We start from the raw sequence: 56,253 nt of genomic DNA, 5'->3' as shown, positions 1-56,253 counted from the left end.
GGGATGTTGACGCAATAAAATAGAATGCAGAAGAACATGGATGCACTTCCACCGAGAACAAAGCTGTGCCAAATCGCATGATGATAGGGAATTTTCCGCCAAATATAAAAGATCGTTCCGACTGAATACAAAATACCGCCTAATAGTAAGAGGCTGAATCCAGCTCCTGTTAATTGAATGTACAGAGGTTTAATTGCGATGATAATCATCCAGCCCATTAATAAATAAACAAGGGTGGATACAATGATAAACCGTTTGACGAAAAAGATCTTAAAGACGATACCGCCTGCAGCGAGAGCCCATACGATTGCAAGAAGAGTATAGCCAAGTGCGCCTTTTAATGGGCCAAGCAAAAATGGCGTATATGTACCAGCAATCAATACATAAATCGCAGAGTGGTCAAGGATTTCAAATACATCTTTTGTTTTTTTGTGCCGAATGCTATGAAGCAAAGTAGAGCTTAAATAAAGCAGTAGCATCGACGCGCCAAATATCGAGAAGCTAATAATGTCAGTGACAGTGCCGTATTGAACAGCGAATAAAACGAGAAAAACAATGGCGGGAATGGATAAAATGACGCCAATGCCATGTGTAATCGCGTTGGCAATTTCTTCTTTTACAGTAAACAATGGATGTCCTCCTTTATTGAACCGGTATATAACCATCAAGCGACTTCAGAAATGAGAGACCTTCAAGTGTAATCTTCGTTCCAGCTCTGCCTTTCCCTTTCGTCACATAAGCTTTTTTCTCAAGATCATCTAATCGACTCCTGACTTGCTGAGGGGTCAGCGGGATGTCGCCTTGTTTGCTTAACTCAGACAAGATACGTCTGCTGGCTGCTTCTCCTTTTTCATTTAGAGACTTAATGGCTTCGAGTAAGAAAACAAATTCTTGTTTCTCCATAAGCGTGAGCTGGTGTTCTTCTTTTTTTCCTTTACCAGCTGTTTGTTGAGGTAATAATACAAAAGGTGGCAAGTGATGCAAGAAAACTGTTTGCCCTTCGAGAATCGCTGCTGCATAATGAACGATATTTTTGAGCTCCTGGACATTCCCTTCAAACGAATATTGCTGTAAGACTTCCCACACACTTGAGTCGATGTCAGGCGTCATGTTCAGTTCTTGAAAGAAAGCAGCGGTTAAAATAGGAATATCTGTTTTTCGATCTTCTAAGGGCGGGAGAGGGATATGAAGCACATTGAGCCGATAAAACAGCTCAGGTAAAAAACTGGATGAAACGCTCATCGCCTCTAATGATAAAGACGAAGAAGCAATGATTTTTGTTGCAGGAGAATCTTCGAGAAAACGAATGACCTGATGCTGCATAGGAATACTGAATGCGCTGACTTCGTCTAAATAAAGCACATGATTTGCCGCATGAGTAAATGCTTCCTGCAAAGTCGCTTCATCTACAATGGGGCAGTAGATATGTTTCATCGAAGCCTGCGCAGCAAATGAATGGGCCATTTCTTTTGCAAAGCGTGATTTGCCTGTTCCAATTTCACCTGTGATCAACACAGGCTGATCGTTTTTCGTGAATTGTTTTGCCAAATGAATGGCGTGTTTTATATCTTGGTGTTCTCCATATATATTAGCAAACGGATGTGTGGTCATCGAGCGATTCCTTTCTTTTGGTTCTAATTGGTTTTATTATAACACCCAATTAGAACAAATGTATAGAAAAACGAAAAAGTTCATGAAATTTATCTCCGATCCATGATCTATTGGTTTATTTTTTGAATATTCATGTTATAATGACAAATTAAATAAGGTTAAAGAGAAAGGATCTTGTACATGAAACCGTTGCTCAAAGAAAACACGCTAATTCAAGTGAAAGACATCTTAAAAGCCCATCAAAATTTGAAGGATGTAGTGATTCATACTCCACTTCAAAAAAATGAGCGACTTTCTGAACGATATGAATGTAATGTCTACTTAAAAAGAGAGGACCTGCAGGTTGTTCGTTCTTTTAAATTAAGAGGCGCTTTTAATAAAATGAGCCAGTTGCCAAAAGAAAAACTAGAAAACGGCATTGTTTGTGCCAGTGCAGGAAATCACGCACAAGGCGTTGCCTATTCTTGCAAATATTTAGGTATCCACGGAAAAATTTTTATGCCTGCTACCACACCAAGGCAAAAAGTATCTCAAGTGGAGCTTTTCGGAAAAGAATATGTTGACATTATCTTAACCGGAGATACCTTTGATGATTCGTATCATGAAGCAGTCAAATGCGGAGATAAGGAAAAGCGGGAATTTATTCATCCATTTGATGATTTAGATGTCATGGCAGGACAAGGAACAACTGCTGTAGAAATATTAAATGATATCGAAGTGGAGCCTCACTTTTTATTTGCAAGTGTTGGGGGCGGAGGTTTGTTATCTGGCGTTGGCACGTATATGAAAAATATCGCACCAGAAACAGAAATTATTGCAGTCGAGCCGCTTGGTGCCGCCTCACTTCATGCTTCCCACGAGAAAGGGGAGGTTGTCACACTTGATTCAATAGATAAGTTTGTAGATGGAGCAGCGGTTCAGCGGATTGGCGAAAAGACGTTTACATCGCTTCAGTCTGTTGTCGATAAGATTAGTCTTGTACCAGAAGGAAAAGTATGTACAACCATTTTAGAGCTGTATAATCAATGTGCCATTGTAGCTGAGCCAGCGGGTGCGTTACCGATCGCGGCTTTAGATGCACATCGTGAGGAGATTAAAGGGAAAAATGTCGTTTGTATTGTCAGCGGAGGCAATAATGACATTGGCCGAATGCAAGAAATCAAGGAACGCTCCATGATTTATGAAGGACTCCAGCATTATTTCATCGTTAATTTTCCGCAAAGAGCAGGTGCTCTCAGGGAATTTTTGGATGAAGTGTTAGGGCCAAATGATGATATCTCACGCTTTGAATATACGAAAAAGAATAACCGAAGCAAAGGACCTGCGCTTGTTGGGATCGAATTGAAAGAAAGAGATGACTATGCAGCGCTGATTGACCGAATGAATAAAAAAGGCTTCCACTATGTTGAAGTGAATAAAGATCAAGATTTATTCCACCTATTTATTTAGGCTTAACAGATAATTGGAAAAGAGGATTGATCGTTTGTGCTGCTCAAAACAATATGTTTTAGACGGATGGATGGAGCTCAGATCAAGGTAACAGAAGTCCCTGTTTTAAAGGGAGATGAATCCTATGGTTTCATGCTCACCTTTAGACTTGAAGCTTTCTTGAAAAAAGTCTATGTATCTAAGGGAAAGAGGCATGTGTACTCTTTCAGGGAGGATGTGAAACGTAACGTCAAGTGGAGCACATATGAACAGATCTACCAAGAGCCTACACTAAAACACAATGCGTAAATTGGAATCTTTGCCAAAGAGAGTGAGCGGCCATTTTCAAATGGGGGCTACTCATCTTGGCAAGGATTTTTTACATGAAAAGAAGAAAATGTGACAATTTCAAAAACGTTCTGACAGTTGTTTTCAAGTATGCACGAAATAAGGTAATATCATATGTAAAGACTAAGACAGCAAGGATGAGACGATAGTGAAACAAATTAAAATTGTAACAGATTCAACTGTGGACCTTCCGCAAGAAAAAATCAATGATCTTTCCATTCATGTCATTCCGCTCAATATCTCCATTTCTGGGGTTGATTATATTGACCGAGTGAACATACAGCCAGATGAATTTATTGAAAAAATGGAGGCCGCTGAGGAACTGCCGAAAACGTCTCAACCTGCGATCGGTCAATTCGTCGAATTATATGAAAAACTGACGGCAGATGGAAGCGAAGTCATTAGTATCCATTTAACTGGTGGGATGAGTGGTACGGTTCAAACTGCTGAAAGCGCTTCTAAAATGGTAGACGGGAATATCACTGTCATTGATTCGAATTTTATTTCCTATGGTTTAGGGTTTCAAGTCACCAAAGCAGCAGAGCTTGCAAAAAAAGGGGCAAGCCGTGATGACATCCTCAAAGAAATGGACAAAATTCGTCTTAAAACAAAGCTATTTGTCACAATCGATACATTAGAAAATCTCGTGAAAGGTGGACGAATTGGAAGAGGAAAGGCGCTGATCGGTTCACTTCTTCATATTAAACCAATTGCCAGCTTAACAGACGGCATATACACACCAGAAGCGAATGTGAGAAGTTACTCCGCTCTTGTCCGCTATTTGACAAAACAGTATGTACAGGCGGTGAAAGGGAAAACCGTTCAGGCCATTGGGATTGCACATGCAGACGCATTAGAACTTGCAGAAAAGCTTAAAGCAGCACTGCTTGATCACACACCTGATGCACTAGTTGACATCGCTTATACAACACCGATTATTTCCTGTCATACTGGTAAGGGCGCTATAGGCTTTACTTTTTATACCGATTGATTGAAAAGGGGATGTAATGGTCATGTATACAAAAAGGGGAGCCTTATTTGGTGCGCTTACGATTATAAGCGTGCTTCTTTTAGTCTCATGTTCAAATGGACAAATCAAGGATGCATTAAATTATCAAATCCAGCCGTTTGAGTATCAAAACCAGGATGGTCAAAAGGTGTCTCTCGACGATTTAAAGGGGAAAGTCTGGGTGGCAGATTTTATTTTCACAAGCTGTGAAACGATTTGCCCGCCGATGACCGCACATATGACAGAGCTACAAAAACGGTTAAAAGAAGAAAAATTGGATGCGCACATTATTTCATTTAGCGTCGATCCAGAGGTGGATTCACCGAAAAAGCTAAAGGAATTTGCAAAAGCATATCCATTATCCTTTAAAAATTGGGATTTTCTCACTGGTTACTCGCAGTCAGCGATTGAAAAATTTGCAATGAAAAGCTTTAAGACGATTGTGAAAAAACCTGAAGACGAAGACCAAGTGATACACCAATCTCTGTTTTTCCTCGTTGATCAAGAAGGAAAAGTGATGAAAAACTATGATGGTGTTCAAAATACGCCATATGATGAAATCATCAAGGACATCAAAACACTGAATCGAAGCTAGCATAAGGATGTTCAAATGAGCGAAAACATGATACACTTTTTTAATCAGAAAAAGGAGGGACATCATCGTTTGAAGGCTCGTTTGATTTTGATTGTGATGTCTCTAGCTTTTGTTCTTTCTGCATGTTCCGCACAAGAGGCTGGCATAAAGGATAAACTAGAAGACACACAAAACGTAAAAGAACATATTACGATCGCAGCGGTTGGAGATTCCTTAACAGAAGGAATCGGAGATCAAAATAAAAAAGGGTATGCCGGCATCACCCGTGACAAGATAGAAGCGGTGGACGGTGTACAGTCTGTTACATTAAAAAACTATGCCATTAAAGGCAGTAGAACGGTAGATTTATTAAAAAGATTAAAAGAAAAAAAAGTGCAGGATGGACTGAAAGACGCTGATTATATTTTCTTTACGATCGGCGGAAATGACTTAATGCATGTCGTCCGTCAAAATGTGCTCAACTTGACATTTGCTCCTTTTCAAAAAGAGCAAGGTCCTTTTGAAGAGCGTTTTAAGACCATTCTTGCTCAATTAAGAGAGCATAATGACCATGCAAAGATCATGTATGTCAGTATGTACAATCCTTTTAAGTTCAGCTTGTCTGAGCTGAGAGATATTGATGAGGTCGTCAAAGACTGGAATGCTGCTGCCGAAAAAGAACTAAAAAAAGACGGCAATGCTGATATGATCGATGTAGCAGATTTATTTGAAGATGATCAAGATGAAAAATTACTGGCAGATGATGATTTCCACCCAAACCAAAAGGGGTACTCTCTTATGGCAAATCGTTTATTCTCAGAAGTGAAAAAAGAAGGACTGCCGAAGGAATAGGGTGAAAAGATGAAAAAATGGAAGAGTTTATTTTTTATTTTACTGTCAATTAATCTATTAATTGTTCTTGTATGCGGTATTTTTATGCTGCTGCCGAGCGATCAATCCGCTTCGAAAAAAGAAGTGAACAGCGAGTATGCTTTTAACATTTCTAGTTCAAAAGAATCGCTCACCAGCTTTGTCAATGATTATTTGAAAAACCAAGGATCAAGCGATATGCCCGACTTTCATGTTGCGATTGACCAAGATGTGAAAGTAACAGGTGCAATCAAAGCTTTTTCTTCAACGATTAATGCAAATGTATCATTTACACCAACTGTTGAAGATAACGGGGATGTTCTGCTGAAAGTAGATGACTTTTCAATTGGACAATTAAGCATCCCAATCAGTTTTGTTTTAAGTTACATGGGTCAATTCTATGAACTGCCTGATTTCGTTCATGTGAAACCAGACCAAAAAACGGTGGAAGTGCGCCTTTCAGAAATGCCGCTGACGAATGATATGTATGTCAAAGCGAATAAAATTGATCTTGAGAATGATGAAATTGAATTCTCATATTATCACCCAAAGCAATAGAACGTGTAAGTCAGGAGTGAAACGATGAAGCGAGTCTATCAATATTTTAGTTTACTGTCGCTTTTATTTGCTGCATACTTTGGCATGACAGCTGCCTCTCATTTAAAAGCAGAAAATATCGACCAGTTTTACTTAAATATCGCCTATTGTGCATTATTTTTAGGTACCATGATTCTTGCTTTTGATTTTCAAAAACAAGAAAAAGCTGAAGATGTCTCGTAAATAGCCTTTTCCATTTGGAAAGGCTGTTTGTCTTCTTTTCAGCGGAATAGAAAACCTTTGTATTCTAGGAAGGACGAGTACTGGCGCAGAGTGAATGTGACATTCGTGAGCACCGGCACGCAGGACTGACACCGAATGCGAGGCTTTGTCTACACGCTGAGAGCCTTTTCCATTTGGAAAGGCTCTTTTTACATTTGGTGAGACAAGACGACTTTTGCCATTAGCTCTGGCTCTCCGTTTGCAAATCCATGAAGTAAAATAAGATAGGCCCGCTTTGTTTGCAGGTGAACTTTCGGAATATCTAGCAGTACACTTTGAGTACCGGCAGCTTTTAATTCAAAGTGATACTTATTCGGAGAGAAGTGGTGGGTTTGGGTGCCGTTCACATATCCGAGCTCCTTTGATAACATGCCTTGATCTCGTTCATATATATCAATGAAAGGGAGGTCTGGTGACAGCTGGATAAACGTGAGTGCTGATAGCTCTTCTTGCTTAATCAGCGAGTCTTGCTTTTCTGTGAGCAGCGCAAAGCCGGTACGAGCTCCTGTGATACATAGCGTGTAAGTCTCGTTTCCATTAATCATCATACGAGAAGAAAGAATTCTTTCTTTTGTAGCCAGCTTGAATACTTCTATCTCATAAACACCCTCATCCCATTCCATATAAGCAGACAGCTGACCGTATGGCAGCTTTTTTTGGATTGGCTGCTGATTTACAAATACAGCAAGCTCACTTAAATCCGGTGCAGCGTGAAATAATCGAATAACAGCTTTGGAAATGGTGTTTCTCAGATGGTATGGGGGAAAGGTAGCTAATGGACGATATAGAAATTGATTCATCTCGTAGAGCTGCTGCACGTCTTTATCCCTTCTTTCTCTGCAATGTGTTTTTTGTAGCGTATGCAAGAAAGGGACGATCTGTATAGGCAAAAGAAACATAGAAAAAAGCCTGACAAAAAGTGTCAGGCTCTCGTATTAAGAAGGAGATGAATATTGATGATATTCAGCCAACTTAATGAACGTTTTTTCATCCTCAATTAATCCGCAAACGCCGCACTGGACTTTGATTTTCGGTCCTTGATAGTTCATGTGAAAAGGAGAAAGCTGATCTCCTTCATATGTTTCGACAATAGCTCCAGTTGCTGGATCAAGTTTCACAGGTTCTGAATGCTGCTCGATGAGATTAAAACGCGTTCTGTTGGTTTTGCAGTTCGGACAAAGATATGGACTTGTCATGGTTCATTCCACCTTTTTATCCGTAGCATATCCTCCACGCTAAAATCTATGCTTAATCTTTTTGACTTTTATCCAGCTTTTTAAATAATTTGATCATCGTTTTCAGTTCTTCATCATCAAATGATTCAAATCGTTCCATGAAGTATTCTGTTTTCTTTTTCTCAAAATGCTCAGTAATTTCCTTACCCTTATCGGTTAAGTGGATTTTGATGATGCGTCGATCCTCTTTTGAACGGATACGAGTGATCCAGCCTTTTTCTACAAGTGTGTCGGTTACAGCTGTAATATGGCTTGCTGATACACCGAGAATTGAGGCGAACTCCGTTACTTTTTTTGCGCCTTGTTCACGCAGCAGATTTAAAATGAGAAATTCATTCCGAGATAATTCGTTTTCAAGCAGGCTGTTAATTTCATAACGTATTTGCTTAAATACGGTTCTCAGTAAAGTATCCATTTCATACATCATTTGTTTTCTTTGTTCCAATCATTAAACCCCCATTATATTTTAAGATACGACAGAATGCTTTCATTTGTTTTTAGGTATACAAGTCGTATCATTTTCATTATTTTTTATCATGTTATAATATGATGATACCATTTTTTAAATGAAGGGGGCACTAATATGTCTGAAAAACAAGAATTAGCCACATTTGCTGGAGGCTGTTTCTGGTGTATGGTTAAACCTTTTGATGAACAGCCAGGCATTATCAAAGTTGAATCAGGGTATACTGGCGGACATACAGTGAATCCAACCTATGAGGAAGTATGTACAAATACGACAGGCCATAGAGAAGCCGTTCAAATTACCTTTGATCCAGACGTTTTTCCGTATGAGAAGCTATTAGAACTATATTGGCAGCAAATAGACCCAACAGATGATGGAGGACAATTTGGTGATAGAGGAGAGTCCTACCGTACAGGGATTTATGTCCACAATGAAAAACAAAGGCAACTTGCAGAAATATCAAAAGAGCAGCTGAGCCAAAGTGGAGTTTTCCAAAAGCCAATCGTGACAGAAATTTTAGAGGCTGGTCCTTTTTATCCTGCTGAGGAATATCATCAGCATTATTATAAAAAGAACAAAATGCACTACGAACGATACCATGTCGGTTCGGGCAGAGCAGGTTTTATTCAATCTCATTGGAGTGATAAATAATGGCTAACGAAAAAGAGCAGCGCATCAAAGAATTAAACCGAATGCAGTACGAAGTGACGCAAAATAATGGAACTGAGCCGCCATTTCAAAATGAATTTTGGGATCATAAGGAAGAGGGCATTTATGTAGATATCATTTCAGGCAAACCATTGTTTTCTTCATTAGATAAATTTGATGCCCATTGCGGCTGGCCAAGTTTTACAAAACCGATTGAAGATCAAGAGGTAGAAGAGAAAGTAGATACGAGCCATGGCATGGTGCGGACAGAAGTTCGCAGTAAGACGGCCGACTCTCACCTTGGTCATGTATTCCCTGACGGCCCAGGGCCAAACGGTCTTCGGTATTGTATTAATTCTGCCGCTTTAAAGTTTATCCCGAAGGATGATCTTGAAAAAGAAGGCTACGGTCATTTGAAACACATCTTTCAATAATTGATTTAAAAATCGTCACATGGAAGTCAGTTGCTTCCATGTGACGATTTTTTTATTTTTTATGGTGTGTATGATGTAATTGTTCAATGATGTGAAACAGCTTCTCTTTTGTAATGAGCGGTGCTTCGTTTGATGTGTAATGGGTCAAATGGACTTTTTGAAAATGAGGGTGAAGATGTGGTCTTGGTAAAATGGCGTAAAATTGTTCATGTTCAAACAGTGCATCTGCCTCGTGAGGGAATGTGAGCTCCTCGTGAAGTTTTTCTCCAGGTCTTTTGCCGACAACGAGAATATCAGGAGAAGGAACATTAATCTGACCGGCATATTCATGAAATGCTTTCAATAGATCAGCCAGCTGTAATGACTCCATCTTGAGAATAAACGTTTCGCCGCCTTTCATCATGATAGCTGCTTCAAGCGTGAGAGATACAGCTTCTTCGATAGACATAAAAAAGCGTGTCATCTTAGGATCAGTTACAGTTAGAGGTTGTTCATTTAACAACTGTTGAAGCATGATGGGGATGACGGAACCCCTTGATCCAAGCACATTGCCAAACCGGACAGAGCAAAACCTCGTTTTCTGATTTGAAATACTTTCATTCGCTTGAAAAAACAATTTTTCTGAAATTAATTTTGTAGCTCCCATGGCATTTGTCGGAGAAACCGCTTTGTCGGTTGAAATGTTGACAACATGACTGACTTCATGTTCAAGTGCTGCTTCGATGACATGCTGTCCGCCGATGATGTTGGTTTGGACAGCTTCAAACGGATTATCTTCGCAGGTGGGTACTTGTTTGAGTGCAGCTGCATGGAAGATGATATCTACTCCTTTGACAAGCTGCCTGACGCGGCTTGCATCCCTCACATCTCCAAGTGCAAATACAACCTCTGGATTTGCCGCATATTCATTTTTCATCATGTATTGTTTACTGTCATCTTTACTGAAGACAATGACCTTTTTAGGAGAGCAGGCTGTTAATTTTTTCACAATCTGCCGGCCAATCGAACCCGTACCGCCTGTGACCAAGATGATTTTGTCACGAAAAAAGGTCTTCAAACTCGTTTCTATTTGTTTGGACATATCTAATCCCCCAACTCTCATTTCTCTACTTTGCATCATATGTGAAAGAGTGGAAGACGTTTGAGGAAAAGAACCACTTCATGCATAAATTAGGTGAACCAATTATAACCATCTGCTTGACGACTTAATAGAATATGTAGAGATAGAAGATTAAGTAGAATAGCGAGGCACCTGAAGACTTCAGTACGGCGATCAGCTCAGCTCTCAGAATGTATTCACTGATACTGAGCTGCGCGAGGGGAGAAGATCATACATGTATAGGGGAAATCGTATTTTAGCCATGATACCAGCTTTTAGCAGCAAGCAGGGGCATCATGCTGAACACATTCGCGTATTGGCGGAGCGGCCGCTAATCTATTGGACCATTCAGCCATTATTACAAATGATTGAATTAGATGAAGTCATCGTATCTTCAGAGAATGTGAATACTCAAATCATTTCGTCCCACTATGGAGCAAATGTGATTGAACTGCCAAGCACACATGTGACAGAACAAACACCTTCTTTAGTAGCTGTGAAGCATGCGCTTGCTTATTTAGAACGAGAGGGAAAGACATTTGATATTGTTTTGTATTTGCATCCATCATCACCACTAAGGCAGACGGCAGATATTGAGACCTGCTTGCAGCTTCTAGTAGAGGGGGGATATGATTGTGCGGCTTCTTTTACAGAGGCGTTAGAAAATCCAAATGAAACTTGGACACTTCATGACACCAATGAAGCCAGCCTGTATAAGGACAATCATTATTTTTTTGTACCAACTCAGGAGCACCCTTATACGTATGGGCGTTTAAATGGAGCTGTCTATGCGTTTCATGTTCCATATGCAAAAGAATGCATTCATTCCTTTTTAGAAGGATCTGTTGGTGCATATATGATGGATCATGCGCAATCGCTTGTTGTGAAAAGTGAGGAAGATCGGAAAAAGGCAGAGAAGATTTTATTGGCTCGGCAAGATGCAGAAGGAACGGCATAAGATGATGGCAATTAGAAAAAGCGCCCGGTCATAGGGCGCTTTTGACTATTTCATAAAGTCTGTAAGGCAGCGTATCAAATGTGTTCCAGCGAACGACTTGCTCGTAATTGTTCTCTGCAACCGATTGTCTTTGTTGAGGGTTTGTTACATAGTGCTCGACCTGCTTAATCAAATCGTTTTCATGTGTGTAAAAAGCGAAGCTTGAAAATGCCTGTGACGGTTGTAGATCTGTCAACTGAAAGCCTCCGCTTGCAGCGATATCAAATGCTCTGTTGTTGAGGCTCATATTTTGAACATTGGCTTTGTTTTGATTATAGGCAAATTGCGCGGGCCTGTGCGGATTCAGAACAATGGCTGATGTTTGATAGATGTCTGCCATCTGCTCGGGACTCAGCCAGTGGGTCATCAGTGAGAGATCACGATATCGTCTGCGTGATTTATTCAACACGCGATGCCACTCTTTTCCTGCTACGAGAATGCGCCATTTGTTTTGATGTAAGAGTGTATTGATGGCTTTGATGCGGTTTGGATAAGGGTAGCCAATGAGTGCAATGTCATAAATGCACGACTCATGTGGTGATTCTTTTTTCTGAAATACGTGTGTATTGGTTGGAATGGGAAAGTAGTGCGTGTGATCAGCGCCCATTTGTTTGTAAAATGACAAAGCACCTTCGTCAATCGTTAAGATCAGCTGTGCATCACTTACGCATGCAGCTGACACATCTATATAAAAAGGGTCTTCTGTCATCCACAGTACAACGGGGATCTTTTCTTGTTTGAATTGATGAAGCAGTTCTGTTGGAATATGATCACCGATCATCATGAAAACAAAATCCGGAGAAAATGTCCGGATTTTGTGCATATAAGCGGGTAGAGTTTCCCTTTCCACCTTGATGCATGAAAAGGGGGAATCAATGAAGCTATCTTCTATCCATTGATCAAACATCCGATAGATTCCACCGTAGCCAGAGCTGATATAAAGAAGCTTCATGATGGCCCTCTCACATTAAGATGTGAACGTAACACTTTCTACTTTATCTACATCTAATAGAGTCGTTGCAGAGCCCGTAGGTGTCACAGAGCTTTCTTGTGTGACGAAAACAACACCTGTTGAAGCATCGAATGATACGAATTGAACGGGTCCGATTAAGTCACCTGAGTCCATGACAATGCTAATGACTGTTCCAGGTGCAAGTCTTGCAAAAATCCATCTTGCTGGTTGAGATACGTCGAGTGTTGTAGCAGAATCTGAAGGTGATGCTTCAGCAGCCACCTCACTAAATAAATCGTTCAATTTTTCTTCCACTTGAACTCCTCCTTCTTCGAGATTAACTGTTAACGCATGACTAAGCGGTTTGAAAAACAGCTTTAACAGCTCTTTTTTTAATTCGGCACGCTTTTCGCTCATGTTTTCCCCATCCTTTCTTCATCCATTCAAACACACCACTATGTATATGCCGTTCTCTTTTTTTGGTATAAGCAGAATGCTCATTCCTTGTTCTTTTTTCATTTAATGACTTCACACATTTTTGAAAAATGTTTTCAAATGCTGATGCTAAATGAAGTGATCCTCATACTCTAGTAAAGATCAAACGAGAAGAAAGAGGGAATCTGAATGGAATTTGAACAACTATTAAATGGCTGGAACGAAGAATTACTAGAAACAGAAGGAATACTTGAAGTTGTGTTGATTATACTTCTTCTTCATCTTTTAGAAGAAAGTGAGGAAGGGAGTGCGTCAGAGATTAAAGAATTGCTACGCCCATGGCTTGAGCTCGGCATTCCGCTGCCGCGTGTTCATTTAGTCAATGGAGATGTGCTGCAAAACGTGGTTGTCGTACAATTGTTTGACTCAGTAGCAGTCTTTAAAAATGCGACAAATCAGCTAAGAGTAAGTGTTCCTTATGTGAACATTGTCAGCTGGGGGGCTTTTTAATCTATTTAAAAAAGGATAATGGTCATGAAAGTATCAGTGATATTAACAAGCTACAACAAACCTGATTTCATTGAACGTGTGCTAAAGAGTGTGGTAGAACAAACGTATCAGCATTGGGAGCTTTTGATCATGGATGATGGCTCTGAACAAGAAACGATCCAAAAGATGCAGCCTTATTTAGTGGATAAGCGCATTCAATTGTATTCTCATCAAATTCATCCTGCAAACCGGCTGAAGACTGTACGTTATGCAACGCTAATTAATGAAGCATTAACACGTATAACAGGTGAGCTGGTTTGTTATGTAACTGATGATACAGTCTACAGAAAAGATCGTTTAGAGAAAATGGTCGAGGTTTTTCAATCGAAGCCTCACATAGATATCGTCTATTCCTCGCAACGTGTCGTGCATGTGAATCAGCATTTGGTGGAAACGGCGAGCTTCGTTCGAGAAGCAGATCAAGTGTTGGAGCATGCATCCTTTCAAGTCGACCATTGCTCTGTTATGCATAGAAGCCGGCTGCTTTCGTTTATTCATGAAAAATACGGACAATACTGGGCCGACGAACCAAAACATTGGCATCATGCTGACTCTGTGTTTTGGATGAGACTGAATCATTTTGCTGCGTTCTTTCCATTACAAGAAGTACTAGATACCACATATAAAACGCCACAATCATTCCATCATATGTTTTCGAGTATGCCCTACGATTTAATTGACGGAACTGTGATTGAAAGAGATGGCGATTATTATCAAATCGCTCACGGATGTCTCCATCTAATTGACAAGCGCTGGGTGAATGAAAAGAACAGGCGTGCGATTCGTGTTCCTTCCTTATGTACGATGAAATATGAAATGAACGAGCCGCTGACAGTTCCGAATTATACAGTCGTCACTGCAGATAACGGCAGAACATTTTATTATATTGAACATCAGACAAAAAGACGGTTTGCTTCAAGACGTGATGTGCAATATTTTCAGTTTCATCAAAAGGAGATTTACACGGTCACAAAACAGCAGCTGGAGACGTTTGAGGAAGGCAGCATCATTCAAGTATCTCCAATATTCAGCCCACCAAATAGACGGCTGTTTAAATGGAAACAAGATGTCTATTTATTTGTGCATGATACCTTTTGCCGAATTGTCCCTGAGGTAGTGAAAATATTTGCGTTTTACCATCAGCCAATCAAACTACAACCTTCTCAATTTGCATTTTTTCAAGAAGGAAAGCCAATTGTGCCACTGTATATGGAGTCTCTTCAGGAATTTGACTTGTCTCTTTATCAGATATCAGGACGAAAGCACTCCTCATAAAAGGGGTGCTTTTTTTAGAATTGACGAAAAAAGCAGGAGATCGAAAGGAAAAAGCGAAACGTGAAAAGGATAGGGGAACACGTTGAATATCATCAAGCCGCTGAAAATTGGGCAATACGTGCCGGATTTTCGGCATAGAAAGTGAGGGGGAAATAGTGGGGAAGGTTGTCGAAAGAGCGGATTGGTTTGAATTAATTTTAGAAGCCATTGATGAAGCGATTCACGTTGTAGACGATCAAGGGGTCACCATCTTTTATAATCATAATGCAGCGAAGTTCGACTGTTTAGCGAAAGAAGAGGTGATTGGCAAGTACATACTGGATGTGTATCCTTCATTAACTGAAAAGACAAGTACACTCATGCATGTACTTAGAACAGGAAAACCCATTTATCATTCGTTGCAAACCTATTTGAATAAAAATGGAGAAAAAATTGAGACCGTCAACACCACACTGCCGATTATAGAAGGCAGCAAGTTAATTGGGGCGGTAGAAGTAGCGAAGGATGTGTCGAAGCTGTCGGCGCTTTCGAATCGTTTAGATCAAAAAAAACGAACGGATGGTGCCGCGGAGACCACTCAAATGCTCGATTTTTCTTCATTTTTAACAAATGATCCACACTTAAAAGAGATGCTGGAGAAAGCGAAAAAAGCTGCTGCATATTCTTCATCGGTTATGGTATTCGGGGAAACTGGGACAGGAAAAGAGGTACTCGTACAAGCGATTGTTCATGCATCTGATCGGAAAGATCAAGTCTTTATCCCGCAAAACTGTGCTGCTCTTCCAGAATCGCTGCTTGAAAGTCTTTTATTCGGGTCTGTCAAAGGAAGTTATACGGGCGCAATAGATCGCAAGGGGCTGTTTGAATTAGCAGATGGTGGTACGCTTTTTCTTGATGAGCTGCAAGCGATGCCGCTTACGCTTCAAACAAAATTACTGCGTGTGTTAGAGGATGGTGTTGTCCGCCGGATAGGTGATGCAAAGGCGGTTCAAGTAAATGTCAGAGTGATTACTGCCCTCAATATCGACCCATTTGAAGCCGTTAAAAAACAAATGTTAAGAGAAGACTTATTTTATAGACTGCATGTGTCATCATTTCATATCCCGCCGCTTCGCACAAGGAAGCATGATATCCAGCTGTTATCCAGCCACTTTATTCAAACGTATCATCAGCAATTTTCAAAAAACGTCAACCGCCTTTCTGAAGAAACTGTCCAAGTATTTATGGCCCATCAGTGGCCAGGGAATGTGAGAGAATTAAAACATACGATCGAGCATGCCGTCTTGATGATGCCAAAGGAAGCAGAAGAAATCACCACAGCATATCTCCCTGTCCATTTGCGGACGCATCAGATAGAAAGTCATCCGCCAGAGTCCTCATTAAAAAGTCAAGTGACGTCATTTGAACAAACGCTGATTCAAGAAGCTTTAAGACAGCACGCAGGGAATATTAAGCAAACGGCAGCCGCTTTAAAAATTCCTCGACAAACATTGCAGTATAAGCTAAAAAAATATACAGATGCCGAAAAGTAGGCACTTCAAACAGGTGAATGTGACGGAAAAGCTCCTTTTCTAAAGAATAGGGGCATTTTCCCATGTTGGCACATAACTTGCATAGTATAAAGTGAATGCTGATAGGGGGAATGGATATGAATCAAAAACTGTATCAACCTGCGCGACATTGGAAGGACATTGAACTTTGGAAGGACGTACCCGAGGAAAAGTGGAACGACTGGATTTGGCAGCTGACGCATACGGTCAAAACGCTTGAAGATTTAGAAAAAGTCGTGAACTTAACAGAAGAGGAAAAAGAAGGGGTGAAGATTTCCACGAAAACCATTCCACTCAACATAACACCCTACTATGCCTCACTGATGAATCCAGACGATCCAAGATGCCCAATCCGTATGCAGTCTGTACCGATTGCAGAAGAGCTTCATAAAACAAAATATGACCTCGAAGATCCGCTCCATGAAGATGAGGATTCACCTGTTCCAGGTTTAACGCACCGTTACCCAGATCGTGTGCTGTTTCTTGTCACAAATCAGTGCTCCATGTACTGCCGCTATTGTACGAGAAGGCGCTTTTCCGGTCAGATCGGGATGGGCGTGCCGAAAAAGCAATTAGATGCCGCCATTGGATATATTAGAGAAACCCCTGAAGTGCGGGATGTGTTAATTTCAGGCGGTGACGGGCTGTTAATTAATGATCAAGTGCTTGAATACATTTTGAAAAACTTACGAGACATTCCTCACGTTGAAATCATTCGAATTGGAACACGTGCACCGGTCGTGTTTCCGCAGCGAATTACAGATGAATTGTGTGAGATTTTAAAAAAATATCATCCTGTTTGGCTGAACACTCACTTTAATACAAGCATTGAAATCACAAAAGAAGCAAAAGAAGCGTGTGAGCGACTTGTCAATGCTGGCGTCCCTGTTGGTAATCAGGCGGTGATCCTAGCAGGAATTAACGACAGTGTGCCAATTATGAAGAAGCTGATGCATGATCTCGTCATGATTCGCGTCAGACCTTATTATATTTATCAATGTGATTTATCTGAGGGGATCGGCCACTTTAGAACACCGGTTTCAAAAGGCCTTGAAATCATTGAAGGCTTAAGAGGACATACGAGTGGTTATGCCGTGCCAAGCTTTGTTGTAGATGCACCAGGCGGAGGAGGTAAGATCACCTTACAGCCAAATTATTTATTATCTCAAAGCCCAGAGAAAGTGGTCCTGCGTAACTTTGAAGGTGTGATCACCTCTTATCCGGAGCCAGAACATTACGTCGCAGGCCAAGCAGATGCGTATTTTAATGAAATCTATGAAGAAAAGAAAGAACCCGCCATTGGCATAACTGCTCTATTTGAGGATGAAGCAAGATCCTTTACGCCTGAAAATTTAAGCCGAATGAAACGAAGAGAGTCTTATGAAACGAATCCTGAACATGATACGCTCAAAAACAAACGTGAAAAACGAGATGAATTAAAAGAGAAGAAATATCAAGCCCAGCTCAAAAAAGAACAAACCGTAAAGGAGGAGAAATAACGTTGCTGACATGTGATTGGTGTGAGGAGAAGAAAGCGAACGCAGGACAGACCACAGTCTATTGGGAACTCATCACGGGCACACAATCGATTGAGATTTTGGAAACGCCTTCGATTTCTTGCACGCATTGCGGGATGACGTATCAGAAGGATGAGACAGTAAAAGAGATAGAAGATCAATTAATTTTAGTCGATCAAACAAAACTTCCAGAAAAAATCTTATATGAAGAATTAATGAGCATGGAGCGGTTATTAAAGCGTAATTACTTTGATTTTTCTTCATAAGTTGTACCTCCGCCTATACAAGTCATCAAATTCCTGTATAATATAACAACAAAATAGAGTGTCGCGGAGGGAAAAACAGGTGAAGTCGTTTTACCATTATTTAATGAAGTATAGACATCCAAAACCGAAGGATGACATCAGTCATTTTGCAAATGCTGCTTATGAAGATCACAGCTTTCCTAAAGCATCCACTGATTATCATGAGCTATGTGCCTATTTAGAGTTAAATGGGGACTATTTAAGCTCCATGACGACATTTGATGAGGCTTTTGAGCAATACGAAGTAGAAGTCAAAAAAAAATAACACACACAACCGCTTGTTCCGTATGGAAGAAGCGGTTTTTTCATGAAGAAATAAAATGGCGTTTTGCATGGTGTGGTTGCCCATGCAGAATTCCTTGCGCCGGCATACGATACGTTAAGACCAAAAGTCGGGCAAGGGGGAGACAGAATGAAGGCGAAAGCACCAAAATATAAAGTAGGGGATATTGTCGTCGTTGTCATGTACGGCACAGTTGGAACGATAACAAAAGTCCATCAAATTGACCAACATTATCTATATGAGGTCAATCATAATGAGGTGCTTTATTTTGAAACATCACTCCAGCTTTACGATGAGTACGACGGGGTGATTGTAGATACAGAAAAGCTGGACATTGAATATGAGTTCCTCATTGGCGATGTTGTATATGTAAAGGATTACGGGAAAGAGCTATTTAAAATCATTGGCCATCGGACTGAGATATGGCGCTACCTTGAAGATGGCTGGGAAGATGTCATTTATGAACTGACAAGGTTAAAAGACGGAGAATGGCTGGAAACAGAAGAAGAAGACTTGACGCTTGTCCTAAGAAAATATGAGATGGATCAGTTTGTTCATCAGCTTCTTTTTGTGCATTACGTTGGAGAAACCTCAAAAGAAATAGAGGAAGATATGGTGCAAACCGCTCTATTACAGTTAGAAGAGAAACAAGAAAGCGAAGCATCACTAGAATTTCTCGCTGTATCTATAGTGGATGAGCTTCTTGATATTTACAATGATTATAAAATTCTCTATGAATTTTTCAAAGACCCAGAATATAAGGATATGATGGACTTTATTTTGGAAAGTTTAAACGAGCATTTTGGTTAAAAGAAGACTTGTCCTAACACGAATAAAAAGTAAGGAACACAGAAAAAAGCAATCACATAAAACCATCCCCTCAAGATACGGCCCATCACCTGATCAAAAGTATGTCCATCTAAAATGCTTAACCATTTCATTGCCTCATGCCCCTTTTCTTTTCGTTTACTGCATTTATATGTATGGAATGAGCCATTATGACAAACTGTAATAAAAATAAGGCAGCGTTCATACATCATAAAAAAGGAGGCGGAAAGCAATGAAAGAAGCAGATTTGGTGATTGATACAGAGGAAATTGCAGAATTCTTCTACACGGAGCTGGTCAAAAGAGGGTACATACCATCTGAGCTGGAAACGTTTGAGCTTGCCGATATTACATTTGAATATATGCTGAGGAAAGCAATGATAGTTGAAGAAGAGGCGCGGTAGGCACTATACTTTGAAGAGATTCTGAGTAGAAAGGGAGGGGAATTGGTTCGCGTGTATGTCATCATTTTTTTCCTTTTGTTTGGCGCCATCGCAGCGCTTATGGTGTCTGGCATGTTCCAGGAGTTGGACAACCAGATCATCTTATCGTTTGAAAACATCAGACTTCCTTTTTTAAATGATGTCATGCTGACTTTGACTGACTTTGGTATCAGTGCGCTGCTTGTCCCAATCATGCTCATCTTTAGCGTGGTGCTGTTTATGTATAAACGCTACCACTCTATTATGCTGCTTTTTCTACTATATATAGCAGAAAAAACGGTCAATCATGAACTGAAAGGACTGTTTGCTAGAGAGCGTCCAGCCTTTGATCATCTAGTGAATGAGACCTATTACAGCTTTCCGAGCGGACATTCTATGAATGCAGCAACGATCTATCCATTTATCGCCTATCTATTCATTGAAATGGTTCCGTGGCTGAAAAAGAGACAAAAAGCAGTCTACATGGTGACAGGGTGCTATGTGCTGATGATCGGCATCAGCAGGATGTATATCGGTGTTCATTATGTCACTGATGTAGCAGGGGGCTTTGCGATAGGACTAGCTTTATTTCTCATATGTAAAAAGATTGACGAAAAATTGTCCGTCATTCGACAAAAATAGAAGAAGGAAATTCATAGATCCCAGCCAATTTTATATAAAAGGGGAGGGATTTGAATGCAATTGACGTTGAGATTTTTTCAAAAGAAACCTTCAGCTTATCACTTAACCATTTATCAAACACCTGAATATGGTGCAGAAAGCGGACATCAGCCTGTGTACCGGACAAAGATTGGCGGCAGGACACACCTTGATGTACTAGAAAAAGCATTCTCGACATTTAATGTACAAGATACAGTCCCTAATGATTACAATGCACGGTTTATCACAACAGGGGATATCGTTGTGATTGATGACCAGAAAAAAGGGAAGTGCTACTACCAACTCTTTCCGGCAGGATGGAAACGCAGTGAACGCCTAATGACGATGAGTTAAATATAAACGACGATGCCAGCTTTACTTTCAGCTGGTATTTTCTTTTTTGATCTCAATCGTTTATAATAAATGGGACTAAACACATGTTAAACGTAAGTGGAGGCTAAAAAATGAGTGTACATATTGGAGCAGAAAAAGGACAAATTGCAGAAACGGTATTGCTTCCAGGCGATCCGCTTCGTGCGAAATATATTGCAGATACATATTTAGAAGATGTTGTGTGCTATAACGAAGTGCGCGGCATGTATGGTTATACCGGAACATATAAAGGAAAACGCATTTCTGTACAAGGTACTGGAATGGGCGTACCGTCTATTTCGATCTATGTGAATGAGCTGATCCAAAGCTATGATGTTCAAAACTTAATCCGTGTTGGTTCTTGCGGAGCGATCAAAAAAGATGTCAATGTACGTGACGTCATCTTAGCTCAAACATCATCAACAGATTCTCAAATGAACCGTGTGGCATTTGGACCGATTGATTACGCACCATGTGCTGATTTTGGTTTACTGAAAAAAGCCTACGACACAGCAGAAGCGAAAAATGTAGCTGTGCGTGTTGGGAATGTATTTACAGCAGACCAGTTTTATAATGAAAAACCACTTGAGCTGATGGATCAATATGGAATTCTAGCGATCGAAATGGAGACAACGGCTCTTTATACGCTTGCTGCAAAATTTGGCAGAAAAGCGTTGTCGATTCTGACAGTGAGCGATCATGTGCTAACAGGAGAAGAAACAACTGCTGAAGAGCGTCAAACGACATTTGACGAAATGATCTTAATTGCACTAGATTCTGTTTTATAATAGTATAAAGGGTGTGCTACGATGTAGCGCATCTTTATTTTTTTAGTAGAGCAAAAGGAAGGTATGTCATGAAGAAAAGCTATAAAATACTCTCAATCGCATCGATTCTTGGTTTGACGGCCGCATTATCAGGCTGCCAGTTGCTGGATCAGAAAAGCGGTACCACTGAATCTAACAAAACAAACGAACAAAAGAACGCAGCAAGTTCATCACCCCAGCAAAACTCAAACGATACGGCAGATTCATCTAATCAAGAGCTGACGTTAAAGAGTGAATATTTCAATGACATCAAGGTAGTGAGCGGACTGAAGACCATTCAAAACCCTGAAAATGTGCTTGCTTTAGTGAACAAAGAATATGCACTGCCAGGAACCTATAAACCTTCTGATCTCGTTGTACCAAAAGTGGAATTCTCTTTTTCAGAGGATATTGAAAAACGATATATTCGAAAAGAAGCAGCGGAGGCACTTGCGAAGTTATTCAAAGGTGCTAAAAAGGAAAACTTTGAGCTTGCTGCAGTATCGGGCTATCGTTCCTATGATCGTCAAAAGGTCATTTTTGATAGTGAAGTGAAACTAAAAGGGAAAGAAAAAGCCCAAGAAGCCGTAGCCTTACCAGGCGAAAGTGAACATCAAACAGGTTTAGCTATGGATATTTCCTCAAAAAGTGCCGGCTTTGAAATCTCTGAAAAATTTGGTGAAACACCTGATGGTAAATGGGTAGCCAAAAACGCTTATAAATATGGCTTTATCATCCGTTATCCAAAAGGGAAAGAAGACATCACGAAATATGAATATGAGCCGTGGCACTTGCGCTATGTAGGGAAAGAAGCTGCAAAAGCGATGCACGATCATGATTTAACATTCGAAGAGTATATGAACAAAGTGAAGAAAATATAAACAAATAAAAGGCCTCCCGAAGCTGGGAGGCCTTCTTTTATACGCCGTTTTAAAAAAAGAGCAAACCTGCTAATGCGAAGCCGGTAATAAAACCGAGACCGATGCCATAAGCTGGACCCCAGCCATAATAGCCTCCGTAATAACCTCCGTAATAGCCAAAGCCTAAGCCCCTGCGGGACCCGCCGACTGGACGGATATAAACTTTGCGGTTTGACACCCGCTCAATACGTCCAACATGTACTCTGCCATTTCGATCAGTAATTCTAGCTACTTTCCCCATATGCTGCTGACAAAGTTTATAGTAGCGCTCCATGTTTTTCCTCCTTATGACAAACTCTTTTCACTCTTATCCTATGCGAAAGACTTCATAGAGTTTGGACAAAACATATAGGAGATTCGCTCATTTTATACTGTACATTCAAATACAAGGTGACTCAGATGTTCTCGGTGTGTTTGAATCAGGTCATAGTGTGTCTGTAATGTATCATAAAGAGAAGGTGGTATTTGATCTGATAATTCCATTTCGGTCGGCTCTTCCTGCACCATGTGCTCATCAAATGAGAGAATCTGAATGTCACGGAATCCTGCGGACGCTAACTGTTTTTTCCATTCAGGAAATGAAAAGAGGGAGTGAAACCCATAAAACTCCCGAATGGTTGCCTGTTCTTTTGAGGGGAGCGGCACTTTTAACACAGCCTCATTTGCGATCAATTGTTTTCCAGGAGCAAGCACCCGTTTGATCTCAGCAAGCGCAGCAGGTAAATGGGTGAAACTTAAAACAGATTCACTGATCAGTAGAGAGAACGAGTCATCTGAAAATGGCAGGTGTTCGATCGATGCTTGCTGTGCACGGAAAGGTAGTTGTTCCCGCTCGAATCGCAGATTGGCTTTTTCAATCATCAAAGGGTGTGTATCAATCGCCTCTACTTCATAACCTAAATGTCCTAGATAGGCGGCTGTTTGTCCTGTGCCGCATCCAACATCCAGTATACGATCGTCAGACGCCAAGTGAAGATGCTCAATCATCGTTTTTGTTAGCTCAATTCCGCCAGGATGGGCACCTGATACACCAAAATAGGCAAGCATTTCTACATAGTCACTCATGGAATCCCTTCTTTCTTTATCATGTTTCTCTCTAAAGATTATGCATTGCAAGGCGAAATGGCTTATCTTTTCAAATAGAAGTTTGATCCTTTGGTTGACGGATGAAGAATCGTCCTTGATAATAATGAAAGGAGATAAAGGTGGTGTTTTTTTGAAAAAACAATTCAAGTTCGTGATAGCCATTCTGGTGACAGCAGCGCTTTCCTCAGCGATTACATTTGTGATCACAAAACAAGGTGCTGTCAGCGTTTCAGGAGATGAGAAGTTTAGTAAACTCATGGCTGCATATACGAAGGTAAAAAACGAGTATTACGAAAAAACGGATGATCAAAAACTAGTAGACGGTGCGATTCAAGGAATGATTGCATCACTTGATGATCCATACTCTACATATATGGATCAGGAGGAAGCCGAAGGATTTAACAACACCATTTCATCTTCATTTGAAGGAATTGGTGCACAAGTAGAAGAGAAGGATGGACAAATTTTAATTGTCGCACCGATTAAAGGCTCTCCTGCTGAAAAAGCTGGTTTGAAACCTCATGATCGTATTTTAAAAGTGGATAGTAAAAGTACAAAAGGTATGTCAGTGAATAAAGCTGTTTCTCTTATCAGAGGGAAAAAAGGAACGGATGTCAAACTGCATTTGAACAGACAAGGTGTTGGAAATGTGGATGTCACGATCACAAGAGATACGATTCCGCTTGAAACGGTGTATGCAAAACTAACAAAAGATAAAATAGGCGAAATCCAAATCACTTCTTTTGCTGAAACCACGTCTAAAGAATTGGATAAAGCGATTGATGACCTCGAGAAAAAAGGGGCAAAAGGTTTTGTCATTGATCTGAGAGATAATCCAGGCGGCATTATGACAGAAGCAATTGAAATGAGCAATGACTTTATCGATAAAGGAAAAGTCATTATGCAGGTTGAGGAAAAAGGAAAGAAACAAGTGTACAAAGCGGAAAAAGAACGCAAAGTTCATCAGCCGACAGTTGTTCTTGTAAACGGCGGTTCAGCGAGTGCTGCTGAAATCATGGCGGCAGCTCTGCACCAATCCTCTAGCATTCAACTTGTTGGAGAAAAGACATTTGGTAAAGGGACTGTTCAAAATGCGCAAAGCTACAATGATGGTTCTAGTGTGAAATTAACCATTGCCAAGTGGCTGACACCAGACGGGTCTTGGATTCACAAAAAAGGAATTGAGCCACAGGTGAAAGCATCTCTGCCGAGTTATGCGAAGCTGCCATACTTAAGTCCGAAAAAGACGTATCAACTGAATGATGATGGAGATGAAGTCAAAGCGGCTCAAAAAATGTTCCAAGCGCTTGGCTACAAAGCAAAAGCCAATGGAGAATATGATCAAGCATTCCAGTCGATCGTGAAAAGTTTCCAATCAGATCACGATCTAAAGGCTGATGGTATTCTGACAGGGGACACAACGACGGTACTGATGACAAACATCCAAGATAAGCTCAAGAAAAATGACACGCAAATGAAAAAAGCCATTGAAGTGTTGAAAAAAGAAATGAAATAGAAAAAGCAGTCCTCATCAGGGGACTGCTTCAAATTGTTGACAAAGGGCTAAAATGAACTTTATTTTAGCCCTTTGTCTTCTTTTCAGCTCAGCGTGATAGAAAACCTTTGAAGTCTAGGAAGGACGAGTACTGGAGCGGAGCGAATTTGACATTCGTGAGCACCAGCACGCAGGACTGACAAAGAATGCGAGGGTTTGGCTACACGCTGAAGCAGTCCTTATCAGGGGACTGCTTTTTTTCTTGTATTACGCTTTGTTAGCCACAGGTTCCGTTGTTTTCCCATTCTTTTCAAACAAATCACTTGTCACAGCATTAGATGTGACATTCTTTTGGAAGAATGGATTCAAAATCAGGATGACCACAACGTTTGCTAGTAAACCAAGAAATCCTTCATAAAGACCAAACGTGACTTGTGAGATATTGGCTGTAAAGGTGACGATGATGCCAACAACTAAACCCGCAATCGTTGCTTCTCTCGATTGTTTTTTCCAGAACAAGCTGATCGCAATGGCAGGGAAGATTTGAACCATTCCTGAAACACCAATGAGCTGAAGCGTTACAAGTGCTGTTGGGAAGAGCATTCCGAATAGTAGAGCCAGCCCAATGACGATAAATACCATTGAACGAGTGATCATGGTCAATCTTTTAGGTGACACATTTGGATGGATTAAATCACGGTACAAATTATTGGCAAATAAATTCGACGCCCCAATGGCCATGATCGAACATGGAATGAGAGAAGCAAGTGCAATCGTTGAATACGCAAGCCCCTGCATCACGCCGCCATATGACGTCTGAATTAAATGAAGAAGAGCAAATCTTGGATTTGTATCTTCCGGTAAGACTAAAAAGGCAATGAAGCCAAGGAAGATGACCAAAATCAATACAATGTTGTAAAGAGGTAAAAACATACTGTTTTTCCGGATGGCATCTGCGCTTTTTGCAGTGAAAACGCCAGTTGCTGCATGTGCCCACATAAATAATGCGAGTGCAGAAACACCTGATGCGGTAATAAACCACAAAATGCCTTTAGGCCCGCCTTCAGGAATCGTCAGAAGCTGTGGGGCTTCCTTAGCTAACGTATTCATCATTGGGGTCCAGCCGTTAAAATGAATAATCGGGAGGGAAACGACCATAAAGAGCATGATCACCCAAACAAGAATATCTTTAATAATGGCTGTATATGTAGGACCTTTAATACCACTGAAAAATGTATAAAGTGCAACTAAAATAAATGAAATTATAACAACTGCATTCACATTAATATAACTCGTTCCAGCGACAGTTAACGTATCTTGAATCCCGCTGAGCTGAAGACAAATGTATGGAATGAGCATGAGTACACCAACAATGGCAATCAAACTAGATAACAGTTTACTGTCAAATCGCTCACGTGCATAATCAGCAAGTGTTGTCAGCTTATGATTTTTTGCAACCGTCCAAAGTTTTGGTAAGAAGAAATACGCAATAAAATAAGCAAGAACTGAATAGGGGATAGCGAAAAAAGCAACACTTCCCGCTGTATAAGCTGTACTTGTGAGCCCTAAAAAGGTATAAGCAGTATATAAGTCTGCGCCAACAAGGAACCAGACGAGAAGCCCGCCAAATTTTCTCCCGCCAACAGACCATTCTTCGACTGATTGTCTTGATGATTTATCACGACCAGCGGCAAAACCGATGACCACGACGATGAAAATAATACTTGCAGTAATCAATAAAGCTGTTAAGTTTCCTTGCATTCGTCAGTTCCTCCATTTGAATGTTGCATCCTGTAAATGATAAATGTGCAAACGGGTGTGAGTACAATCCATAGTAAGAGCCAGAAGTGGAAAAAAGGCAGCCCGATGACAAATGGATGAATACGATTCACAAAGGGGAGCAGTGCAAGCTGTCCAATGAATGGAATCGCGATGAGTAGCGCCAGTATCAGTTTTTTGTTCATGTTTTCCTCCTCTAATATTTTGTAATTTCATAATAATAGCAGTTGTCAGATTAGATCACAAGACCATTTTCAGAAAAAACAATCATTTTTATGAATATCATACTAATATAACGCTTTCATTTTTAAAAAGAGGTAAATAGTGAAGAATGAGAAAGGAAGACTTAAAAATAAGTATGGAAAAATAATATTTAGAGCAAATAAAAAAGCCCCAGCATGACGCTGAGACTGTGCCGTTTTTTATAGGAAATCAGATACTTCTTCGATGTCAAAACGATTGCTTTTGTGAGCTTCTTTTGCTGCTTTCCCGACAGAAATCAACATCACTGGTTCGTATCGACCGCTCACATTGAATTCTTTCACGTAAGCTTCTTTGCTGAAACCGCCCATTGCGCATGTATCATATCCCATTGCTTTCGCCGCAATCATTAATTGCATAGCAGCTAACGAAGCGTTTGAATAAGCAGCTTCACGTGCATATTGCTCGCTTTGGTAAGCACCATTGATTTGTGTCATCAGTGTTTCTTTAATATCTTCTGTGATGAAACCTTGTTCTGCTAGCTCACTGTAGATTTTTTCACCATTTAGATTGGCTTCAAGGTCACCAAGCACTGCAATCACAGCTGAAGCTTGTGAGACTTGTTTTTGATTATAAGCAATTGGAAGAAGTTTTGCTTTTGATTCAGCACTATGGAAAACAGTGAAATGCCAATGCTGAAGGTTCCAAGCAGATGGTGCTTTTGTTGTGATATCAAGAAGCTCTGTTAACTCTTCTTTTGTCATTTCATGAGTTGTATCATACTCTTTTACTGAAGCTCTTTCTTTTAAAATGTCAATCGTTTTTTGATCGCTCGCCATATGGATATTTCCTCCCGTTTTTGCAAATAGTATGGTACAATAAATAAAAAAGTGAGAAACTTACTTATTGTAACTAGAGATATATTTTAAATTGTACACCGTTAGTTTGTCAAACGATTATGAAAAGAAAGGCTGAAATATATGGAATTTCAATTATGTCCAAACATTCAGCAAGCTTTTTTGCTTCTTGGCAAAAGATGGAATGGTCTCATCATTCATGTATTGCTTGATGGTCCGAAGCGGTTTAAAGACCTGACGGATATTATTCCATCCATCAGTCAAAAAATGCTCGCAGAACGCTTAAAAGAGCTTGAGCAAGAAGGAATCATAAAGCGCACTGTACTTCCTGAAACGCCAGTCAAAGTCATCTATTGTCTAACCGAAAAAGGAAGTGCATTACATGGTGTGTTCGGAGAAGTATCGCGCTGGGCAGGGGAGTATGCTGGATCTCATGTAAAAAAGGAGCAAGCCTAGTTTTAGGTTTGCCCAAACGTTTTGTCTCCTAATGAATATGCTGATGTTAGGCACATGACAAAGGAGGAGAAAAGCATGTACCCTCATACTCCGTATTTTCGAGGCGGTGCCCCTGGCATTCCGCCATATGAATCTAGAGTCCCTTTGTTTTTTGGTTTTGGCGCTCCTTTAGTCGGCGGACTGCTTGGCGGATTTCTAGGAAGTGCGATTTTTAATTATCCTCGTCCATATTACCCGCCACCACCACCGCCTGTTCCACCACCTTATGGCGGCGGATATCCACCATATTATTAAGAAAAAAGAGTAAGCCTGCTTCCATTTCAAAGCAGGCTTTTTATAATGGAATATCAATTTCAGAAATGCCTGGATCATCATGCTTTAAAAACATAATTTCTAAAATACCATCTTGATACGATGCCTTTGTTCCTTTTCTTTTCACAGCAGCAGGCAGGACAACCTTCTTTTGTTTATTCTCTTCAGGAAAATGATCAATAAACAGCAGATTGGCTGTATGTTTGATTTTTACTTTTTCCGTGTTCGGACGATCGAGCTCTATTTTGACAAACACGTGATCTGTCGTCTCAAATACTTCAACATTCGGCTCTTTCTTTTTTTTATCGTCTGTTTCTCTTGTTTTCTGCTGCTGAGACAGCGGATCCTGAAAGGGGAATTGAGCAGAATAATTGGAGCCGAAAACACTTTCCATGACTTGATTGACATATTGCTCAACGTCTTTAGGATCTGAATTTTTTAACGCTTCTTTTGAAAATTGCTTTTGAAAAGGGAATAATCGGTTCCAGTCAAACATGCAAATCATCCTTTCTAAATGCCCTGAATTAGTATATGCCCATAATGTGATGTGCGTGCTATAATATACGATAGGTTTAGAAAGGAATGGTTAGATTGAACGAACAACAATCAAAAGGTGTCTTATATACGGCTGCATCTTTTACATTATGGGGATTGTTCCCATTATATTGGAAACTGATGGAGCATATTTCGTCAGGCGAAATTTTAGCGCACAGAATCATATGGTCCTTTGTTTTTATGTGCGGTATTCTTTTATATTTAAAGCAAGTCCGTCCAGGGATGCAGACTGTGAAAGGTCTGATGATAGATGGAAAAGCACTTTTTTCATTACTTTTATCGGCTATTTTAATTTCGGTCAACTGGTATGTATATATTTGGGCTGTAAATCACGATCTGATGCTGGAAGCGAGTTTAGGGTATTATATTAATCCGCTTGTATCAGTTTTACTAGGCATCATTTTCTTAAAAGAACGACTGAATAAAATGCAAACCACCGCCATTCTCATTGCCGCAGCTGGGGTCATCATTTCAACTGTCCAGTACGGCTCATTTCCTGTCGTGGCTTTCGTATTGGCTTTTAGTTTTGGGTTTTATGGACTGATTAAAAAAAGGATGAGTTTTACGAGTGCCATTGGATTAACCATTGAAACACTGCTTCTTGCACCAGCTGCGCTTGTTTACTTATTCTTCTTCTTAAAAGAACCTGTTGTCACGATGAATCCGAGCAGCTTCGGCTCTCTTGGGCTATTATTTTTTGCAGGTGTCTTTACAGCTGTACCGCTTCTTTTATTTTCTGAAGGGGCCAAAAGAATTCCTTTATATCAAGTTGGTATTTTGCAGTATATTGCACCGACCATTACACTCTTTTTGGGGCTGTTTGTGTATCACGAACACTTATCTGCAGCAAAAATCGTGACATTCCTCTGTATTTGGGTGGCGATTTTACTATTTACAACCTCTCAACTGCGAATGAAAAAAACAGCGAATTCTCATTAAAGAGACGAAGCAGTTTGCTTTTTTTTGCAGGCGGATCATGTCATAATAAGTTGTTACCAAAACTGTAGAGGTGATCACATGTCATCAGTCGATGAGCTTGCACACGCTTATCAATCTTTATGGAAAAATCGGCAGCTTGATGTAGTGGATATGACTTCATTACACGAGGCGATACGAGATGATTTGCTTGATGCACGCACCCATCCTCGCGCAAGAAAGTCATTACATCAAAAGTATGTACTCGCTGTGGAAAGAATTTTAGAAAGTGCTATTGAGCAGGGTCATCAACTACAGCTGATCAGCTTACATACGAAAAAGCTGCGAGAACTAATTCAAAATGAAGGAAGGAACCACTCATGAAACCAATTCAAACGGAAGATGTCACAGCACATCTTGAATCGTTTTTAAATCGGCCAGTCTTCGTTCATCTTGAAACGACAACTGGTTCTTATTCAGCTCATGTGAATGAGCAAAATATGACGGTCGTGGCGTATATCCGCAACGCAAAAGTTGTCTATTCACAGGCAAAAATAAAAGGACAAGGCCCATATCGTGTCGGGATGAAAACAGAAGATGGCTGGATTTACGCAGAAGGTTTAACCGATTACGTGTTTGATGAACAAGGTCGCCTGCTGTTAGCAGGACACCTGCCAGACGGAAAACTAGCGATCTCATTACAAATTAGTGAAACACCATTTCAGGTGTAGGAGAGAGGGGAACAGTGATGAACGAACATGTACTTGTGATGCTGCCTCACCCCGACGATGAATCCTTCGGGGTCGCAGGGCTCATCGCGCAAAGCAGAAAACGTGGAATTCCAGTGACGTATGCATGCGGGACACTTGGAGAAATGGGAAGAAATATGGGAAGTCCAACTTATGCTAACCGTGAGACACTTCCTGAATTAAGAAAACAGGAATTAATCAATGCATGTAAAGAAATGGATGTCACAGACTTGCGAATGCTTGGTCTTCGGGATAAAACGTTGGAATTTGAAGATGATGAGTATTTAGCGGATGTGATGGAACGCATAATTGATGAAGTGAAACCAACTCTTATTGTCACGTTTTATCCAGGTCATGGCGTACACCCTGATCATGATGCGACAGGTGAAGCGGTCATTCGTGCTCTATACCGCAAGAAAAAAGAAGACCGTCCTGTCACATACTGCATGGCCATTACGAAAAATCGAGAAGAAGTGCTAGGAAATGCCGATATTGTGATTGATATTACGGATGTAGCCGATATCAAATTAAATGCACTAAGAGCGCATAGAACACAAACAGAAGGCATGCTAAGAGAGCTTGAACAAAAGCTGAAAAACAAAGAACCAGTCGTTCAAAAATGGTTTGATGAAGAAATTTTCTGGACGTATCAATGGAATGACTAAATGAAAGGCAGCTGACTTCAGTCAGCTGCCTTTTCCTGTTGTATCAGAATGCATACGTCTTTCAATCAACCTAAGACGAACAAATAGGACGATGGCACCTGCAGCAAGCCCAGTAATCAGCCCAACCCAATAACCAAACGCTCCAAATGAGGTATACGTGCCAATCAAGTAGCCAGCTGGAAGGCCGATGACCCAGTAAGAGACAAACGCAGCAATCAGTGTGTAATTCACATCTTTATAGCCGCGCAGAGCCCCCTGAATGGGTGCAGCGATCGCATCTGACAGTTGGAAAAAGATCGCATACATCAAAAAGTGCTGTGTCATTTGTAAAACAGCTGATTCAGTTGTATATAAACCAGCGATCTCAGGTCTAAATAACAAGATGAGTGCTGCGGTACATAATGAGAACAAAACAGCTGTTGCAATGCCAATATAGCTGTAGCTTTTTGCGTCTTTATACCGCATGGCACCGGCTTCAAAACCTACAACAATCGTTAAAGCCATTGAGATACTAAGCGGCAGGATATATAAAATAGAAGCAAAGTTCATTGCTGCTTGGTGACTGGCGATTGTCACGGTATCAAAGTGACCCATTAAGAGCGTGACAGCTGCAAAAATACTTGTTTCAAAAAAGATCGCAAACCCAATAGGGATACCGATTTTCAGTATTTGACCCATTCGGGAGACGTTAAAACGAGGTAATGTCTGAAACAACCGAAAGGATGCAAACGGTTCGGCTTTGATGACAATACAAATACTCATGATGAAAATCGCCCAATACGTCAGCGCAGATGCAAGACCTGCCCCTGCACCGCCAAGCTTTGGAAACCCAAAGTTTCCGAAAATAAAGAGATAATTTAAAACAAAATTAATAGGAAGTGCGGTTAACGTAATGAACATCGTTACACGTGTTTTTCCTAATGCATCAATGAACGATCTCATGACTGAATAACCAAAAAGCGGGATGATTCCAATAGCAAGGAAGCTGAGAAAATGACGGGCAATGGTTTCTACGGATGGTTCAAGCCCAAGTCGCCCTAAAATAAAAGGAACACACATCGATCCAATGACAATCACCACGATACTTAAAAGAAAAGATAAATAAATGGCCTGGAAGACCGCACGAGGAACATCTTCCCTGCGGCCGCCGCCCATCAGCTGAGCCACAATAGGGGTAACAGCCATTAAAATGCCAGCAAGACCAGTATAAACAGGTGTCCAAATGCTCGAACCGATCGCTACACCTGCTAGGTCTTCTGCACTCACTTTTCCAGACATCACCGTGTCTAAAAATGTGATGAGCGAAAGACCTGCTTGTGTAATTAAAATCGGAATCAATATGGTTAAAAATTGTGCCAACTTTGCTCGAATACTATTCGTTTCTCTCATCATAAGTTCCTCTCTGAACAGAAATAACGAGAGGAATTATATCACGCTATGTAAAAAAATCAATTCTCCGTCGGATTATTTTTCTTTGAGGGCTTCGTTTTTTTGAACATTTGGGCATAAATAAAAGAAAGACTGACAACACCTAAAATGCTGCAAGCATATTGAATCACTTTTTGAATTGTCATATTGAATTCACCTCCATACAAATAGAATGTGCACAATTTGTTATTTTATGACACAAGCGAAAGAAGGAGGGACATGGTGAGATGATCAATCGCACAAATGAAGAAGCGATGTTTAAGTTAGAAATGAAATCTCATTTAACGCAAATTATGATGGATGCAAGGAAAATCGTCGATTCGCTTGACCAGACGGAACAATGTCTTCTTTGTGAACTCGAATCATTACATGATCAGTTTAATGAAATGCATGCAGAGGCTTCCTCGTTTTATTTACAAGCGTATATGGAAGAATTCACACCAGGTTTTGCTCAATTTTCTTTAGCCATTGAGAACTTATCAAAACAAAAGCACGGCGCACTGATTGTGATTCAAAGGAGAGATGAGGTGGAGGATTATATACAAAAAGGGACAAACCTTCATGCGAAAATTAGCGCATCATTAATAGAAAGCATTTTCTATCCTGGAAACCCACTTCATGATGGCGCCCTTTTAGTAAAAGAAAACACGCTTGTTTCCGCTGCAAATGTCCTACCGCTCACCTCAAAAAAAGTCAGCCCTTCTCTTGGCACAAGACACCGGGCTGCCATTGGACTTTCTGGCATGACTGATGCCCTTGTTCTTGTGGTATCAGAAGAAACAGGGAAAATGTCGTTTGCGAAAGAAGGCGTCCTCTATCCGTTAACTGTAAAAGACCAAGAAATCAGAAAGTAAACATGAACACAGCATTCTTCATTGGGAAGGGTGCTTTTTTTATTGAGGAGAAAAAACAGGCAATTAAGTAAAAAGTCATTTGATACAGAAAAATTTGTCATGTAGAATAGAACTATGAAACTAGCAACGTGCTTGTTTTGACAAATTTCTAAACGTCAACTTAAAAATTCCTTAAAAATTGTTTATAAATACAGCAAACAGCCGATAGAAACGATATGGCTTTGTTTTAGCATTTTGAGTTTGCTGCTCTAACCTATTTAGTATTGCCCAACGTCTTCATGTCGAGTAATATAATAGAAATAAAGATAAAATAGTGCAAGAGAAGCAGAACCATTAAATGCTAAACTCAAAACTAGTACATAAGTCTTAAGGAACGAAATCATGAAAGGCGGAGATTTATCTATGAAGAAAAAAGTAGTAACCGGCCTCACAGTTTCAGCGATCGCAGGCTCAGCTGTTATTGCTGCACCGGCAGAAGCACAGACGATCAAGGTGAAAAGCGGTGACTCACTTTGGAAGATTGCCGAACAGTACAACACAAGTATTTCGGAACTTCAATCTCTTAATCAATTAAAAACGACGATGATTTTTGCAGGACAAAGCTTAAAGATTCCTAGTGCAAAAAGTTCAAAATCCAGCTCATCAACAAGTTCAAAAGCAACGAAATCAAGTGCTTCAACAACATCTAGCTATACAGTCAAGCTTGGGGATTCATTATGGCTGATTGCGAAGAATCACAAAATGTCAGTTGCAAGTTTGAAAAGTTTGAACAGCTTAAACAGTGACCTCATTCGTCCTGGACAAAAGCTGAAAGTGTCTGGAACGACGAAAACGAGCGGCAGCCAGTCCACAAATTCAAACTCAACATCTAATTCTAGCTCAAGTAACAAATCAACGAATTCTAATAGTTCGTCATCAGCATCTAGTACATATAAAGTAAAATTAGGCGATTCACTTTGGAAAATTGCCAATTCGTTAAACATGTCGATTGGTGAAATTAAAACATTGAACTCGCTAAAATCTGATATGATTTATCCAAATCAAGTATTGAAGGTAAAAGGAACGGTGACGTCAAAACCAAGTCAGCCGAAAGCACCTGCTCAATCTAGCACGCCTTCAAACAGCAATCAGTCTTCAAGTAGTAAAACCACATCTTATACGGTTAAATCAGGTGATTCATTATGGAAAATTGCGAATCAGTTTAAGGTGCAGGTTCAATCAATCCGCACAGCAAACAGCTTGAAAAGTGATGTGCTGAGAATTGGACAAGTATTAAAAATCAACGGAACAGCTTCCGGTTCAACTGGATCTAATGGTTCTACGTCAAACGGTTCAACAACACCGGTCAACAATAATAAAACTGACGTTCCAATGAATGCAAAAATCACGACAATGATTCAAGAAGGTAAAAAACTCACAGGCATTCCTTACAGATGGGGTGGCAATACACCAGCTGGATTTGATTGTAGCGGCTTTGTTTACTATCTCATTAATAAGGTTTCATCAGTATCTAGATTGAGTACAGCAGGATACTGGAATATGATGACGCCTGTCAGCACACCACAAGTTGGAGATTTTGTTTATTTCACAACGTACAAAGCAGGTCCTTCTCATATGGGACTATACCTAGGTGGAGGAGATTTCCTTCATGCAAGTGACAGCGGAGTAGGAATTTCAAACTTAAGCAATCCTTATTGGAAAAAAGCCTACCTAGGCGCAAAACGTTTCTTCTAAAAAAGCCGATTTTCGGCTTTTTTTGTTTGCCCGTTGCTGTGATTGTCCATACTGATATCAAAAGGGGGCAGTCATAAATGAAAAAGTCAGTGTGGATGATCATGATATGTTTGATCTTTACCGCATCAGCATGTCATGCACCGCCGAAAAAAGAAACGACAGAAGAAACAAGAGAAGTTGCCGCACCTAAACAAGCACCAGTCACAACGTCACTCATAAACGAAAGCGGGCAAAAAATAGGGAGCATTGAAATAAGAGAGTCCTCAGAAAATGGGCTGGATCTGCATGTGAAAGCGAAAGGACTGCCACCAGGTCCTCACGGCTTTCATATTCATGAAACAGGAATATGTGAAACGCCAGATTTTGAAACGGCGGGGGCTCACTTTAATCCGACCCATAGAGAGCATGGCTTCGACAACCCAAAAGGGCATCATGCTGGAGATATGCCTAATTTAGAGGTAGGGGCAGATGGACAAATTGATGTTGTCGTGAATGTACCAGATGTGACGTTAAAGGGAGGCCCAAATCAATTAATCGATCAAAACGGGCGAAGTTTCATCATCCATGCAGAAGCAGATGATTACTTAAGCAACCCTTCTGGCAACTCAGGGAAACGCATTGCTTGCGGAGCCATCACAAAAGAAATGGTAAAATAACAGAAGACGAACCTTTATGTATTGAGTGCATAAAGGTTTTTTTAGTATACTTGGTGAGGAAAATGATCGAAGAGAGGAATTAATCATATATGTTTAACCAACCATCACTCCCAGAAGAAATTCAAGCAATGATCGAAGCAAAAGGAAAAGTTCTCGAAGAAGAATTTCGTCCGCTTATCGGAACAGGCGGCTATGAATCACAAGATACGTCTATTATTCAAGATGCCATGATTGCACTTGCCCTAGGAAAAAATGTTCTGTTAAAAGGACCGACGGGCTCAGGTAAAACCAAACTAGCAGAAACTTTATCCGCTTTCTTTCAACAGCCGATGCACAGTGTAAACTGCTCAGTTGACCTTGATGCAGAAAGTCTTATTGGCTATAAAACCATCCATAATGATGGACAAGTTGCTTCTATAGAATTCATTGAAGGACCCGTTACAAAAGCAATGAAAAAAGGACACCTTTTATATATTGATGAAATCAACATGGCAAAACCAGAAACACTGCCTATTTTAAACGGTGTGCTTGATTACAGAAAAATGATGACAAACCCATTTACAGGTGAAGTCGTTAGAGCAGAAGAAGGTTTTGGCGTGATTGCAGCAATCAATGAGGGATATGTGGGGACAGTGCCGCTCAATGAAGCGCTGAAAAACCGTTTTGTCGTCATTGAAGTTCCTTACATTGGCGGTGGCATTTTAAAAGAAGTACTGCACACTCAGTCCGTATTAAAGGATGAGCGGTTAATCGATCAATTCGTACAGCTCTCATCAGATCTCATCGTCCAAGCACACAATGGACAGGTCAGTGAAGAAGCCGCATCCATTCGCGCACTGTTAGATACATGTGATCTTGCGCAATATATTCCGCCGCTTCGTGCAATTGAACGAGGAATTGTAGAGAAGCTAGAAGATGACCGGGAAAAAGCAGCGGTAAGAAATATCGCTCAAACATTATTCGAGTGAGGTTCTGACTTTTGAAATTCATCAAATTTAATGACAGCAGAATCGATTCATTTCTATTTATGGAATTAACGGATTTAGCCAAAACACTTGCCAAAAGTGATGATGTGGAGCTTGAATACGGTGTTCAATCGTACTATGAACCGTTTGAAAAGAAAATTTTCATCAGCCATTTTTGGGATGATCGTCATCAAGAGGATATGATGGCAGGCCTAAAAAGTGATGTGTTTCTGCGAGCAGTAGGGACAGTGTATAGCGATCTTACAGTGTTTGAAGACATCATTTCCTATGCCCACACATTATCCATTCCTGATGTGTGCAAACAATTGTTTATGCTGTTTGAAGATATCCGCATTGAAGAGCGGATTAAACGTGACCGCCCAGGAACAAAAAAGGTATTTAAACGGAGAAGAGAGCTTTACAGACGTCACTTTAAAACACAATTAACGATTAACCAAGAGCGCAGTATTTTAACAGATGCACTCTTTTGTGCGATATACGTGAAGCTGACAGCCGAATCTCCGCTTGAAGAAATTCCACCCCTTCATGAGCGGATAGATCCAATGATTCCGTTTATTGAGTCAAGTCTTGAACGTGTATATGACGCACGCTCGACATCTGATATCGCCATCATTGTGAAGGAATTGACAGAAGGCTTCGATGAGCTCCTTGAAAAGGATATGCTGAACACATACTTTTTCTTCCCAGAATTGGACTATGAAAAAGCGGCAAAAGAACCGCTTTTCCATGACCTCAAAAGAAAGCCAAAATTAAGTGAGGATATAAAAGTCGATCGGGAAAAAGAGGGGGATGAAGACATCCATAATGAATATATGGAAGTATGGCATAGAGAAACGGAAGCACCATCTAAAAGTTTCCTTCAATTTGATTTAGAACACGGTGGTAAAAGCGATCTCGGTAAAGATGCGGCAAGAGAAGGTGACGATGGAGATCAGGCGCTTGGAACGGTTCAAGGTTCAGCCAAACAAACCCATCGAAAAGACTATTCAAAGCTTGAAGCACTAGAAGAGGCAGAAGGAGAAGAAAGCGGGGCAGATTCGCATGAGAATGGAAAAGAAAACAAATATGCATTTCCAGTCATGATTTCACCAGAATCTCCTTCACCAGAGCAAGTAGATGTGTACAGGCAGCACGCAAAGGCAATCGAGCCTTATCAGAAACGCTTAAAACAAATGATTCAAAAAACACTTGAGCATAAAAAATCATGGCCAAAAACAGATCTTCATGCAGGGCGTCTCAGTAAAAAGCTCATTCGTTATTTTACAGAGTCTAACCCTCGACTATTTTATAAAAAACAAGCGCCATCTTCTCAAATTGATGCTGTGTTCACTTTATTAGTTGACTGCTCTGCGAGTATGTTTGACAAGATGGATGAGACAAAAAAAGGGATTGTTCTGTTTCATGAAGCTTTAAAATCAGTGCAGGTACCTCATCAAATTGTTGGGTTCTGGGAAGATACAAATGACGCAACTGAAACAAGTCAGCCGAACTACTTTAACACCGTCGTATCGTTCAAAGATTCCTTATTTGACGCAGGACCATCCATTATGTCACTTGAGCCAGAAGAAGATAACCGGGATGGATATGCGATTCGCCAAATGACAAAAATGATTTTAAAACGAAGAGAAGAGCAAAAGTTCCTCATTGTTTTCTCAGACGGAGAGCCGGCTGCATTCAGCTACGAACAAAATGGGATCGTGGATACACATGAAGCGGTTCTCGAAGCGAGAAAAAAGGGAATTGAAGTGATCAATGTGTTTTTATCCAATTCTCCGATTGAAGAGGCGCAGATGAAAACGATCCAAGATATGTATGGCAAGTTCAGCATTTTTGTACCGGATGTCGATACATTGCCAGATGTGCTATATCCATTACTCAAGAAATTGCTGCATAAAAGCATTGGGGCATAAGGTTTTGCCCCTTTCTTTAAAATATTTTTCGGAATGATTTAAATTTTTTGTTTTTCTTTGAATTTTTTATCTTTAATTGAACAAAGAATGTAGAAAGTAATCCGAAACAGTGGTAGAATATGATTGGAAGCGTTTTATTACATAAATTTGGTCATTGTGTTCTGGAAGTTATATCGAGATAGTGTTCAATCACTTGATGATCAAAGTTGGGGGTAGTGTTCAAAATGTTTCAAAATGATGTGAAACAACCGTTGAGTTGGGAAGAATTTCATGGTCCGAACCTCGGCTACGTGCTCGAGCTCTACGATCAATATGTCCAGGATCCTACTAGTGTTGATGAAGACATAAGAGGCATATTTGATGAACTTGGTGCACCACCGAGTGAAATGAAGGAGGAAATTGGGAAAAAAGAAAATAGCGTAGTTACTTCTGAACAAATCCAAAAGATAGCATCAGTCGTTAAACTGGCAGAAGACATCAGAACGTATGGCCATTTAAATGCTTCCGTCAATCCTCTTCGCAAAGAAAAGGAATTACAAGAGCTGTTTCCATTAAAGGAATACGGTTTAACTGAAGAAGACGTTAAGAATATTCCAATATCAATTATTAGTCCAGATGCACCTAAACACATTTCAAACGGCATAGAAGCCATTAACCATTTGAGAAATACGTATAAGCGTACCATTTCATTTGAGTTTGATCATGTACATGACTTCGAAGAGCGCAACTGGCTCTCTAAATCTATTGAGTCTGGTGAATTATTTAAGAAAAAACCAGCAGATAAACTAGTTTCTGTACTCAAAAGATTAACAGAAGTCGAGCAATTTGAGCAGTTCCTTCATAAAACATTTGTTGGACAAAAGCGTTTTTCTATAGAAGGATTAGACGCACTTGTTCCAGTACTTGATGAAATTATATCCGAGTCTGTTACACAAGGGACTTCAAATATTAACATTGGAATGGCACATAGAGGCCGTTTAAATGTATTAGCACATGTGTTAGGAAAGCCATATGAGATCATTTTCTCAGAATTCCAGCATGCGCCTAATAAAGAGCTTGTACCATCAGAAGGCTCTATTGGCATCAGCTACGGATGGACAGGGGATGTAAAATATCATCTCGGTGCTGACCGCCAAATCAAAGATGAAGATACAAAGAGTGCAAGAGTCACACTTGCCAATAACCCAAGTCACTTGGAATTTATTGACCCGATTATTGAAGGAAGCACTCGTGCAGCGCAAGAATCGCGTACTCAAAAAGGCTATCCAGTTCAAGACGTTGAAAAAGCGTTAGCCATCTTAATTCATGGGGATGCTGCATTTCCTGGAGAGGGAATTGTCGCAGAAACATTAAATTTAAGTCAATTAGTCGGCTATCAAGTGGGGGGAACGATCCATATCATTGCCAACAATATGATTGGATTTACCACAGAAAGCAATGAATCTCGTTCAACGAAATACGCTAGTGACCTTGCAAAAGGTTTCGAGATTCCAATTGTTCACGTCAATGCAGACGATCCAGAAGCTTGTTTAGCAGCTGTTCAGCTGGCGGTAGAATACCGTAAACGGTTTAAAAAGGATTTCTTAATTGACTTGATTGGCTACCGCAGATATGGCCATAACGAAATGGATGAGCCTTCTACTACTCAGCCAATGCTGTACGATGCGGTCAGAAAGCACAAAACGGTCAAGAATATCTTCGCAGATAAGCTTGTCACTGAGGGCCTTCTGTCAAAAGAACAAAGAGAAGAAATTGAGCAGGCTGTCACGGCAAAAATTGAAGAAGCTTATAAAAAAGTACCTTCAAAGAAAGAACATACGATTCAAGAAATCGAACTGCCAGAGCCTGTATCTAACGGCTTCCCTGCAGTTGATACATCCGTAGAGTTTGATGTATTAAGAAAGCTGAATGAAGAATTAATTAGCTGGCCGAAAGACTTCCAAGTATTCGGTAAGCTAAAGCGGATCCTTGAAAAACGTGCAAAAGTGTTTACAGATGATCGCAAAGTGGAATGGTCACTTGGTGAAGCACTGGCATTTGCATCTATATTAAAAGACGGTACGCCGATTCGAATGACCGGACAGGATTCTGAGCGAGGCACATTTGCTCAAAGAAACCTTGTTCTTCACGACAGTCAAACGGGAGATGAATTCATTGCTCTTCATGAACTGAGTGATGCAAATGCATCATTTACAGTCCATAATAGTCCACTGTCAGAAGGCTCTGTCATCGGGTTTGAATATGGTTATAATGTCTATTCTCCTGAAACATTAGTGATTTGGGAAGCTCAATTTGGAGACTTCGCAAATGCGGCTCAAGTGTATTTTGATCAATTTATTTCAGCAGGCCGCGCCAAGTGGGGACAAAAGTCAGGGCTTGTGATGCTCTTGCCACATGGATATGAAGGACAAGGTCCAGAACATTCTAGTGGAAGAACAGAACGCTTCTTGCAATCAGCTGCTGAGAATAACTGGACAGTTGCGAATCTGACAAGTGCAGCTCAATACTTCCATATTCTTAGAAGACAGGCGAAAATGCTGCTTCGTGAAGAGATTCGTCCTCTTGTCATCATGACACCGAAGAGTCTGCTTCGTAACCCGAACACATTATCCGAAGTCCAAGAACTAACAGATGGACAGTTCCGTCCAGTTCTTGAACAGCCGGGCCTTGTGCATGATCATGAAAAAGTAACACGCCTTGTGCTATCGAGCGGGAAGGTATCGATCGATATTAGTGATCGTTTTACTCAAATGGAAGACTCAAAAGATTGGCTTCATATTGCGAGAGTGGAACAATTATATCCATTCCCAGCCAAAGATATTAAAGCCATTTTATCAAAACTGTCGAACTTAGAAGAAATCGTATGGGTGCAAGAAGAACCGCAAAATATGGGCGCTTGGGGATATATTGAGCCATATTTACGTGAAATTGCATCTGAAAAAGTAAAAGTACGTTACATCGGCCGCAGAAGACGTTCAAGTACGGCTGAGGGTGATCCAACTGTTCATAAAAAAGAACAAGAACGAATTGTATCTGATAGCTTGACTCGCAAAAACTAAGGGGGAAATGAAAAATGGCGGAAATTAAAGTACCTGAACTAGCGGAATCAATCTCGGAAGGAACAATTGCTCAGTGGCTAAAACAGCCGGGCGATTATGTTGAGCAGGGGGAATACCTGTTAGAACTTGAAACAGATAAAGTCAATGTCGAATTGACAGCTGAAGAATCTGGTGTTCTAAAAGAAGTACTGAAAGATTCTGGTGACACTGTCCAAGTTGGAGAAGTCATCGGAACGATTGCAGCAGGTGAAGCTGGCGGAAGCGAGTCCGCAGCTCCAGCACCTGAGCAAGATTCTGCACCAGCTTCGAAAGAAGAACCAGCAGCTGAACAAAAAGAAGAGGCAGCAAAAGAAGAGCCGAAATCTGGTAATGGCAGAACGATCGCTTCTCCAGCAGCTAGAAAACTAGCAAGAGAGAAGGGGTTAGACTTATCTGAGATTCCAACCGCAGATCCGCTGGGCAGGGTACGAAAGCAGGATGTAGCTTCTTACCAAAAGAATGAAGCTCCTGCAAGTGCACCGAAAGCCGCGCCAAAAGCAAATGCTGCGGTGCAAAATGATCAAGCAGGGAAACCAGTTGAGCGTGAAAAAATGTCACGCCGCAGACAAACCATTGCAAAACGTTTAGTTGAAGTTCAACAAACGGCAGCGATGCTGACAACATTTAATGAAGTCGATATGACAGCTGTCATGGACCTAAGAAAGCGTCGCAAAGATGCCTTCCTTGAACAAAACGATGTGAAACTGGGCTTCATGTCCTTCTTCACAAAAGCAGTGGTAGCAGCACTTAAAAAATATCCACTTCTCAACGCAGAAATTCAAGGTGATGAGCTTGTCATTAAAAAATTCTATGACATCGGTATTGCTGTAGCCGCCAATGAAGGGCTTGTGGTACCAGTTGTCCGTGATGCAGACAGACTATCATTTGCAGGAATTGAAAAAGAAATCGGTCATCTTGCGAAAAAAGCAAGAGATAACAAATTATCGCTCAATGAATTACAAGGTGGATCATTCACGATCACAAACGGAGGAACATTTGGTTCTCTGCTTTCAACACCAATTTTAAACAGTCCTCAAGTTGGAATTTTAGGTATGCATAAAATTCAACTTCGTCCTGTTGCAATTGATGAAGAACGCTTTGAAAACCGTCCAATGATGTATTTAGCTCTTTCATACGACCACCGTATTGTCGATGGTAAAGAAGCTGTTGGGTTCCTTGTCACGATTAAAAATCTACTTGAAGATCCTGAACAGCTATTGCTTGAAGGATAATCGAAAGAAAAAGCTAGTACCGATGAGGGTACTAGCTTTTTTGGTCTTTATTTTCTGGGTAGCTTCTTTTTGACCAAAATGTTGCCAGCCAAGAGCCAGATAAATTATGCCATACGCTAAAAATGGCACTGGGGACGGCGGCAAGCGGAGAAAAATGTGCGGTCGCAAGGGCTGCGCCAAGTCCAGAGTTTTGCATCCCTACTTCTATTGAAATTGCTCGTTGAGAAGGAATGTCCATTTTACACCATTTTGCAATGAGGTAACCCAATAATAGACCAAGAGCATTATGTAAAACAACAACGGCAAAAATAAGCAGTCCAGATTGCAGAATCTGTTCTTTATTTGCACTGACAACAGCTGCAATGATGGCGACAATGCCAGTAACAGATACAAGTGGAAGTGCTTGTACAGCATACGTCACTTGTTTTTTAAAAAACAATTTGACGATGACACCTAAAATAATTGGAATTAAGACAACTTGGACAATCGACAAAAACAAAGCACCCGGTGATACAGATAACCAAGATTTTGCAAAAATATAAATAAAAACAGGGGTCAAAATGGGAGCAAGTAGTGTCGAGATCGTTGTCACGGCAAGGGATAAGGCCGTATTTCCTTTCGCCAAAAAGGTCATTACATTGGATGCAGTCCCGCCTGGACAGCAGCCGACGAGAATGACACCGACAGCGATTTCAGAAGGTAAATGTAACCCATAGGCCAATAAAAATGCTATGAGTGGCATCAGTGTATACTGCGCTAAAACCCCAATCAATACATAAAGAGGCTTTCTAAAAAGCTCTTTAAAATCTTCAGAAGACAGCGTCAGCCCCATGCCAAACATAATAATGCCCAGTAAAAAAGGGATATAAGGTCCAATCAAAGAAAATGCCGCAGGAAAAGTAAAACCTAGACAAGCAAAGACAATGACCCATATAGCGAATGTTCTTCCTGCAAAGTGACTAATGTGTAAAAGGGTGTTCATACTATCTTTCAACTCTCTTTCTTTTCATATCTTTTCTATTTTAAATGAATTTTCTGAAAAAACAACCTATGATTTTGCGAGGGGTGTTCATAATATTATTATGTAAACTAATAAAAACCCACATAGTAAATGAACTATGTGGAGTATGCGATCAAAAAGGTGTCCATTTTACTTGTTGAGCCTGTTTTAGTCTTGCTTCTGGCTCACGCCAGTCAACGACATTCCACCACCGGTCTACATATTGCGCCTTCTCATTTCGATATTGGAGGTAATAGGCATGCTCCCACACATCAAGAGCAAGAAGGGGGATGACGTCCCATTGCGAGAGGAACTGATGGCGCTCTGCTTGTAAAATGTCTAAACGCTGAGATCGAGGGGACCATACAAGGATCGCCCATCCGACACCTTCTACTTGTTTGGCAGCAGCTGAAAAATGTGACTTGAACGCCTCATAGCTGCCAAATGATTGATCAATGAGACGAAGCATTTGACCAGTAGGTTTTCTTTTCCCTGAAGGACTCATGGAAAACCAAAAGATACAATGTAAATAATGTCCTGCCCCATGAAAGGCAAGCTCACGTTCCCAATGCTTGATCATCGTAAAGTCGTTGGTTCTTCTTGCTTTTTTTAGTGCAAGTTCAGCTTGATTTAGCCCATCAACATAAGTTTGATGATGCTTTTGATGGTGCAAGTACATAATTTCTTTTGAAATATAAGGTTCGAGCGCTTCATACCGATAAGGCAGTGGTGGTAACTGATGATTTCCAGCTGCTACATCGCGCACTTCTTCATGTGGATGCTGCATGTCTTCTGCAATCCTTTCGGCTAGTTCGTACCATTCTTGTTCACTGGAATCATCATCCTCCATTTTGAGTCGTAAATGTTCCACTTTTCGATGAATTTTATCATCTTGCCAAACATGTTGAATCGTGCTAAGCCACTCTTTGAGCTGTGAGCGATATTCTTCTTTATTCATGTATACGCCTCATTTCGTCTAAAAATGTAGAACAGGCCATCATCGGAAACACAAATGGGTAGCTATGATAGGTGATGTAAAATTGTTTTGGCAGTCCAATGCCGACTGGATAGTACATGGCTTCTTCAGTATGGTGATGGTTCACTAAAAAGGAGACAGCTTTCAAAATGCCTGCGTTATTTGCTTTCTCATATTGGAGGAGTGCCTCTGTCGCCCATGCGGTTTGAACCACTGTGCCAAAGGGAAGCGGGACATAGGTTTTCAGTTCTGCACTTTTACACGATTCTCCGAAACTGCCATCTTCAAGCTGAATCTGCTTTAGGAAACGGCACGCTTTTTGCACAGCAGGGTGTGAAGAGGGAATGCCAGCCGCTTTCAGTCCTGTTAACGCTGCCCAAGTTCCATAAATATAACAAACACCCCATCTGCCAAACCATGATCCGTTTTTCTCTTGGTGGTCAATGAGCCATTTTACACATCGATCTTTTTGCCTGAGAATTGAGGGTGAAGCAGTATCTTTTTCTTCTAAACCAATCAAATGGAGCACACGACCAGTAATATCAGGAGTTGACGGATCAATCGCCGCATCCTCCGCAGATTCAAGCGGAAGGTGACGAAGCAGAAAGTGATCTTGATTTTTTTCAAAAGCAGAAAAGCCGCCATCACGGTTTTGCATGGAGAGAAGCCAGTCATATCCTCGTTTCCACTGAAGTGGAGCGTATTCCTTTGGGATCGCTTTTAACACAATTTGTGTGTCATCACAATCAGGATTATTCGTATTGATATGTGAGAAACCAAAGCCCCCGGGAGCAGCATGACGGTTATGAACTGCCCAATCCGCTTTCTTCATTTGCTGCCGGTCTATCAAATAGGTGAAGGAATTCATGATCATGGGATCTTGTCGTTTTCTTCCTGCTCTTTGAGAAGCGTAACTGACAAGCGCTGTATCCCACACAGTCGAGGTGGAATTCTCAGCATATATCTTGCCTTGACAGGAGGTGACGAGCTTTTTCATACCTCTGACTGCTTTTTGGATGAGATGATGTCCAGGGGAGTACCCAAGGCTCATGAGGGCATAGACCATAAAGATGGTTGCACTTAAGTAACTGTACAGCGTCCCATCTTTTTCAAGACGGTCAAACATGTATCGCTTTGCCGCTTCATATCCGAAAAAGTCGAGCCGGCTGTCGAGGGCTGTATATGACCGCATATACATGAGGAAGTCATCAGTCGAACGTTCTTCTCTTGCCATAAACCAGTCAAATGGATTTTTAGACATGTTTTCATCAAGATGGGCTAATGATGGAAACGCAGCATGAGAGGTATACCGTTTGTTCAGTGCGATCATCATGGGTACAAAATGAATCCTTGCATAGGCACTAAGGTGGTAGAAGTGTAGCGGAAAAGACGTAGGGATGAGTAAAAAGGAAAGAGGTGCATAGAAGTAGGGCCAAGGGTGCATGCCATTTACGGCAAGCATCCACTTTGTCATAAAATGAACGTTCTTTAGGCCACCTTTTGAGCGAATATATTGTGCTGCTTTTTCCATATGGGGCTCGTCTTTTTGAAATCTGCCAGATGCGAGCATTCCGCAATAACCTTGTACTGTAGCTGTGAGATGTCCTGACTGGTCATGATACAAAGAAAAGGAACCATCTTCATTTTGTTTGGCATGTATTGCTTCGGCCAATTGATGGATCAATTGCTGATCGGGGTCACCAACGGCTTTTAACAGCATAATGAAAAAAGCATTTGTCATCATAGGTCCTTCAAAGCAGAAAATAAATGCGCCATCTTCTCTTTGTCTGCGTTCTACCTGCATGTGCAGTTCATCGATATATTCGTTGACTCTCGTTTTAAAATCTTGCATTCGGCCATGCTCCTTTCCTTTATCACTATATTCAGGAGTCGGCCTGTCACATGACAGCTCAAAAAAAGCCGATGACATCGTCACCGGCTTTCTTAAATGATTAATCTTGCAGATTAATCCACACGCTTTTGACTTCTGTATAGTTGTTTAGGGCATATGATCCCATTTCTCTGCCAAGGCCTGACTGTTTATATCCGCCAAACGGGGAGGCGGCATCAAAGACATTATAGCAGTTGACCCAAATGGTCCCTGCTTCTAGGCGTGCAGCGATATCGTGAGCATGCTTTAAGTTTTCTGTCCAAAGTCCTGCCGCTAACCCATAGTCAGATTGATTGGCCCGTTCGACCACTTCATCAATGGAATCGTAAGGAATTGCAGATAGAACTGGACCGAAGATCTCTTCTTTTGCGATTGTCATTTCATCTTCTACATCTCTAAAGACAGTAGGGGAGACGAAATAGCCTGCTTCATAAGGGCAGTCACCACCGACTACGGCTGTTGCACCTTCTGACTTCCCTTTTTCGATATAACCTAACACACGTTCATGCTGCTCTTTACTCACTAGAGGCCCAATCTGGGTATCATGATGAAGACCAGCTCCTTGTTTTAATGATGTCGCATATTTAGCCATTTGATCGACGACTTCATCATATTGGCTCCGGTGCACAAAGACCCTTGATCCTGCACAGCACACTTGACCTTGGTTAAACATCACGCCGTTTAATGCACCTGGAATGGCTTTCTTTAAATCGGCATCTGGTAAAATAATATTCGGCGATTTTCCGCCAAGCTCTAAAGTAACACGCTTGATGGATTTGGCTGCTTTCTCCATGATCAATTTCCCAACACTTGTTGATCCAGTGAAAGCCAGCTTATTGACATCAGGGTGATCGGTTAATGCTTCACCGGCTGTTTCACCAAATCCAGGAACGATGTTAATCACGCCTTCTGGGAATCCGGCTTTATCCACTAATTCAGCTAAATATAAAGCAGATAGCGGTGTTTGTTCAGCTGGCTTTAAAACGATGGTGCAGCCTGTTGCCAGTGCAGCACCCATTTTCCACATGGCCATGAGGAGCGGGAAGTTCCAAGGAATGATTTGTCCCACAACGCCAACAGGCTCATGGCGAGTATAATTAAAATATCCCTGGCTGACAGGAAGGGTTTGTCCAGTCATTTTCGTGGTCCACCCTGCATAATAGCGCATGTGCTCAATGGCAAGAGGGATATCCGCATTGGTTGTTTCATTAATTGGTTTTCCATTGTCAAGTGTTTCCAGCTGGGCCAGTTCTTCTTGGTGTTCTTCCATTAAATCTGCCAGCTTAAACATCAAGCGGGCACGTTCGGCTGCAGACATAGAACGCCAAGGTCCATGGAACGCCTTTTTAGCAGCTTTTACTGCCTCATCAATGTCGGCTGCACCTGCTTCATATACATCAATAAGGGTTTCTCCTGTGGCAGGGTTAGGTGTAGAGAATGTTTTGTTATCATGACTTGTGACAAACTGACCGTTAATGTAGAGTTTTTTCGTCCCTTGGAGAAAAGATTCGAGTTTTGAACTGATTTGAAGTGTTGTAGAGCTCATAAATAAACAAACCTCCTTAAAGATATGGGTTGTTCTGCGAGTTCTAGGTGGAAAAAGTGGACATGAAGCATTTTGTATACGCACACATATGTAAACGTATACATTTATCATATTACACGACATCTTTGAAAGCAATCGATAACACTCATTGCATTTCACGAAAAATTGGCTACAATAAATGTATAGATGAAAAAAGGAGTTTTTAAATCATGATCCATCAAAACTGGCAAACGGCTGAAACGATAAAACAAGTAAAATGTGTACATACAAATGCGAAAAAATATATGGTTGACCGGGCATTAACGGTTGGGCACACATATGATGTGAAAAATGAAACTGAGGAATTTCTCTTTGTCGTTGATAATACGGGTAAAGTAGGCGGGTACTACAAAGAGTATTTCGAAGACAATTCTGCTGAATGATTTTGATGGTCATCACTCATACTAAGAAAAACAGTAAAGGGTGATGATGATGAAAAAGCAGCAGCAAGAAGAGCAGAAACATCAAAATGCTTGGCATGACAATGAAGATGCTGATATGGCGATTACACTTGAGCAAATTTCTGATGTGTATGCCGAAGGAACGATTGATACCCCGAAAGATGAATAGTCATTTAAAACAGTGATTTTACATAATCACTGTTTTTTTATGGTCTCATAACGAATGATTTCTTGAAAAAAATGAAACTTTTTTCCTGCTTTAACAGTCTAAATAAGTAGAGGAAAGAGCATCGGATCAAAAAGAAAAAGTTAAATGAAATTTAATCTATTCGTAATGGAATAACGACGATTTATAGCGTATTCTATAAGTGAGAATAAAACGTACCCACAGAGCCGTGTGGCCGTTTTGTCATAAAGGAATTTGATGCAGGAAGAGGGGGTTTACGTGGGTATTTTTTCTGTCAGTAAACAAAATGATCATAAAAAATTCGAATCCTTATTAATTGAAGGAGAAAGAATTGAGGCTGTTTACAGACTGCGTCACGACCAAATTTGTTTCACTAATAAACGACTGATCTTTGGCGATAACCGCGTATTTTCTAAAAAGAAAGTCAGGGTCTCCTTGCCGTATCGATCAATTGAAAGTTTTGCCATTCAAGAAGCTGGCGTGTTTGATCAGGACACTGGTATGCTGCTTGTTACAAGCTCAAAAGTATTTGAACTCGATTTTTCTAAAGATACAGATTTGAGTGACGTGCAGGCCATTTTAACAAAACATCTTTGCTGATCAACGATGCGATTACATAGATCACATGCACTTTTCTCATTCTTTGTTCTTATTTTTATCTATCGCATATCCCTTAAGCTTTTCCCATTACAGTGGGAAAGGCTTTTTTCTATTCGTGTGTTTGAATCACATCAAAAAAGGATAAAGATGAAACAGATACAGAAAGGAGAATGAACAATGAAAGTATTGGTTGCTGGAGCAAACGGACATACAGGGAGACTTGTCATTCGATATTTAAAAGAAAAAGGACATGAGCCACTTGCTCTCATTCGAGATGAAAAACAAGCAGATGCGCTAAAAGAACTTGGTGCAGCGCCTGTCATCGGTGATCTTGAAAAGGATGTGACAGATGCTGTGAAGCAAGCAGAAGCTGTCATCTTTGCAGCTGGTTCAGGCTCAAAAACAGGTGCAGATAAAACCATCGCTGTTGATCAAGAGGGGGCAAAACGCCTCGTTGATACAGCCAAAAAAGAAAATATTCAGCATTTTGTGATGCTGAGTTCTTATAATGCCGACGATCCTCATCAAGGAAAAGGACAAGGCAGTATGGAAATTTATTATGAAGCGAAAAGAAAAGCCGATGAACATTTAAAACAGTCTGGTCTTTCTTACACCATTGTGCGGCCAGGAGCACTGCTGCATGAGGAAAAGACAGGGAAAATAGAAGCGGCGGCTCATATTCCAGACGATCGTGACATTGAGATTTCCAGAGAAGATGTAGCCACTGTCTTAGTGGAAAGCTTAACGGAATCCAATGTGAAAAATAAAGCCTTTGACTTAATCAAAGGTGATACACCAGTAGAAGAAGCACTTCGCAATCTTTAAATGAAGAAAGCTGCTGCCAAAGGCGGCGGCTTTTTTGATGTTTTCATTTCGCATGGAGCGGGAAGGTAAAGAGAAAGGAGTGATTGACCGTGAGCTTAACGAAAGAGCAAAAAGCTGATTTATATGAAAGACTTATTCAATTAAAAGAAGATGTGAAAGGATCAAAAAAGAAAGAAGAATCCATGCTGGTCGAATCGAATGAGATTTCAAATGGTGTTGGAAACCATATCGCAGATCACGGGAGCATCTATTTAGATCGTATGACCGAACAGACGCTGGATCAAGTCGATGATCAGCTCGAAGGTGAAATTGATGCGGCGCTTAAGCGGATGGAAGACGGAACATATGGAATTTGTGAAAAAACAGGAAAAGACATTCCATATGAACGTTTGAAAGCAGTACCCTATACTCGTTATTCAATTGATGCAAAGAAAAATGAAGAAACTAATCAAGATCCAAATGAATTTGACCGTTCGTTCTCTGAGCAAATGCGTGATTTAACAAATAGAGAAACAATGGATCAATTACATTCAGATACGTATGAAAGGCTAGAAGAAGAGCAAGATGTTGATGTAGATGAGGAAAAATAACATGATGAGAGGAATTTATGTTTTCTCAACATAATGTTTTCCTACGTCTACATGGACAAAAATCTTGTATACATGAGTATTTTTTTAGAAAAAACATATCTTGAAATTTAATAAACTTTCGTGTAGTATAGTTTAAAGGCTGCGATGCGCGTAATGTTAATTAAGTTTTAACCTTTAAGCTGTAATAGGGAGTTTTATATTGAAGCCGGAATGTCACGCCTCCTTCGAGAGGAAGACAGGAACGTTTCTGCAAACACCCACTTTGAGGAGTGGTGGTTTAAAACTTTCTTACTTAGATTACGGCATCCGCAGCTTTTCCTAGGATGATTCAAGCCATTTTCCATTTTTGGAAAATGGCTTTTTATTTTGTCCAAAAGACGATTTTGAACAGACCGAATGTGGATGGACAAATGTATGTTAAAATAGACAAAACAAACGACGGAGAGGGAATTGGATGTTACAACAAGCAGAAGCACTTCTTAAACAATATTATGGCTTTGATACTTTTAGACAAGGACAAAAACAAGCCATTGAATCGATTGTGAATAAACGGAAGGATACGGTCTGCATTATGCCGACAGGCGGAGGGAAATCGGTTTGCTACCAGATTCCTGCCCTTATGATGGAAGGAACGACAATCGTTGTATCTCCGCTTATTTCTTTAATGAAAGATCAGGTTGATGCGTTAAATGAGATGGGAATACGATCGTCCTTTTTAAATAGTACACTTTCAGCAGGTGAAATGAATACAAGGCTGAAAAAATGTGAACAGGGGGAGTATGATTTGCTTTATATCACCCCTGAACGCTTACAAAATGAACGTTTTTTTCAGCTGCTTGATCGACTGACGATTCCTTTAATGGCTATTGATGAAGCGCACTGTATATCTGAGTGGGGACATGATTTTAGACCGAGCTATCGCTTTATACAAGAATGTGTAAACAAGCTTTCAAATAGGCCTGTTATTGTAGCATTAACAGCCACTGCTACAAAGAAGGTCCAACAGGATATATGTGAGCAACTTGGCATGGACGAAGAAGAAACAATCTTTACTGGTTTTGCTAGAGAAAATTTGTCTTTTCAAGTGGTGAAAGGGCAAAACAGCGACCAATTCATCACACAATATATGAAGAAAAACAGTCTTGAGTCAGGCATTATTTATACAGCCACACGAAAAGAAGCAGATCAAATTTATCATCGTCTAAAAAAGCAAAAAATCAGAGCGGGTGTTTATCATGGAGGATTAGATGATGAAGTCAGAGAAGAACAGCAAAATCTTTTTTTAAATGATGATATTCAAGTAATGGTAGCTACATCTGCATTTGGTATGGGGATTAATAAGTCTAATGTACGTTTTGTCATTCATCATCAAATTCCAAGAGATATTGAAAGTTACTACCAAGAAGCAGGACGTGCCGGGAGAGACGGGCTTGAAAGTGAATGCATTTTGCTGTTTTCACCGCAAGGCGTACGCGTGCAGCGCTTCCTCATTGAACAATCAACAGAAGATGAATTGCGGTATCAGCATGAATTGCTCAAGTTGAGACAAATGGTAGACTACTGTCATACGGAACAGTGCCTTCAGCAATTTGTGATGGATTACTTTGACCAATCATCAAGTGCCCCTTGTCAAAAATGCAGCAACTGTCTAGACGAGAGAGAGCGTGAAGACGTCACGAGAGAAGCACAAATGGTTTTGTCGTGTACCGTTAGAATGAACGAACGATTCGGAAAAATGATGATAGCTCAAGTATTAGCCGGCTCTAAAAACAAAAAAGTGCTTGATTTTGGTTTCGACCGGCTTCCTACTTATGCTTTAATGAAACAGCATTCAGCCCAACATATCAGTGATTTCATTGAATTTTTAATTACAGAAGAGTATTTACACATGTCTGAAGGAGCTTTTCCAACACTAAAAGTGACACAAAAAGGAAAGAAAGTGCTAGTGGGGCAGGAGACCGTCTATAAAAAGCAGGCGATAAAGGCAGAGGCTATTCAAGAAAATGATGCATTATTTGAGCAGTTAAGAATGGTCAGAATGAAGTTGGCAAGAGAGCAGGGCGTTCCGCCATTTGTTGTCTTTTCTGATCAAACATTGAAGGAAATGTCAGCAGTAGAGCCTAAAACAGAAGAAGAACTTTTAAATATTAAAGGTGTCGGCGCACAAAAAAGAGAGAAATATGGAGATGTTTTTTTAGAAGAAATTCGTTTATTTATAGAAAAAGAGAAAAAATAAAGAGTTTGAAGAAGGAAAATAAATTTTTTTCGTTTCACTTGGACGCGTTTTCATCATGATGATTTCCATCCCTACAAAACCTTGATATGGTGCGGAATTGAGCCGTTTAGTGGGCTGATTTACCAATGGAGAGAGATGTTTCATGTAAAGGAACTGTAATCTAAAACATATCGTTTTGTTATTGAAATGACATTTACATATGTTACGATAGCACTCGTTAGCCGCCATAAAAAGCTAACAAGGGAGGATTTACTTTATGAAGAAGACTATTATGTCCTTGGTTGCTGTTGCAGCAATCTCAACAACAGCATTAGGAGCACAGCAAGCTTCTGCAAAGGAAATCACTGTACAGAAAGGTGATACACTTTGGGGAATCTCTCAAAAAAATGATGTGTCTCTAAAGGACCTAAAGGGTTGGAACAATTTATCTACAGACATGATCTATGTAGGAGATAAATTGACAATCTCTTCAAAAGAGAAAACTCAGGAGCAGTACAAAGTCCAGAAGGGGGACAGCCTCTGGAAAATCGCTCAAAAATTCAATGTGTCAATTAGCGATATTAAGTCTTGGAATAACTTAAACTCAGATATAATTATGATTGGTTCAACACTAAGTGTTGCTGGTCAAAGCTCAGCTCCGGTAAGCTCAGAACCTGTTCAAAAACAGGCACCTGTCCAAAAAGAGCAAACAACGAAAAAAGCTGCTCCTAAAAAGGAAACAGCTAAAGCAGAATCATCTTCTGCTAGTCAAAGTGTTCAAAAAGAAATGACTGTAACGGCTACGGCTTATACAGCAAATGATGGTGGCATCTCAGGTATCACTGCAACAGGGGTAAACTTAAACAAAAACCCAAATGCAAAAGTAATCGCAGTAGATCCTAATGTCATTCCATTAGGAAGTAAGGTTTATGTTGAAGGCTACGGTGAAGCCATCGCAGCAGATACTGGCGGCGCAATTAAAGGTAACAAAATTGATGTACACGTACCAAGCAAATCCCAAGCTAAAAATTGGGGCGTAAAATCAGTCAAAGTGAAAGTACTTAACTAGTAGTCTATTGTTTTTGGAAGAAAGCATCAGGTGGCGGCCTGATGCTTTTATTATACCTTTTTTTGGCCGGAAATACACATATTTTTCTGAAAAATTCGCATTTTCGACAAAAACCAGCGTATAAGCCCATCTCAACGCTGGTTTTTGTGTCGTTAGCTGTCCACCCAATAAATTTCTCCGCTTTGCTCTTTCCAATTGATTTGGACATCAAAATGGTGTTTTTCATAAAAATGAATCAGGCGGTCCACATGATTCCAATCTCTTTTGACGAGATCCCCAGTAATGACTGGAATGTTTTGCTCTCTTGCGATTTCTTTTAAATGCTTCATACAGATGGATCCATAGCCATTATCAGGCGGGCCTTTAATATCGGCAATGTGAATCTTTCCTTCTTCAGGATATTCCGCGATTAAGGAAAAATCAGATTGTCCGCGAAAAGCTTTTTCACAATCGCTTAACATGATTTTGCACGTCTCTGCATTCTCAATTGCAGAGACGATCATCCATTCATCTTCCTTTGCTTGATCAATGCCAATAATCTTTGCTTTTTTTGAAATATCTTTTATATTTTCTTGCATTCGATACATTTGGAACTGCAACTGCTGTAATTCTTGCTCTAATGTCTTCACATCTTTTGTTGTTTCCTGTAAGATTGACAAGTCTATTGCTCCTTTCATAGAAGAGTTGATAAAAACCACACAAATTCCCATTCTAAAGGAAGTGAGTGGATCTTTCAAGCCGCTAGAAGGCAGGCAATCGGCAAGTTTGTCTAAAATTCGACGAAGACAGCGAATTCATTGACTTTAGAGAGAAAGTTAAATAACATACTCTTAGTCGGAACTAATAAAGAGAGGTTTTCAAACATGAACGAACAGAATCAAAAACCGAAAAATTTCACCGGCATTGTTGTCTTTTTAACAATTGCCATAAACGGCTTAATTGCTTTATTATTTTTCATGCCAAAAACAGATAAATTTAGTCATCTGGATATTACATTTCTGCCGTTACTGAATGCCGTGATGAACAGTTTTACGTTTATCTTTTTACTTTCAGCGCTCATTATGATTAAACAAAAGAACATTAAAGCCCATAGACGATTTATCTTTGCGGCTTTTTCCACCACACTTGTCTTTTTAATTTCGTATGTGACGTATCATTCAATGGCAGCTGATACACACTTTGGGGGAGAAGGAATCATTCGTCCGATTTACTTCTTTATTCTCATCACACATATCGTCTTATCTGCCGTCATTGTACCGCTTGCACTGATCACTCTCTTTAGAGGCGCACAAATGCAAGTCGAACGTCATCGTAAAATTGCCAGATGGACCATGCCTCTTTGGCTCTATGTCAGTCTAACAGGTGTCATCGTATATATTATGATTTCTCCATATTACAGCTAACGTATGTCCATCTGGACATACGTTCTTTTATTTACAAGATGAATTGCTTTGGATAAAATGGGAATTGGGTATCCGACTTGCACGGTATCTTCCCACCTATAGAATCACATCATGTCTGGCCGTTTGCTCGTT

General features: G+C 40.4%; 66 protein-coding genes and 1 other RNA gene (1 of these 67 cut by a window edge). 45 read left to right on the top strand and 22 right to left on the bottom strand.

Annotated elements, in window-relative coordinates; genetic code table 11:
• Together trhA and BA79_RS13435 are read right to left on the bottom strand one after the other, a co-directional pair.
• A protein-coding gene (gene trhA, locus BA79_RS13440; RefSeq protein ID WP_008346394.1) for a PAQR family membrane homeostasis protein TrhA crosses the window boundary here: on the bottom strand, positions 1–629 show its 5' portion. 7 nt of this gene lie to the left of the window's left edge; only the first 629 of its 636 coding nucleotides appear in the window; it begins with the start codon at positions 627–629; its stop codon lies beyond the left edge, outside the window.
• Between the two features lie 13 nt (positions 630–642).
• Complete coding sequence (locus BA79_RS13435; RefSeq protein WP_035703292.1) at positions 643–1,611, bottom strand: sigma 54-interacting transcriptional regulator; 969 nt, start codon at positions 1,609–1,611, stop codon at positions 643–645.
• 180 nt (positions 1,612–1,791) lie between these two features.
• On the opposite strand from BA79_RS13435, the gene ilvA reads away from it, so the two are divergent.
• From ilvA to ypmT, 7 genes are all read left to right on the top strand, one after another.
• Entirely contained in the window at positions 1,792–3,060 is a 1,269-nt protein-coding gene (gene ilvA, locus BA79_RS13430; RefSeq protein WP_008346398.1) for a threonine ammonia-lyase IlvA, read from the top strand.
• Positions 3,061–3,096: 36 nt separating this feature from the next.
• On the top strand, positions 3,097–3,348 hold the full coding sequence (locus BA79_RS13425) for a YpmP family protein (RefSeq protein WP_008346400.1): 252 nt from the start codon (positions 3,097–3,099) through the stop codon (positions 3,346–3,348).
• Between the two features lie 187 nt (positions 3,349–3,535).
• Positions 3,536–4,378, top strand: coding sequence for a DegV family protein (locus BA79_RS13420; RefSeq protein WP_017359697.1), 843 nt, complete (start codon positions 3,536–3,538; stop codon positions 4,376–4,378).
• Positions 4,379–4,400: 22 nt separating this feature from the next.
• Positions 4,401–4,991, top strand: a complete 591-nt coding sequence (locus tag BA79_RS13415) for a cytochrome c oxidase assembly protein (RefSeq protein ID WP_007500791.1) — start codon at positions 4,401–4,403, stop codon at positions 4,989–4,991.
• 69 nt (positions 4,992–5,060) lie between these two features.
• Positions 5,061–5,822 carry an SGNH/GDSL hydrolase family protein gene (locus BA79_RS13410; protein ID WP_025207511.1) on the top strand — a complete coding sequence of 254 codons (762 nt, stop codon included), beginning with the start codon at positions 5,061–5,063 and terminating at the stop codon, positions 5,820–5,822.
• A gap of 9 nt (positions 5,823–5,831) precedes the next feature.
• Positions 5,832–6,398 carry a YpmS family protein gene (locus tag BA79_RS13405; protein WP_007500787.1) on the top strand — a complete coding sequence of 189 codons (567 nt, stop codon included), beginning with the start codon at positions 5,832–5,834 and terminating at the stop codon, positions 6,396–6,398.
• Positions 6,399–6,422: 24 nt separating this feature from the next.
• Positions 6,423–6,620 (top strand): protein YpmT, encoded by a 198-nt coding sequence (ypmT, locus tag BA79_RS13400; RefSeq protein WP_008346409.1) that lies wholly within the window; start codon positions 6,423–6,425, stop codon positions 6,618–6,620.
• 188 nt (positions 6,621–6,808) lie between these two features.
• Here ypmT and BA79_RS13395 read toward each other — a convergent pair whose 3' ends face one another.
• The 3 genes from BA79_RS13395 to BA79_RS13385 all read right to left on the bottom strand — a co-directional run bounded on the left by BA79_RS13395 (position 6,809) and on the right by BA79_RS13385 (position 8,339).
• Positions 6,809–7,477 (bottom strand): DUF4397 domain-containing protein, encoded by a 669-nt coding sequence (locus BA79_RS13395; RefSeq protein ID WP_035703291.1) that lies wholly within the window; start codon positions 7,475–7,477, stop codon positions 6,809–6,811.
• Between the two features lie 117 nt (positions 7,478–7,594).
• Positions 7,595–7,855, bottom strand: coding sequence for a hypothetical protein (locus BA79_RS13390; protein ID WP_008346413.1), 261 nt, complete (start codon positions 7,853–7,855; stop codon positions 7,595–7,597).
• A 52-nt stretch (positions 7,856–7,907) separates the two neighbouring features.
• Complete coding sequence (locus BA79_RS13385) at positions 7,908–8,339, bottom strand: MarR family transcriptional regulator (RefSeq protein ID WP_007500780.1); 432 nt, start codon at positions 8,337–8,339, stop codon at positions 7,908–7,910.
• A gap of 138 nt (positions 8,340–8,477) precedes the next feature.
• Here BA79_RS13385 and msrA point away from each other — a divergent pair, with 138 nt between their 5' ends.
• Both msrA and msrB read left to right on the top strand, forming a co-directional pair.
• Entirely contained in the window at positions 8,478–9,011 is a 534-nt protein-coding gene (gene msrA, locus BA79_RS13380; RefSeq protein ID WP_035703289.1) for a peptide-methionine (S)-S-oxide reductase MsrA, read from the top strand.
• A complete protein-coding gene (msrB, locus tag BA79_RS13375; protein ID WP_007500777.1) occupies positions 9,011–9,442 on the top strand; it encodes a peptide-methionine (R)-S-oxide reductase MsrB in 432 nt (143 codons plus the stop codon). Before msrA ends, msrB begins: the two co-directional genes overlap by 1 nt.
• Positions 9,443–9,494: 52 nt before the next feature.
• Here the strand turns inward: msrB and BA79_RS13370 are convergent, their stop codons facing one another.
• On the bottom strand, positions 9,495–10,523 hold the full coding sequence (locus tag BA79_RS13370) for an SDR family NAD(P)-dependent oxidoreductase (protein ID WP_035703287.1): 1,029 nt from the start codon (positions 10,521–10,523) through the stop codon (positions 9,495–9,497).
• A 253-nt stretch (positions 10,524–10,776) separates the two neighbouring features.
• On the opposite strand from BA79_RS13370, the gene BA79_RS13365 reads away from it, so the two are divergent.
• Entirely contained in the window at positions 10,777–11,499 is a 723-nt protein-coding gene (locus BA79_RS13365) for an acylneuraminate cytidylyltransferase family protein (RefSeq protein ID WP_035703285.1), read from the top strand.
• A gap of 28 nt (positions 11,500–11,527) precedes the next feature.
• Here the strand turns inward: BA79_RS13365 and BA79_RS13360 are convergent, their stop codons facing one another.
• Both BA79_RS13360 and BA79_RS13355 read right to left on the bottom strand, forming a co-directional pair.
• Entirely contained in the window at positions 11,528–12,322 is a 795-nt protein-coding gene (locus BA79_RS13360) for a CgeB family protein (protein WP_248596541.1), read from the bottom strand.
• Positions 12,323–12,505: 183 nt separating this feature from the next.
• Entirely contained in the window at positions 12,506–12,907 is a 402-nt protein-coding gene (locus tag BA79_RS13355) for a hypothetical protein (RefSeq protein ID WP_007500770.1), read from the bottom strand.
• 207 nt (positions 12,908–13,114) lie between these two features.
• Here BA79_RS13355 and cgeC point away from each other — a divergent pair, with 207 nt between their 5' ends.
• The 7 genes from cgeC (at position 13,115) to BA79_RS13320 (ending at position 19,214) form a co-directional block, all read left to right on the top strand.
• Complete coding sequence (gene cgeC / locus BA79_RS13350; protein WP_007500768.1) at positions 13,115–13,435, top strand: spore maturation protein CgeC; 321 nt, start codon at positions 13,115–13,117, stop codon at positions 13,433–13,435.
• 18 nt (positions 13,436–13,453) lie between these two features.
• Positions 13,454–14,749, top strand: a complete 1,296-nt coding sequence (locus BA79_RS13345) for a glycosyltransferase family 2 protein (protein WP_035703281.1) — start codon at positions 13,454–13,456, stop codon at positions 14,747–14,749.
• A 155-nt stretch (positions 14,750–14,904) separates the two neighbouring features.
• The gene (locus BA79_RS13340; protein WP_035703279.1) at positions 14,905–16,281 is read left to right on the top strand and encodes a sigma-54 interaction domain-containing protein; all 1,377 of its coding nucleotides are present in this window, start codon (positions 14,905–14,907) and stop codon (positions 16,279–16,281) included.
• A gap of 116 nt (positions 16,282–16,397) precedes the next feature.
• On the top strand, positions 16,398–17,798 hold the full coding sequence (gene kamA, locus BA79_RS13335) for a lysine 2,3-aminomutase (protein WP_008346434.1): 1,401 nt from the start codon (positions 16,398–16,400) through the stop codon (positions 17,796–17,798).
• Positions 17,799–17,800: 2 nt separating this feature from the next.
• Positions 17,801–18,082 carry a YokU family protein gene (locus BA79_RS13330; protein ID WP_008346437.1) on the top strand — a complete coding sequence of 94 codons (282 nt, stop codon included), beginning with the start codon at positions 17,801–17,803 and terminating at the stop codon, positions 18,080–18,082.
• Between the two features lie 79 nt (positions 18,083–18,161).
• Entirely contained in the window at positions 18,162–18,386 is a 225-nt protein-coding gene (locus BA79_RS13325) for a YozE family protein (protein ID WP_008346438.1), read from the top strand.
• 147 nt (positions 18,387–18,533) lie between these two features.
• Positions 18,534–19,214 carry a hypothetical protein gene (locus BA79_RS13320; protein WP_008346441.1) on the top strand — a complete coding sequence of 227 codons (681 nt, stop codon included), beginning with the start codon at positions 18,534–18,536 and terminating at the stop codon, positions 19,212–19,214.
• Here BA79_RS13320 and BA79_RS19835 read toward each other — a convergent pair.
• Complete coding sequence (locus tag BA79_RS19835) at positions 19,211–19,345, bottom strand: hypothetical protein (protein ID WP_017359686.1); 135 nt, start codon at positions 19,343–19,345, stop codon at positions 19,211–19,213. The two genes, BA79_RS13320 and BA79_RS19835, sit on opposite strands and share 4 nt — an antisense overlap.
• A 119-nt stretch (positions 19,346–19,464) precedes the next feature.
• Between BA79_RS19835 and BA79_RS19155 the strand changes: the two genes are divergently transcribed.
• The 5 genes from BA79_RS19155 to BA79_RS13300 all read left to right on the top strand — a co-directional run bounded on the left by BA79_RS19155 (position 19,465) and on the right by BA79_RS13300 (position 22,372).
• A complete protein-coding gene (locus BA79_RS19155; RefSeq protein ID WP_008346445.1) occupies positions 19,465–19,635 on the top strand; it encodes a YozD family protein in 171 nt (56 codons plus the stop codon).
• 51 nt (positions 19,636–19,686) lie between these two features.
• Entirely contained in the window at positions 19,687–20,295 is a 609-nt protein-coding gene (locus BA79_RS13315; protein WP_017359684.1) for a phosphatase PAP2 family protein, read from the top strand.
• A 54-nt stretch (positions 20,296–20,349) separates the two neighbouring features.
• Positions 20,350–20,667 carry a YodL domain-containing protein gene (locus tag BA79_RS13310; RefSeq protein ID WP_007500756.1) on the top strand — a complete coding sequence of 106 codons (318 nt, stop codon included), beginning with the start codon at positions 20,350–20,352 and terminating at the stop codon, positions 20,665–20,667.
• A gap of 110 nt (positions 20,668–20,777) precedes the next feature.
• On the top strand, positions 20,778–21,473 hold the full coding sequence (gene deoD, locus BA79_RS13305) for a purine-nucleoside phosphorylase (protein WP_007500754.1): 696 nt from the start codon (positions 20,778–20,780) through the stop codon (positions 21,471–21,473).
• 68 nt (positions 21,474–21,541) lie between these two features.
• The gene (locus tag BA79_RS13300) at positions 21,542–22,372 is read left to right on the top strand and encodes a M15 family metallopeptidase (RefSeq protein ID WP_017367458.1); all 831 of its coding nucleotides are present in this window, start codon (positions 21,542–21,544) and stop codon (positions 22,370–22,372) included.
• A gap of 49 nt (positions 22,373–22,421) precedes the next feature.
• Here the strand turns inward: BA79_RS13300 and BA79_RS13295 are convergent, their stop codons facing one another.
• Both BA79_RS13295 and BA79_RS13290 read right to left on the bottom strand, forming a co-directional pair.
• Positions 22,422–22,685, bottom strand: coding sequence for a hypothetical protein (locus BA79_RS13295; protein ID WP_017359682.1), 264 nt, complete (start codon positions 22,683–22,685; stop codon positions 22,422–22,424).
• A 92-nt stretch (positions 22,686–22,777) separates the two neighbouring features.
• Positions 22,778–23,476: a class I SAM-dependent methyltransferase gene (locus tag BA79_RS13290; RefSeq protein ID WP_035703277.1), complete on the bottom strand. Its 699-nt coding sequence runs from the start codon at positions 23,474–23,476 to the stop codon at positions 22,778–22,780.
• Between the two features lie 151 nt (positions 23,477–23,627).
• On the opposite strand from BA79_RS13290, the gene BA79_RS13285 reads away from it, so the two are divergent.
• Complete coding sequence (locus tag BA79_RS13285; RefSeq protein WP_008346456.1) at positions 23,628–25,013, top strand: S41 family peptidase; 1,386 nt, start codon at positions 23,628–23,630, stop codon at positions 25,011–25,013.
• Between the two features lie 246 nt (positions 25,014–25,259).
• On the opposite strand, the gene BA79_RS13280 is transcribed toward BA79_RS13285, so the two are convergent.
• From BA79_RS13280 to BA79_RS13270, 3 genes are all read right to left on the bottom strand, one after another.
• Entirely contained in the window at positions 25,260–26,753 is a 1,494-nt protein-coding gene (locus BA79_RS13280) for a sodium:solute symporter family protein (protein ID WP_035703276.1), read from the bottom strand.
• Complete coding sequence (locus BA79_RS13275; protein WP_017359680.1) at positions 26,738–26,956, bottom strand: DUF3311 domain-containing protein; 219 nt, start codon at positions 26,954–26,956, stop codon at positions 26,738–26,740. Before BA79_RS13275 ends, BA79_RS13280 begins: the two co-directional genes overlap by 16 nt.
• 237 nt (positions 26,957–27,193) lie before the next feature.
• Positions 27,194–27,811 (bottom strand): nitroreductase family protein, encoded by a 618-nt coding sequence (locus BA79_RS13270; protein WP_035703274.1) that lies wholly within the window; start codon positions 27,809–27,811, stop codon positions 27,194–27,196.
• A 141-nt stretch (positions 27,812–27,952) separates the two neighbouring features.
• On the opposite strand from BA79_RS13270, the gene BA79_RS13265 reads away from it, so the two are divergent.
• Positions 27,953–28,285 carry a winged helix-turn-helix transcriptional regulator gene (locus tag BA79_RS13265; protein ID WP_008346466.1) on the top strand — a complete coding sequence of 111 codons (333 nt, stop codon included), beginning with the start codon at positions 27,953–27,955 and terminating at the stop codon, positions 28,283–28,285.
• A 75-nt stretch (positions 28,286–28,360) separates the two neighbouring features.
• Entirely contained in the window at positions 28,361–28,579 is a 219-nt protein-coding gene (locus tag BA79_RS13260; protein ID WP_003215921.1) for a hypothetical protein, read from the top strand.
• A 40-nt stretch (positions 28,580–28,619) separates the two neighbouring features.
• Here the strand turns inward: BA79_RS13260 and BA79_RS13255 are convergent, their stop codons facing one another.
• On the bottom strand, positions 28,620–29,093 hold the full coding sequence (locus BA79_RS13255; protein WP_024718570.1) for an Hsp20/alpha crystallin family protein: 474 nt from the start codon (positions 29,091–29,093) through the stop codon (positions 28,620–28,622).
• Positions 29,094–29,179: 86 nt separating this feature from the next.
• On the opposite strand from BA79_RS13255, the gene rarD reads away from it, so the two are divergent.
• From rarD to bshB2, 4 genes are all read left to right on the top strand, one after another.
• Positions 29,180–30,091 carry an EamA family transporter RarD gene (rarD, locus tag BA79_RS13250; protein ID WP_035703272.1) on the top strand — a complete coding sequence of 304 codons (912 nt, stop codon included), beginning with the start codon at positions 29,180–29,182 and terminating at the stop codon, positions 30,089–30,091.
• Between the two features lie 78 nt (positions 30,092–30,169).
• The gene (locus BA79_RS13245; RefSeq protein WP_035703270.1) at positions 30,170–30,451 is read left to right on the top strand and encodes a hypothetical protein; all 282 of its coding nucleotides are present in this window, start codon (positions 30,170–30,172) and stop codon (positions 30,449–30,451) included.
• On the top strand, positions 30,448–30,798 hold the full coding sequence (locus tag BA79_RS13240; RefSeq protein WP_008346474.1) for a YojF family protein: 351 nt from the start codon (positions 30,448–30,450) through the stop codon (positions 30,796–30,798). The genes BA79_RS13245 and BA79_RS13240 overlap by 4 nt, the downstream gene beginning before the upstream one ends.
• A gap of 17 nt (positions 30,799–30,815) precedes the next feature.
• Positions 30,816–31,481 carry a bacillithiol biosynthesis deacetylase BshB2 gene (gene bshB2 / locus BA79_RS13235; protein ID WP_007500738.1) on the top strand — a complete coding sequence of 222 codons (666 nt, stop codon included), beginning with the start codon at positions 30,816–30,818 and terminating at the stop codon, positions 31,479–31,481.
• A gap of 21 nt (positions 31,482–31,502) precedes the next feature.
• On the opposite strand, the gene BA79_RS13230 is transcribed toward bshB2, so the two are convergent.
• Both BA79_RS13230 and BA79_RS19830 read right to left on the bottom strand, forming a co-directional pair.
• A complete protein-coding gene (locus BA79_RS13230) occupies positions 31,503–32,870 on the bottom strand; it encodes an MATE family efflux transporter (protein WP_035703268.1) in 1,368 nt (455 codons plus the stop codon).
• 59 nt (positions 32,871–32,929) lie between these two features.
• Positions 32,930–33,055 carry a hypothetical protein gene (locus BA79_RS19830; protein WP_003215647.1) on the bottom strand — a complete coding sequence of 42 codons (126 nt, stop codon included), beginning with the start codon at positions 33,053–33,055 and terminating at the stop codon, positions 32,930–32,932.
• 81 nt (positions 33,056–33,136) lie between these two features.
• Between BA79_RS19830 and cdaS the strand changes: the two genes are divergently transcribed.
• The 7 genes from cdaS to odhB all read left to right on the top strand — a co-directional run bounded on the left by cdaS (position 33,137) and on the right by odhB (position 43,379).
• A complete protein-coding gene (gene cdaS, locus BA79_RS13225; protein ID WP_024718575.1) occupies positions 33,137–33,763 on the top strand; it encodes a sporulation-specific diadenylate cyclase CdaS in 627 nt (208 codons plus the stop codon).
• Between the two features lie 402 nt (positions 33,764–34,165).
• Positions 34,166–35,497, top strand: coding sequence for a C40 family peptidase (locus BA79_RS13220; protein WP_035703339.1), 1,332 nt, complete (start codon positions 34,166–34,168; stop codon positions 35,495–35,497).
• A gap of 77 nt (positions 35,498–35,574) precedes the next feature.
• The gene (locus BA79_RS13215; protein WP_007500730.1) at positions 35,575–36,153 is read left to right on the top strand and encodes a superoxide dismutase family protein; all 579 of its coding nucleotides are present in this window, start codon (positions 35,575–35,577) and stop codon (positions 36,151–36,153) included.
• Positions 36,154–36,242: 89 nt separating this feature from the next.
• Positions 36,243–37,121: an ATP-binding protein gene (locus tag BA79_RS13210; RefSeq protein ID WP_017367449.1), complete on the top strand. Its 879-nt coding sequence runs from the start codon at positions 36,243–36,245 to the stop codon at positions 37,119–37,121.
• 11 nt (positions 37,122–37,132) lie between these two features.
• Entirely contained in the window at positions 37,133–39,049 is a 1,917-nt protein-coding gene (locus BA79_RS13205) for a vWA domain-containing protein (protein WP_017367448.1), read from the top strand.
• Positions 39,050–39,273: 224 nt separating this feature from the next.
• Entirely contained in the window at positions 39,274–42,108 is a 2,835-nt protein-coding gene (sucA, locus tag BA79_RS13200) for a 2-oxoglutarate dehydrogenase E1 component (RefSeq protein ID WP_035703265.1), read from the top strand.
• A 14-nt stretch (positions 42,109–42,122) separates the two neighbouring features.
• Positions 42,123–43,379, top strand: coding sequence for a 2-oxoglutarate dehydrogenase complex dihydrolipoyllysine-residue succinyltransferase (gene odhB, locus BA79_RS13195; protein WP_007500721.1), 1,257 nt, complete (start codon positions 42,123–42,125; stop codon positions 43,377–43,379).
• A gap of 31 nt (positions 43,380–43,410) precedes the next feature.
• On the opposite strand, the gene BA79_RS13190 is transcribed toward odhB, so the two are convergent.
• From BA79_RS13190 to BA79_RS13175, 4 genes are all read right to left on the bottom strand, one after another.
• Complete coding sequence (locus BA79_RS13190) at positions 43,411–44,361, bottom strand: bile acid:sodium symporter family protein (RefSeq protein ID WP_035703263.1); 951 nt, start codon at positions 44,359–44,361, stop codon at positions 43,411–43,413.
• 151 nt (positions 44,362–44,512) lie between these two features.
• Positions 44,513–45,337, bottom strand: a complete 825-nt coding sequence (locus tag BA79_RS13185; RefSeq protein WP_035703260.1) for a superoxide dismutase — start codon at positions 45,335–45,337, stop codon at positions 44,513–44,515.
• Positions 45,330–47,207 carry a terpene cyclase/mutase family protein gene (locus BA79_RS13180; RefSeq protein WP_035703258.1) on the bottom strand — a complete coding sequence of 626 codons (1,878 nt, stop codon included), beginning with the start codon at positions 47,205–47,207 and terminating at the stop codon, positions 45,330–45,332. The genes BA79_RS13185 and BA79_RS13180 overlap by 8 nt, the downstream gene beginning before the upstream one ends.
• A gap of 100 nt (positions 47,208–47,307) precedes the next feature.
• Positions 47,308–48,792: an aldehyde dehydrogenase family protein gene (locus BA79_RS13175; RefSeq protein WP_017359492.1), complete on the bottom strand. Its 1,485-nt coding sequence runs from the start codon at positions 48,790–48,792 to the stop codon at positions 47,308–47,310.
• Between the two features lie 209 nt (positions 48,793–49,001).
• Between BA79_RS13175 and BA79_RS13170 the strand changes: the two genes are divergently transcribed.
• From BA79_RS13170 to BA79_RS13145, 8 genes are all read left to right on the top strand, one after another.
• The gene (locus BA79_RS13170; protein ID WP_008346502.1) at positions 49,002–49,214 is read left to right on the top strand and encodes a DUF6501 family protein; all 213 of its coding nucleotides are present in this window, start codon (positions 49,002–49,004) and stop codon (positions 49,212–49,214) included.
• A gap of 49 nt (positions 49,215–49,263) precedes the next feature.
• Positions 49,264–49,401, top strand: a complete 138-nt coding sequence (locus tag BA79_RS19150; RefSeq protein ID WP_017359491.1) for a YozQ family protein — start codon at positions 49,264–49,266, stop codon at positions 49,399–49,401.
• 276 nt (positions 49,402–49,677) lie between these two features.
• On the top strand, positions 49,678–50,019 hold the full coding sequence (locus BA79_RS13165; RefSeq protein WP_008346505.1) for a PH domain-containing protein: 342 nt from the start codon (positions 49,678–49,680) through the stop codon (positions 50,017–50,019).
• Between the two features lie 177 nt (positions 50,020–50,196).
• On the top strand, positions 50,197–50,844 hold the full coding sequence (locus BA79_RS13160) for an SDR family oxidoreductase (RefSeq protein ID WP_017367442.1): 648 nt from the start codon (positions 50,197–50,199) through the stop codon (positions 50,842–50,844).
• An 89-nt stretch (positions 50,845–50,933) separates the two neighbouring features.
• Positions 50,934–51,434 (top strand): TraR/DksA family transcriptional regulator, encoded by a 501-nt coding sequence (locus BA79_RS13155; protein ID WP_025207496.1) that lies wholly within the window; start codon positions 50,934–50,936, stop codon positions 51,432–51,434.
• 133 nt (positions 51,435–51,567) lie between these two features.
• A non-coding RNA gene (ssrS, locus tag BA79_RS19145) (6S RNA) lies at positions 51,568–51,753 on the top strand.
• A 135-nt stretch (positions 51,754–51,888) separates the two neighbouring features.
• Entirely contained in the window at positions 51,889–53,670 is a 1,782-nt protein-coding gene (gene recQ / locus BA79_RS13150) for a DNA helicase RecQ (RefSeq protein ID WP_035703256.1), read from the top strand.
• A gap of 256 nt (positions 53,671–53,926) precedes the next feature.
• A complete protein-coding gene (locus BA79_RS13145) occupies positions 53,927–54,718 on the top strand; it encodes a LysM peptidoglycan-binding and 3D domain-containing protein (protein ID WP_007500712.1) in 792 nt (263 codons plus the stop codon).
• A 152-nt stretch (positions 54,719–54,870) separates the two neighbouring features.
• Here BA79_RS13145 and BA79_RS13140 read toward each other — a convergent pair whose 3' ends face one another.
• The gene (locus BA79_RS13140) at positions 54,871–55,377 is read right to left on the bottom strand and encodes a GNAT family protein (protein ID WP_019743302.1); all 507 of its coding nucleotides are present in this window, start codon (positions 55,375–55,377) and stop codon (positions 54,871–54,873) included.
• 204 nt (positions 55,378–55,581) lie between these two features.
• Here BA79_RS13140 and BA79_RS13135 point away from each other — a divergent pair, with 204 nt between their 5' ends.
• Positions 55,582–56,121, top strand: a complete 540-nt coding sequence (locus BA79_RS13135; protein ID WP_008346516.1) for a DUF420 domain-containing protein — start codon at positions 55,582–55,584, stop codon at positions 56,119–56,121.
• Positions 56,122–56,253 lie beyond the last annotated feature (132 nt).

This window comes from Bacillus altitudinis 41KF2b, assembly GCF_000691145.1.
GTDB classification, from domain to species: domain Bacteria; phylum Bacillota; class Bacilli; order Bacillales; family Bacillaceae; genus Bacillus; species Bacillus altitudinis.
This window is presented reverse-complemented; position numbering and strand designations above follow the sequence as displayed.

What these genes read in the sequence shown, in the direction of transcription:
- msrA (WP_035703289.1), top strand. Translation starts at nt 8,478, where the DNA reads ATGTCTGAAAAACAAGAATTAGCCACATTTGCTGGAGGCTGTTTCTGG.
- BA79_RS13190 (WP_035703263.1), bottom strand. Translation starts at nt 44,361, where the DNA reads ATGAACACCCTTTTACACATTAGTCACTTTGCAGGAAGAACATTCGCT.
- BA79_RS13320 (WP_008346441.1), top strand. Translation starts at nt 18,534, where the DNA reads ATGAAGGCGAAAGCACCAAAATATAAAGTAGGGGATATTGTCGTCGTT.
- ypmT (WP_008346409.1), top strand. Translation starts at nt 6,423, where the DNA reads ATGAAGCGAGTCTATCAATATTTTAGTTTACTGTCGCTTTTATTTGCT.
- BA79_RS13270 (WP_035703274.1), bottom strand. Translation starts at nt 27,811, where the DNA reads ATGGCGAGCGATCAAAAAACGATTGACATTTTAAAAGAAAGAGCTTCA.
- BA79_RS13290 (WP_035703277.1), bottom strand. Translation starts at nt 23,476, where the DNA reads ATGAGTGACTATGTAGAAATGCTTGCCTATTTTGGTGTATCAGGTGCC.
- cgeC (WP_007500768.1), top strand. Translation starts at nt 13,115, where the DNA reads ATGGAATTTGAACAACTATTAAATGGCTGGAACGAAGAATTACTAGAA.
- deoD (WP_007500754.1), top strand. Translation starts at nt 20,778, where the DNA reads ATGAGTGTACATATTGGAGCAGAAAAAGGACAAATTGCAGAAACGGTA.
- BA79_RS13265 (WP_008346466.1), top strand. Translation starts at nt 27,953, where the DNA reads ATGGAATTTCAATTATGTCCAAACATTCAGCAAGCTTTTTTGCTTCTT.
- BA79_RS19155 (WP_008346445.1), top strand. Translation starts at nt 19,465, where the DNA reads ATGAAAGAAGCAGATTTGGTGATTGATACAGAGGAAATTGCAGAATTC.
- BA79_RS13435 (WP_035703292.1), bottom strand. Translation starts at nt 1,611, where the DNA reads ATGACCACACATCCGTTTGCTAATATATATGGAGAACACCAAGATATA.
- sucA (WP_035703265.1), top strand. Translation starts at nt 39,274, where the DNA reads ATGTTTCAAAATGATGTGAAACAACCGTTGAGTTGGGAAGAATTTCAT.
- BA79_RS13405 (WP_007500787.1), top strand. Translation starts at nt 5,832, where the DNA reads ATGAAAAAATGGAAGAGTTTATTTTTTATTTTACTGTCAATTAATCTA.
- msrB (WP_007500777.1), top strand. Translation starts at nt 9,011, where the DNA reads ATGGCTAACGAAAAAGAGCAGCGCATCAAAGAATTAAACCGAATGCAG.
- BA79_RS19150 (WP_017359491.1), top strand. Translation starts at nt 49,264, where the DNA reads ATGAAAAAGCAGCAGCAAGAAGAGCAGAAACATCAAAATGCTTGGCAT.
- BA79_RS13260 (WP_003215921.1), top strand. Translation starts at nt 28,361, where the DNA reads ATGTACCCTCATACTCCGTATTTTCGAGGCGGTGCCCCTGGCATTCCG.
- BA79_RS13370 (WP_035703287.1), bottom strand. Translation starts at nt 10,523, where the DNA reads ATGTCCAAACAAATAGAAACGAGTTTGAAGACCTTTTTTCGTGACAAA.
- BA79_RS13240 (WP_008346474.1), top strand. Translation starts at nt 30,448, where the DNA reads ATGAAACCAATTCAAACGGAAGATGTCACAGCACATCTTGAATCGTTT.
- odhB (WP_007500721.1), top strand. Translation starts at nt 42,123, where the DNA reads ATGGCGGAAATTAAAGTACCTGAACTAGCGGAATCAATCTCGGAAGGA.
- BA79_RS13185 (WP_035703260.1), bottom strand. Translation starts at nt 45,337, where the DNA reads ATGAATAAAGAAGAATATCGCTCACAGCTCAAAGAGTGGCTTAGCACG.
- BA79_RS13255 (WP_024718570.1), bottom strand. Translation starts at nt 29,093, where the DNA reads ATGTTTGACTGGAACCGATTATTCCCTTTTCAAAAGCAATTTTCAAAA.
- BA79_RS13390 (WP_008346413.1), bottom strand. Translation starts at nt 7,855, where the DNA reads ATGACAAGTCCATATCTTTGTCCGAACTGCAAAACCAACAGAACGCGT.
- BA79_RS13135 (WP_008346516.1), top strand. Translation starts at nt 55,582, where the DNA reads ATGAACGAACAGAATCAAAAACCGAAAAATTTCACCGGCATTGTTGTC.
- BA79_RS13175 (WP_017359492.1), bottom strand. Translation starts at nt 48,792, where the DNA reads ATGAGCTCTACAACACTTCAAATCAGTTCAAAACTCGAATCTTTTCTC.
- BA79_RS13145 (WP_007500712.1), top strand. Translation starts at nt 53,927, where the DNA reads ATGAAGAAGACTATTATGTCCTTGGTTGCTGTTGCAGCAATCTCAACA.
- BA79_RS13210 (WP_017367449.1), top strand. Translation starts at nt 36,243, where the DNA reads ATGTTTAACCAACCATCACTCCCAGAAGAAATTCAAGCAATGATCGAA.
- BA79_RS13345 (WP_035703281.1), top strand. Translation starts at nt 13,454, where the DNA reads ATGGTCATGAAAGTATCAGTGATATTAACAAGCTACAACAAACCTGAT.
- BA79_RS13295 (WP_017359682.1), bottom strand. Translation starts at nt 22,685, where the DNA reads ATGGAGCGCTACTATAAACTTTGTCAGCAGCATATGGGGAAAGTAGCT.
- BA79_RS13280 (WP_035703276.1), bottom strand. Translation starts at nt 26,753, where the DNA reads ATGCAAGGAAACTTAACAGCTTTATTGATTACTGCAAGTATTATTTTC.
- BA79_RS13415 (WP_007500791.1), top strand. Translation starts at nt 4,401, where the DNA reads ATGTATACAAAAAGGGGAGCCTTATTTGGTGCGCTTACGATTATAAGC.
- BA79_RS13300 (WP_017367458.1), top strand. Translation starts at nt 21,542, where the DNA reads ATGAAGAAAAGCTATAAAATACTCTCAATCGCATCGATTCTTGGTTTG.
- bshB2 (WP_007500738.1), top strand. Translation starts at nt 30,816, where the DNA reads ATGAACGAACATGTACTTGTGATGCTGCCTCACCCCGACGATGAATCC.
- BA79_RS13220 (WP_035703339.1), top strand. Translation starts at nt 34,166, where the DNA reads ATGAAGAAAAAAGTAGTAACCGGCCTCACAGTTTCAGCGATCGCAGGC.
- BA79_RS13230 (WP_035703268.1), bottom strand. Translation starts at nt 32,870, where the DNA reads ATGAGAGAAACGAATAGTATTCGAGCAAAGTTGGCACAATTTTTAACC.
- ilvA (WP_008346398.1), top strand. Translation starts at nt 1,792, where the DNA reads ATGAAACCGTTGCTCAAAGAAAACACGCTAATTCAAGTGAAAGACATC.
- BA79_RS13170 (WP_008346502.1), top strand. Translation starts at nt 49,002, where the DNA reads ATGATCCATCAAAACTGGCAAACGGCTGAAACGATAAAACAAGTAAAA.
- recQ (WP_035703256.1), top strand. Translation starts at nt 51,889, where the DNA reads ATGTTACAACAAGCAGAAGCACTTCTTAAACAATATTATGGCTTTGAT.
- BA79_RS19830 (WP_003215647.1), bottom strand. Translation starts at nt 33,055, where the DNA reads ATGACAATTCAAAAAGTGATTCAATATGCTTGCAGCATTTTAGGTGTT.
- BA79_RS13275 (WP_017359680.1), bottom strand. Translation starts at nt 26,956, where the DNA reads ATGAACAAAAAACTGATACTGGCGCTACTCATCGCGATTCCATTCATT.
- kamA (WP_008346434.1), top strand. Translation starts at nt 16,398, where the DNA reads ATGAATCAAAAACTGTATCAACCTGCGCGACATTGGAAGGACATTGAA.
- BA79_RS13180 (WP_035703258.1), bottom strand. Translation starts at nt 47,207, where the DNA reads ATGCAAGATTTTAAAACGAGAGTCAACGAATATATCGATGAACTGCAC.
- BA79_RS13215 (WP_007500730.1), top strand. Translation starts at nt 35,575, where the DNA reads ATGAAAAAGTCAGTGTGGATGATCATGATATGTTTGATCTTTACCGCA.
- BA79_RS13245 (WP_035703270.1), top strand. Translation starts at nt 30,170, where the DNA reads ATGTCATCAGTCGATGAGCTTGCACACGCTTATCAATCTTTATGGAAA.
- rarD (WP_035703272.1), top strand. Translation starts at nt 29,180, where the DNA reads ATGGTTAGATTGAACGAACAACAATCAAAAGGTGTCTTATATACGGCT.
- BA79_RS19835 (WP_017359686.1), bottom strand. Translation starts at nt 19,345, where the DNA reads ATGAAATGGTTAAGCATTTTAGATGGACATACTTTTGATCAGGTGATG.
- BA79_RS13160 (WP_017367442.1), top strand. Translation starts at nt 50,197, where the DNA reads ATGAAAGTATTGGTTGCTGGAGCAAACGGACATACAGGGAGACTTGTC.
- BA79_RS13360 (WP_248596541.1), bottom strand. Translation starts at nt 12,322, where the DNA reads ATGATGATCGGTGATCATATTCCAACAGAACTGCTTCATCAATTCAAA.
- BA79_RS13310 (WP_007500756.1), top strand. Translation starts at nt 20,350, where the DNA reads ATGCAATTGACGTTGAGATTTTTTCAAAAGAAACCTTCAGCTTATCAC.
- cdaS (WP_024718575.1), top strand. Translation starts at nt 33,137, where the DNA reads ATGATCAATCGCACAAATGAAGAAGCGATGTTTAAGTTAGAAATGAAA.
- BA79_RS13355 (WP_007500770.1), bottom strand. Translation starts at nt 12,907, where the DNA reads ATGAGCGAAAAGCGTGCCGAATTAAAAAAAGAGCTGTTAAAGCTGTTT.
- BA79_RS13365 (WP_035703285.1), top strand. Translation starts at nt 10,777, where the DNA reads ATGTATAGGGGAAATCGTATTTTAGCCATGATACCAGCTTTTAGCAGC.